We start from the raw sequence: 52,566 nt of genomic DNA, 5'->3' as shown, positions 1-52,566 counted from the left end.
GTCCTCTTATTGCGTCAAATCGATCCCCGTGTCATCAACCTGCCGGGGCAGTACAGCTAGGCACCGCCATGGAGTTCATGGACTTCCAGCTGTACTCCCTGGCGGCGGCCATCGTCTTCAACAAGATCTTCTTCCCCGACGTCAGCCCGGTCATCGGCCTCATCGCCGCGATGGCCACCTACGGTGTGGGATATGTTGCCCGCCTGTTCGGTGCCGTCTACTTCGGCCGCATGGGCGACCGGATCGGCCGCAAAAAGGTCCTCTACATCACCATCGCCCTGATGGGCGCCTCCACCACCCTGATCGGCGTGCTGCCCACCTACGCGATGATCGGCATCTGGGCCCCGATCCTGCTGGTGGCGCTGCGCCTCATCCAGGGCTTTGGTGCGGGCGCGGAAATCGCCGGCGCCACGGTGATGCTCGCGGAATTCGCATCCGCCCGCCGCCGCGGCATCATCTCCTCCCTGGTGTGCCTTGGCACCAACTCGGGCACCCTGGGCGCATCGGCGCTGTGGGCCATCCTGGTGGCATCGCTCTCCCAGGAAGACCTGCTCAGCTGGGGCTGGCGCATCCCCTTCCTAGCCAGCTTCCTGATCATGATCTTCGCCATCTGGATCCGCCGCTCCATCAAGGAAAGCCCCGTGTTTGAGGAGCGCGCCGATGTGGTCGACGGCGTGGCCCTGACCCGGGAAAAGATCAAGACCGCGGCCGCCAAGGCCCCGGAACTCGCCGGCACCAGCACCATCGAAGCAGCCCTCCACCAGAAGAAGGGCAAGGCGTTCCTGATCGCACTGGGCCTCCGCTTCGGCCAGGCCGGCAACTCCGGACTGGTGCAGACCTTCCTGGTGGGCTACCTGGCCACAGTCCTGCTGGCTGACAAGACCGTGGGCACCAACGCGATCGTGTACGGCTCGCTCCTGGGCTTCGTCACCATCCCGTTGGTCGGCCTCCTGGGCGACCGCTTCGGCCGCCGCCCGCTGTACTTGGTGCTCAGCGCCCTCACCGCCGTCTACGCCATCCCGATGATGCTGATGATCACCAGCGGCAACAACGCCCTGATCACCGTTGCGATGGTGGTCGGGCTGAACCTCGGCGTACTGGGCCTGTTCGCCATGGAAAGCGTGACCATGGCCGAATTCTTCGGAGCCCGCACCCGCTTCACCCAGCTTGCCCTCGCCAAGGAAATCGGCGGCATCCTGGCCACCGCGATCGGTCCGCTGCTCGCTGCCACCCTCACCGCCGTGACCGGACACTGGTGGCCTCTCGCGGCGATGCTCATCGGCTACTCGCTGATCACCCTGGTTTCCGCCGCCGTCGGCCCGGAAGTCCGTGGCCGCGACATGGTCCGGCTGGAGGACGCCGTATGAAGGCCGTCGTGGTCCACGGTGCCAACGACCTGCGCATCGATGACCGGCCGGAACCGGTAGCCGGGCCCGGAGAAGTAGTGCTCGACGTCGAATGGGGCGGCATCTGCGGCAGCGACCTGTCGTACTGGCGCCACGGAGCGTCGGGGACCGCAGCGCTGAAGTCGCCGCTCGTCCTGGGCCACGAGGTTGCGGGCCGGATCGCCCAGCTGGGTGCCGGCGTCGACCATCTCGAGCTGGGCCAACCCGTCACGGTGCACCCGGCCGAACCCGTGGGCGACGGCACCATGCCGGAACGCCTGCGCGGCCGGACCAACCTCTACCCGCAGATCCGGTACTTCGGTTCCGCAGCATTCGACCCGCACACGGACGGCGGCTTCAGCGAACGGAAGCTCGCCAAAGCATTCCAGGTCCGTCCCTTGCCCGACGGCGTGGACACCCTCCGCGGCGCCCTGGCCGAGCCACTCGCCGTCGCCATGCATGCCGTCAGCCGGGCCGGCAACCTCGAAGGCCGCGATGTTCTGGTCAACGGTGCCGGGCCCATCGGATCCCTCGTGGCCGCGGCCGCCAAGTACGCCGGGGCCAGGACGGTGACCGCTGCCGACATCAGTGACGCGTCCCTGCGGATTGCCCAGGCCATGGGGGCGGGCCAGGTCCTCAACGTCTCCCGCAACCCACTGCCGGAGGACATGGAACTCGTCTTCGAAGCTACCGGCATCCCGGCCGTTCTGGGCGGGGTCCTGCGCGCCACCGCCCGCGGCGGGACCATCGTCCAGGTGGGCAACCTGCCGGGTACTCCGGCGCCGGCGGCACTGGGGGACCTGGTCACCCGGGAGATCACCTGGATCGGGTCCTACCGCTTCGTGGACGAGATCACCGACGCCCTGCACGCCATGGCACACGGGCTGGACGTCTCGCCCATCATTACCCACGCCTTCGGAATCGATGACGCCGAAGAAGCGATGCGGACCGCCGTGGATCCGGCGGCCGGCAGCAGCAAGGTCATGCTCCGTCTCTCCTGACCCAACTCACTGGCAGTAGATGCCGTTCTGAGCGTTCAAAACGACATCTACTGCCATCCACATTGCACATCCACCGTTTGAAGGACTCCCAGTGAAGATCACCGACGCACGGGTTGTGGTTTCGTCGCCCGGACGGAACTACGTCACGCTCGTAATTGAAACCGAGGACGGCATCACCGGCATCGGCGACGCCACCCTGAACGGTCGCGAGCTGGCGGTGGCGTCGTACCTCTCCGAACACCTCTGCCCGCTGCTGATCGGCCGCGACGCCCGCCGTATAGAGGACGCCTGGCAATACTTCTACAAGGGGGCCTACTGGCGCCGCGGCCCGGTGACCATGACCGCGATCGCCGCCATCGACGTCGCGCTCTGGGACATCAAGGGCAAAACCGCCGGCATGCCCGTCTACGAACTCCTCGGCGGTGCTGCCCGTGAGGGCGTCATGGTCTACGGCCACGCCAGCGGCACAACACTGGATGACCTCAGCGCCGACTTCCAACACCACCTGGACCTCGGCTACAAAGCCATCCGCGCGCAGGCTGCTGTACCGGGCCTGGACAAGACCTACGGCATCGCACCGGTGGACGGCAAGCTCTACGAACCGGCCAGCGGCAATGTGCCGCAGGAAGACACCTGGGAAACCACCGCGTACCTGGACTTTGCGCCGAAGATGATGGCGCACGTCCGCGGGCAGTTCGGCTACGGCGTCCACGTCCTGCACGATGTCCACCACCGGCTCACCCCCATCGAGGCCGGCCGGCTGGGTGCCTCACTGGAGCAGTACCGGCCGTTCTGGATCGAGGATCCGACCCCGGCCGAGGACCAGTCCGCGTTCCGGCTGATCCGCCAGCACACCACCACGCCCGTTGCGGTGGGGGAGGTGTTCAACTCGATTTGGGACTGCCAGCAGCTCATCACCGAACGCCTGATCGACTACATCCGCACCTCCGTCTCGCACGCGGGCGGCATCACGCACCTGCGCCGGATCTTCTCGCTCGCGGACCTGTACGGCGTCCGCTCAGGATCGCACGGCGCCGGGGACCTGTCCCCGGTTTCCTTCGCCGCCGCCCTGCACGTGGACATGTCCATCCCCAACTTCGGCATCCAGGAATACATGGGCCACCGCAGCCCCGCGGGCGAGGTCTTCAAGACGTCCTACAGCTTCGCGGACGGTTACATGCATCCCGGTGACGCGCCAGGCCTGGGCGTAGAGTTCGACGAGGAAGCCGCACTCCGCTTCCCCTTCGACCCTAAATACTTGCCGGTGAACCGGCGCCTGGACGGATCGGTGCACGACTGGTGAACGCTGCAGCACACAACACCTTCGACGTAGTGGTGATGGGGGAGATCCTCGTCGAAGTCGCCACCGACCAGCCCTTCGGCCACGGCGTTCCAGCCCGGCTGGGCATCTCCGGAGACGCCCTCAACGTCGCTGCAGCCGCCGCGGCAGCGGGCGCCCGCGTGGGCCTGCTGTCCGTACTCACCGATGACGATCTTGGCCAGGCCATCGCGGCCCGGGTCGCCGAGCTGGGCGTCTCCACGGCACTCCTGAAGTTCCGCCGCGGCCAGCAGGGCGTGTACCTGGTGCACAGCGACCCTGACGGCGAACGCGAATTCTCCTACGCCCGCACCGGAAGCGTGGGCTCCACTCTGGGACCGGACGACGTCGACCCGGCAGTTTTCGCCGCAGCCGGCGCCGTGGTGGCGGGCGGGATCGCCTGCGCCATTTCGACGACGGCCCGCGCCGCCGTCGTCAAAGCCGCCTCCGTGGCCCGGCGCTTCGTCTACGATCCCAACTTCCGGCCCCGGCTTACCACCGTGGAGGACGCGACGGCGGCACTCACCGAGCTCGCCCCGCAGGCGTTCCTGGTGACGCCGTCCTTTCCCGGCGAGACAAGGGCGCTGCTGGGGGTTTCGTCCGCGGAAGAAGCGGCAGCCACGCTCCGGGGCCTGGGAACCGCCAACGTCGCCGTCACCTGCGGGGCGAAGGGCGTCCAGCTCGAAACCGACGGGGTATCCGCCTGGATTCCGGCAATTCCGGCCCCCGCCGTGGTGGACCAGACCGGCGCCGGCGACGCGTTCGTCGGCACCCTCACCGCACGCCTGGTGCTCGGCGACGACTTCCCGGCGGCGGCGTGTTTCGGTGCTGCCGCTTCCTCGCTGGTGGTGGGCGGCAAAGGCGGCACCGGTCTGGTCCCCACGTTCGGTCAGACCCGGGCCCACGCCGCGGCCTCCGTGAACGGGGCCGTGTCATCGAACGCCTGACCGCACCCGCCCTGGCCGCCGCGGGCCGGGAGCCCGACCTGCAGCGGGACAAGCTCACTCCGGGCATCGTCCACTTGGGCCTGGGCGCCTTCGCCCGCGCCCATACCGCCGTCTTCACCGAGGATGCCATGCTGTCCACCGGCGATTACGGGTGGGGGATCATCGGCGTCACCCAGCGCTCGGATGCCGTGGCCCGCCAACTGGTGCCGCAGGACGGTCTCTTCACCGTTGCCGAACGCGGCGAAGGGGCCGCCCCGCTGCGGGTGGTCTCCAGCATCGTCGAAGCCATCTCCGGCCGGGACACTCCCGAACAGGTGGTGGAACGTATTGCCGCCCCGGCCACGAAGATCGTCACCCTGACCATCACCGAGAAGGGCTACCGGTTCGATCCGCAAACTCGGACGCTGGACCTTGCGGACGAGGACATCCAGGCGGACCTCGCCGGCCGGCCGCCGCTGACCGCCATTGGGCAGGTGGTCCGCGGCCTCCAGCAGCGGGCAACGGCAGGCGCCGGACCCGTCACGGTGCTCTCCTGCGACAACCTGCCGGCCAACGGGGAATTGGCGGCAACCCTCGCCACGGGTTTTGCGGCGGCCTTGCCCCCGGCCGAAAGCGGACCCCTGCTGGCGTGGATGCGGGACAACGTGACCTTCCCGTCCACCATGGTGGACCGGATGGTGCCCGCCACCACGGACGGCGACCTGGCCGCCGTCGAACGTGAACTCGGTGTACGGGACGAGGCCGCCGTGGTGGCCGAACCGTTCAAGCAATGGGTCATGGAGGACGACTTCGCTGCGGGCCGCCCACGGTGGGAGGACGCCGGCGCCCTGTTCAGCGACGACGTCGCCGCCTGGGAATCGGCCAAACTGCGGCTGCTCAACGCCAGCCATTCGATGCTGGCCTACCTCGGCCTCCTTGCCGGCAGGGAAACCATCAGCGATGCCGTGGCCGTGGAGCCGTTCCGCAGCGTCTGCAGGCGCATGATGCTGGAGGAGGCACTGCCCAGCATTACCCTCCCGGCCGGGCTGGACGGGGAGCAGTACTGCGACGAGGTGCTCCGCCGGTTCGCCAACCCGTCGCTGGGCCACACCACGGCCAAGGTGGGCAGCGACGGCTCGCAGAAGATCGGGCTGCGGTTGCTCACCACCGTCAGGGGAACGCTCGACGCCGGCCGCGCACCCACGTGGTCTGCACTCGCCGTCGCAGCGTGGATGCATCACGTGGCCAACAACCCGGAACAAGACCTGAACGACCCCCTGGCGCAGGAACTCCAGGCCGCGCTCCCCGCGGACCGCACCGCCGGCACCGTGGTGACGGCGCTGCTGGGATTCCGCCCCGTCGTCGAGCCTGCCCTCGCAGGGAACAAGGACTTCCGGGACCTGCTGCTGCACTGGTACCGCATTATCGAAACCAACGGGCCGGACGGCCTGGGAAATGAGCTCAACCATGGCTGACGCATCAGGCGTCCTCAGCGTTTCACCGGTCATCCCGGTGGTCACCATCGACGACCCCCAGGACGCAGTTCCCCTGGCCCGCGCCTTGGTGGCAGGCGGCGTGAAGATCATTGAACTGACCCTCCGCACCGACTCCGCACTGACCTCACTGAAGCTGATCGCCGAGGAGGTGCCGGACATCCTGGCCGGCGCCGGCACCATCCTCACGCCCGCCCAGGCCGATGCCGCAGTACAGGCCGGGGCGAAATTCCTGGTCAGCCCCGGCGTCACCCCCGCGCTGCTCGCCTCCATGCTGTCGCTGGACGTTCCGGTGCTGCCCGGCGTCGCCACCGTGGGCGAGGTCCTGGCTGTCCTGGAAGCCGGACTGGACGCGATGAAGTTCTTCCCCGCCGGGCCCGCGGGCGGGCCGCCCTACCTTGCCGCCATCGGTGCGCCCATCCCGCACGTCCGGTTCTGCCCCACCGGCGGCATCAGCCTGGCCACCGCCCCGGACTACCTCAAGCTGCCCAACGTGGCCTGCGTGGGCGGCAGTTGGCTCACCCCGGCAGACGCCGTCACGGCCAAGGACTGGGGCCGGATTACCAGGCTGGCCGGCGGCGCAGCGGCCCTCGCGCGGTAGTCAGCTTTCGGCCGCGGCTGCCCGGACCTGGGCCTTGTCGTGCTCGTCATGGGCGCTGCGCAGCAGCTCCAGGAACTCCGTTTCGTGCCGGACAAGCCGCTTGTACTTCTCCGGAAGCTTGCGGATCTGGTCTTCCTCGCGGCACATCTTGGCGAAGATCTTGTCCCGTTCGGCCATGTCCGTCTCGTAGTTGAGGTCAAGGTACTCAACGGCGTGCCGCCTGGCCCCGGAGACGGCGTTCTTGGCCTTGCCCTTGGGGCTGAAGATGGAGGCCAGGATAGTCAGCAGCAGCACACCCAGGATCACGCCCAGGGAAACGCCGGTGCTGACTTCCACCACGTTGACGTCCTTGCCGTCGTTGATGAACGGCAGGGTGTTCTCGTGCAGCGCGTGCAGGATCAGCTTCACGCCGATAAAACCGAGGATGGCGGCCAGCCCGTAGGAGAGGAAGATCAGCCGGTCCAGCAGCCCGTCAATAAGGAAGAACAGCTGGCGCAGGCCCATCAGCGAGAACGCCGTGGCCGTGAAGACGATGAACACGTTCTGGGTCAGGCCGAAGATCGCCGGAATGGAATCCAGGGCGAACAGGATGTCCGTGCCGCCGATCGCCACCATCACCAGCAGCATGGGCGTCAGCACCCGCTTGCCGTTTTCCATGGTGAAGAGTTTGTCGCCGTCGTAGTGTTCCGACGCCGGCAGGAACTTCCTGGCCAGCCGCACCACCAGGCCGTCGGAGTCGTCGTCGTGGCTGTCCGGCTTGAGCAGGTTGCCGGCGGTGACCAGCAGGATAAGGCCGAAGATATAGAAGACCCAGGCGAAACTGTTGATCAGCGCAGCGCCCAGGAAGATGAACGCCGTGCGGGCGACCAGGGACAATATGATGCCCACCAGCAGCACCTTCTGCTGGTCCGCGCGGGGCACTTTGAAACTGGACATGATGATGAGGAACACGAAGAGGTTGTCCACGGACAACGCTTTTTCCGTCACGTAGCCGGCGAAGTATTCGGTGCCCATGTCCGGGCCGCCGAAGACCAGGACGGCGAGCCCGAACACCACCGCAATGCTCACGTAGATGGCGGACCAGGTGGCCGATTCCTTCAGTGACGGGCTGTGGGCCTTCCGGACGTGGAAGAAGAAATCGAAGGCCAGCAGCCCCGCGATCACCACGATGGTCAGGAGCCAGACATAAGCGGGGGTCTCCACGCGGCGGGCCTTTCGTCGGAGGTTACCCCAGCCTACCTAAGCGGGCTTCAGGAGATGGTGCTCCACGACGGCGGACCGCGACAACGTTTTGTACCCCTCCTGCTCGAACAACACGGTGATCACGTCCCCTTCCTGCCGCATCACCAGGCCCGGGCCCCATTCCTTGTGGACCACTGCCGACCGTGGCGGAAAAGGGCCGCCGCCGCTGCACGCCGGGCGGCCGTCGTCGTCCGTGTCCTTGCCCGCGGAGCGCGCGGCTGCCCGGTGGACGGCTGCCGTGCACGCGTCGCAGTTTCCGCACGGTTCGGTCAGTTCCTCGCCGAAGTAGCCCAGCAGGAACTGCCGCCGGCAGCCGTCCGCCTCGGCGTAGGCGCGCATCATGTCCAGCCGGGACTGGTCCACGCGTTGCCGGGCTTCGGCGAGTTCCACCGCGTCCTGGACCAGTGCGGCCGGTTTCGCTTTGGACGTCAGCCGGATTCCACGCTTCCCGCTGCTGACGGCTCCAATCTCTTCCAGCTGGTTGACCAGCGCCGTGATGCGCCGTGCCGGGAAGCCCGTCAGTTCCGCCAAGGATGACCTTGGCGCAGGAGCTTTGGCGGATTTGAGGACCTTCAGGACCGCCAGCAGCGAGGCGGGGTCGGGGGAGTGGGTGCTGAAGAATGTGCGCAGCCCCAGATCCTCCGAACGGTAATGCAACACGGCGGCTGCGGGCTCGCCGTCCCGGCCGGCCCGGCCAATCTCCTGGTAGTAGACGTCGAGCGATTCCGGAATGTCGGCATGGACCACGAAGCGGACATTCGGCGTGTCGATGCCCATGCCAAAGGCGGTGGTGGCCACCACCACATCCAGCTGGTCGCGCAGGAACAGCTCGTGGATGCGTTCCCGGTCCGCGGCGCGGCGGCCGGCGTGATAAGCCTCGGCGCGCAGCCCTTTCGAGGCCAGCCTGGCCGCGTACTCTTCGGTGCCTTTCCGGGTGGCGGCGTAGAGGAGGCCTTTTCCCGTCCGAGCCAGGTCCGCCACCTGCCCCAGCACCGCCCTGCGTTTGTCCTTGTCCTTGTGGTGCCGGACTACGGACAGGCTGATGTTGGGCCGGTCGAAGCCGTGGACCAGGACAAGGGGGTCCTTCATGGCGAGCCGCTCCACGATCTCATCGCGCACCGGCGGGGACGCGGTGGCGGTCAGCGCTGCCACGGGCGGGTTGCCCAGTTGCTCCCGGACAGTGCCCAGGCCCAGGTAGTCCGGGCGGAAGTCGTGGCCCCACGAAGAGACGCAGTGGGCTTCATCCACCACGAAGAGGGACACATCGAGGGCCTTGAGCCGGTCCACGGTTGCCTGCCGGGCAAGCTGCTCCGGGGCCAGGAGCACGAACACGGCCGTGCCGTCCGCCACCGCCTTCCACGCGGCATGGACTTCGGCGTCGTTGTGTGAGGAGTTGACGGCGACGGCGGCACCAGGCCCCAGCGCCGCTACCAGTGACGCAATCTGGTCCTCCTGGAGGGCGATCAGCGGGGAAACCACGACGGCGGGACGCCCGGTGAGGTTGTGCAGGTACAGGGCTGCGACCTGGTAGATGGCGGATTTTCCGTACCCCGTGGGCATTACGGCGAGGACGTCGCGGCCACCGGCGAGGGCGGCCATGCCGGCCAGCTGGCCATCCCGGAGGTGGTCCAGGGAGAAGGACGAGGCCGCAAGGGCGCGAAGGGCAGGTTCGTCGGACATGGAAAAGTGGCTCCGCACGGAAAGAAACAATGGCCGCTTGCTTCAGCCGTGGGACCCAGCCTACGCCAGTGCCCGGGTGCTTGACTTCACGGGAATGGTCAACAACTGTGGAGTGACAGATCCGCCAATCCAGCCGGCCCTTTGCGGGAACCGGCGACCAAGGAGTATGTTGTGGCGCGCGAAAACCCGAAGGTCGAAGAACCAGAGGAGTCCGACCTCGAGGTGACCGGCCACCCCAAGACGTGGGCCGCAGGAGTTCCGGGCGTCTACCACTCGATGCAGCCTGCACTGAAGAACATGGGCGTGGAACGGTCGCGGAAGACCCTGCTGGCGTTGAACCAGAAGGACGGCTTCGACTGCATGAGCTGCGCGTGGCCGGATCCCGGGCACCGCAAGACGTTTGAGTTCTGCGAAAACGGGGCCAAAGCCGTCACCTGGGAGGCAACCCCCGTGGTGGTCGGCAGCGACTTCTGGGCCGATCACCCGGTCAGTGATCTGAGGCAGCGGTCCGAATACTGGCTGGGCATGCAGGGCCGCCTCACCGAGCCGGTGTACAAGGCCGCAGGGGAGGACCACTACCGGCCGGTCAGTTGGGAGCGGGCCATTCGGATTGTGGCGGACAAGCTGAAGGCCCTGCCGGACCCCAACCAGGCCACGTTCTACACCAGCGGCCGCACCTCCAACGAGGCCGCCTTCCTGTACCAGCTCTTCATTCGGGCCTACGGCACCAACAACCTCCCCGACTGTTCCAACATGTGCCACGAATCCTCGGGGTGGGGCATGGGACAGACCATCGGCGTGGGCAAAGCCACCGTGTCCTACGACGACTACGGCAAGGCCGACCTGATCATCATCATGGGCCAGAACCCCGGCACCAACCACCCCCGGATGCTCACGGCGCTGGAGGAAGCCAAGGACGCGGGCGGCACCATTGTGGCCGTCAACCCGCTGCCCGAGGCAGGGCTCATCCGCTACAAGAACCCGCAACGGGTCCGGGGCATCATCGGCCACGGCACCGACCTCGCCGACCAGTTCCTGCAGGTCCGCATTGGCGGTGACATGGCGCTGCTCCAGGCGGTGTCCAAGCGCGTGCTCGACGCCGAAGCAGCCAACCCGGGCAAGGTCCTGGACCACACCTTCCTTGCCGAACACTGCCACGGCCTGGACGAACTGCGGGCGCACCTGGCCAACCTGGACGAGGCCGCGGTGCTGGAGGCCACCGGCCTGCGCTCCGAGGAAATCGACGAACTGGCGGCCCGCTACATTGCCGCGGACAAGGTGATCATCACCTGGGCCATGGGCATCACCCAGCAGAAAAAGGGTGTGGCCACCATTAAGGAGATCATCAACCTGCTCCTGCTGCGCGGCAACATCGGCAAGCCAGGGGCCGGCGCCTCGCCCATCCGCGGCCACAGCAACGTCCAAGGCGACCGGACCATGGGGATCTGGGAGCAGATGCCGCCGGCCTTCCTGGATGCTTTGGGCCAGGAGTTCGATTTCGCACCGCCGCGGGACCACGGCCTGGATGCGGTCCAGACCGTCCGTGGAATGCGCGACGGCGGCGTCAAGGTTTTCGTGGGGCTTGGCGGCAACTTCGTGGGCGCCATGTCAGACACCGCTGCCGCGGAAGCGGCCATGGAGAACACCGATCTGTCGGTCCAGATCTCCACCAAGCTCAACCACTCCCACGCCGTGACCGGAGCGGAGGCGCTCATCCTCCCCACCCTGGGCCGGACGGAGATCGACCGGCAGGCCTCCGGGCCGCAGTTCGTCTCGGTGGAGGACACCGTCTCCGCCGTCCATGCCTCCCACGGCACCGTGGAACCGGTGGCCCCCGGGCTGCTCTCCGAGGTTGCCATTGTGAGCCGCCTTGCCGCCGCCACAGTGGGGGACCGGACGTCCGCGGACTGGGCCGGGTTCGAAAAGGATTACGACCTGATCCGGGAGCACATCTCCCGCGTGGTGGTCGGCTGCGAGGACTACAACCGCAAGATCAGGCAAAAGGGCGGCTTCGTGCTGCCCAACGGCCCGCGGGACTCCCGTACCTTCCACACCCCAACCGGCAAGGCCATGCTGACCGTCAACGAACTCGAGCACGTTGACCGGCCCGCGGGCACCTTGATCCTGCAGACCATGCGCTCGCACGACCAGTTCAACACCACCATCTACGGCAACAACGACCGCTACCGGGGCATTAAGAAGGGCCGCGAGGTGGTGTTCGTGAACCCCGAGGACCTTGCGGAGCTGGGCCTCGCGGACGGGCAGCACGTTGACATCCTCGGGGTGTACAAGGACAACGTGGCACGCGTCCTCCGCAACTACCGGGTGGTGTCCTACCCGTCCGCCAAGGGCTGCGCCGCCGCGTACTACCCCGAGGCCAATGTCCTGGTCCCGCTGGAGAGCGTCGCGGAGGGAAGCCAGACCCCGGCGTCGAAGGCCGTCATCGTCCGGCTCGCGCCCGTGAAGGTCCTGGAAGAGGAGCCCGCAGCCGCAGGCTAGCCGGTGGTTGCGCCTCGGCTGTACCCCGCTTTGTGGACAACTCCCCGCGTCAGGCGACGGGGGAGTTGTCCATAGGGCGGGGATTCGCTGGCTACTGGCCCGTGTCCGCCCAGCCGCGCTTGGCGGGGCCGCCGTGCGCGCCGTCGTCCACCAGCCCCAGGGCGACCCTTGCCGCCTTGGCCACGGCCGCCGAGGCAGCCTCCCGGCTCCCGGCGCTGCCCGTCCCTGCGTCCAGCGCGGCCGCGTACCCCACCAGGAACGTGGTGATGGGAGCGGCCGCATGGATCACGTTGTCGGCAGACTTGCGGGCAAGGTCCAGCAGCGGTTCCTGGTCCACGTCCAGGTCAAGGATCTGCAGTGCCTGAGCCAGCCGCTGGGTCCATTGGTCCAGCACCTGGGCTTCGTCGTCGTTGACTGTCATGGTTTCTCCTTTGCAGACACCGGATGTCTCAGGTGTCGATGGTGGACATATTCGGGTAACGGGCGCCGGCTGTCGACCCCGCCGGAGCCAACTCGTCCAGCAGCTGCAGCTCGTCCGCGCTGAGCTCGACGTCCACGGCGCCCAGGTTCTCGCGCAGCCGCTCGCGCTTCTTGGTGCCCGGGATCGGGACGATGTGTTCGCCCTGCGCCAGCAGCCAGGCGAGGGCCAGCTGGCCGGGAGTGCACTGCTTTTGGTCGGCCAGCTCTTTCACCCGGTCCACCAGCTCAAGGTTTCGGGTGAAGTTTTCGCCCTGGAACCGTGGGGAATGCCGGCGGAAGTCGTCGTCGGCGAAGTCGTCCACGCTGCGGATCTGTCCCGTCAGGAATCCGCGGCCCAGTGGGCTGTAAGGTACGAACCCGATTCCCAGCCCTGCGAGCACGGGGAACACCTTGGTTTCCGGTTCCCGCTCCCAGAGCGAATATTCGGTCTGCAGCGCCGTGATGGGGTGCACCGCATGGGCCCGGCGGATGGTGTCCGCTGACGCCTCGGACAAACCGAGGTGCCGGACCTTCCCGGCCTGGACCAGTTCCGCCATGGCGCCTACCGTGTCCTCGATGCGCACCGTCTTGTCCACCCGGTGCTGGTAGTAAAGGTCGATGTGGTCCACGCCCAGCCGCTGGAGGCTGGCGTCGCAGGCCGCCCTGACGTACTCGGGGCGGCCGTTAATGCCCACCCAGGAACCGTCCTCGCGGCGTTCGTTGCCGAACTTGGTGGCGAGCACCACCTGGTCGCGCCGGCCCGCAATGGCGCGGCCCACCAACTGTTCGTTGGTGAAGGGACCGTACATGTCCGCGGTGTCCAGCAGCGATCCGCCGGCGTCCAGGAACTCCTGGATCGTGGCGATCGATTCCTGCTCGTCGCCGGCGCCGTAGAACTCGCTCATGCCCATGCAGCCAAGGCCCAGGGCGGAAACCGTCAATTGTCCAATAGTGCGTGTTTTCATGCCGTTCTCCTCAACGGTAGAACTTGCCTGGGGACCGGTCCGCCTGAGTGCGCGGAAGCCGGTGGGTGCAGCGTACGCCACTATAGGCGCTTCCCCTTGGGGATGCCTCGATAAACATTTGCCCTGATAAACGTGGGGCTCCTACCCCTAGACCGCTCCCTGGTGCCTGCCTAGACTGGGCGGACCCCCAAGCCGGGAACCTGTACCTGATCTTCATCAGGAAACGCCAGTGGAGCAGGGCGGGTCCCGCATCCGGGGTTTCTCAACCTACCCAGATCACTGCCGTCCCACCGGACGGACCTGACTACAGGAGCGATAGATGACAGGGAACAAAGCCGTTGCCTACAAGGAAGCCGGCAAGGTCGAAGTAATTGATATTGACTACCCCACGTTCGAACTCAAGGACGGGCCGGGGGTCAACCCCGCGAACGTGGGGCGCCCGGTCCACCATGGGGTCATCCTCAAGACGGTGGCCACCAATATTTGTGGTTCGGACCAGCACATGGTCCGCGGCCGCACCACGGCTCCGCCGAACCTGGTCCTGGGCCACGAGATCACCGGGGAAGTGGTGGAGGTGGGCCGCGACGTCGAATTCATCAAGGTGGGCGACCTCTGCTCGGTGCCGTTCAACATCGCCTGCGGCCGCTGCCGGAACTGCAAGGAACGCAAGACCGGCATCTGCCTGAACGTGAACCCGGACCGTCCCGGCAGCGCCTACGGCTACGTGGACATGGGCGGCTGGGTCGGCGGCCAGGCCAACTACGTGCTGGTCCCGTACGCCGACTGGAACCTGTTGAAGTTTCCGGACAAGGACAAGGCCATGGAGAAGATCCTGGACCTGGCCATGCTCTCGGACATCTTCCCCACCGGATTCCACGGCGCGGTTACGGCCGGAGTCGGAGTCGGATCCACCGTCTACGTCGCCGGGGCCGGTCCCGTGGGCCTCGCTGCGGCCACCAGCGCACACCTGCTGGGTGCCGCCGTCGTGATTGTGGGGGACATGAACGAGGGCAGGCTCGCCCAGGCGCGCAGCTTCGGCTGCGAGACGGTGGACCTGTCCAAGGGCGATCCGAAGGACCAGATTGAACAAATCCTTGGCGTCCCCGAGGTGGACTGCGGTGTGGACGCTGTCGGCTTCGAAGCGAAGGGTCATGGCCACGACGCCCAGGAGGCGCCGGCGACGGTCCTGAACTCGCTGATGGAGCTCACGGCGGCCGGCGGGGCCCTGGGTATCCCCGGCCTGTACGTCACCGGTGATCCGGGCGGAGTGGACGACGCCGCCAAGAAGGGTGCCCTGTCGCTGAGCCTTGGCACCGGCTGGGCCAAGTCGCTGAGCTTCACCACGGGCCAGTGCCCGGTCATGAAATACAACCGGCAGCTGATGATGGCCATCCTGAATGACCGGGTGCACATCGCCAAGAACGTCAACGCCAAAGCCATCCCGCTGGAAGACGCTCCCAAGGGCTATGCGGAGTTCGACGCCGGCGCAGCCACCAAGTACGTCCTGAATCCGAACGGCTACTTGAGCTGATCCGGGGGCGGGCGGGGATGCCGCCGGGGACTCTTCCCACGCGGAAATAAGTGCTGCCCGGGCCGGGTTAGGCTTTGCACGGGCAGCAAGACCGCAACGAAGGAGTTTCCCTTGAGTGACATCACCGTCCGCCACAACCCCGAGCGCAGCCGCTTCGAGATCCTGGACCGCGGGAACGTGATCGGCAAAGCCGCCTACCAGGATTACGACGGCGGGGCGTCACCACAGCGGATTTTCTACCACACGGTGATCAACGAGGAATACGGCGGGCAGGGCCTGGCCGGGAAGCTCGCCGCGGTTGCCCTGGACGCGACGGTGCAGGCCGGGACGGGCATAGTCCCGGTGTGCCCGTTCATCAAGAAGTTCGTGGCCAAGCACCCGGAGTACTCGGACAGCGTGGTGGCCGTGGCTCCCGCGCACCTGGAATTCCTCGAGACCGCGCTCGCGTCCAGGGCCCGCGCCTAGCCACGGCTCCCGCACACGCCTGGTTGAGGCAGCGTGGGACACACCGCAAGTCTTCAGGAAGCTCCCAAATTCCGGTGCTTTAATCGCATCTGTCAGCGCGGCTCAACGCCGCGCTGACGTTGTTTGTGATTACCGAGGCGGGACAGGAGCCCTTGTATGTCCGAGCACCCCCAGGTGCCCCCACCAGGCCGTGCCGCTCCGCCGCCAAAGCCCAGCAGGCCGGTCCAGGGCAGGAGCCGGGACATCCGGAGGCTGGTCATCCTTGCCCTTGCCGTGGTGCTGGTCATCGCCGGGACCATCGCGCTGGCCGTGGCCCGGTCCGAGCCGCCGACCGGTTCGGTCGCCCCCACCCAGCCCGTAGCGCCGCCGGCTCCTGTGGCGGCAGCCCCGGAGTCCCTGCAGGACAGCGTGGACACCATCCTCAGCGAGGCGGACCAGTACCGGATCGGCCTTGCGCTCGCGGATGTGTCCGGCGGCGCGGAACGCACCTTCGGCGACGCGGACGCCTTTACGGCGGCCAGCACGGCGAAGGTCCTGACCGCTGCCGCCTACTATCACCTGGTGGAAAAGGGTGAAGCCACCCTGGATGAGCCCATGGGCGACTACGACGCCGCCTTCCAGCTCAAAGCCATGGTCAATGACAGCAACAACGACTCCTGGCAGCTTCTGATGGACGCCGTCGGCTACCCCCAGCTGATTGCCTATGCGACCTCCATAGGCGTTACCTACGACCCCGAGAAGAACCTGCTGACCGCTTCGGATATGGCCCTGATCCTGAAGAAGCTGTACGCGGGGGAGCTGCTCAACGCCGACAACACCGCCCAACTGCTCAGCTATATGCAGGACACAAACAACGAAGACCTCATTCCCGCCGGCTCCAGGGCGGGAATCGACGTCCACCACAAATACGGTGAGCTCTCCGGCGAACTGCACGACGCCGCGCTGCTGAGCTACCGCGGCTCGACCTTCGCGCTGGTGATCTACACGGAAAACCCTGCAGGCGTGGCGGATGACGGCCAGGCCGAGGTGATCAGGAACCTGACCCGGGCCGTTGAGGATGCACTCTTCCCGGTCGGAGTGGCGGGCAGGTAGCCAACGCCACGCCCGCGCAGCGGTCCGCCGACTCGCCCTGCGGGAGCGCTGTGGGCCAGACTGTTACCGTGAGCAACAACCCACGGACTGCCTTGGCCGTCGCAGGCCTCAGCCTGGGCACGGCACTGAACCCGCTGAACTCCTCCATGATCGCCGTGGCCCTGGTGGTGCTGCGTGCCGATTTTGGGCTCGACGTCGCTGCCGTCACCTGGGTGGTTACGTCCTTCTACCTCGCCTCTGCGGCCGGCCAGCCCGTGATGGGAAGGCTCGCGGACCGGTTTGGGCCACGAAGGATGTTCATGCTTGGCATGGGGCTCGTTGCCCTGACCTGCGCCTTGGCGCCGCTGGCCCCCAATTTTGCCCTGCTCTGCGTGGCCCGGGCGGTCATGGCACTGGGCACCGCCACGGCGTATCCCAGTGCTGTGGTGATGGTGGGCGCGATTGCGCACCGGGCCAAGGTGGACCCGGCCCGGCCGCTGGGCCGGCTCCAAATGGCGAACACGTCGGCTGCTGCCGTGGGTCCCGTCGTCGGGGGTTTACTGGTGGGCTTCGTGGGATGGCAGTCGCTGTTCCTGATCAATGTTCCACTGGCGTTGGTAGCGCTGCTGATAGTGCGACAGGCCGCACCCGCAGACCAGGTCCGGGAGCGCGGCAGCGTGGCGCAGCTGGTGAAGGACTCGGATGTTCCGGGCATTGCCGGGTTTATCGCAGCCCTGTTGTTGGTCATGATGGCCGCGCTGAACGTGGCGCCGGACTACCGCTGGTGGATGCTGGCCGCCGGTACCGCTGTGGCAGCGCTCTTCGCCTGGCGGGAGTTGCGGTTCGCCAAGCCGTTCTTGGACCTGCGGCTACTGGGCCGCAACAGGCCCCTCATGCTGGTGTACCTGGCGTTCGCGGTGTTCAGCAGCGTCTACTACTTCGTTTTTTTCGGCCTGCCGCAGCTCCTGCAGGAGGCGGGCGGCTATGATCCCGGCGTCGTGGGCCTGCTGATGCTGCCCCTTGCCGGGATGTCCGTGGTGGCCACCCCGTGGGCAGTTTCCGCGATGGGAAGGTTCGGTGTGCGCCGGGTGCTGCTCGCCGGCGTCGTCCTCCTGACGCTTGTGGCGGCACTGATGTGGCTGCTGACAGGAACACTGGCCATTCCCCTGGTGTTGGTGCTGACTGCGCTGATGGGGATTCCCTACGGGACGGTCAGCATCGCCTCCAACCAGGGCATGTTCCTCTCCACCCGGCCGCAGGACCGCGGTGTCGCTGCGGGGATCTACCAGACGTGCCGCTACGTGGGCGCGATCACTGCCACGGTGATGATCGGCGTGTTCGCGTCCGGCGGCGTGCACCAGGAAAGCTGGATGCGCATGGTGGTCGCCATGCTGGTGCTCTGCGCGGTGACGTTTGGGATTTCGGTTTTCTGGCGGCAGCCGAAGGCATAGCCAGACCCTTCAGGGAGGGGACGGGCCCCCTGGGACGGGCACGGGGAAGCGTGCCGGGCTGGCCGCTTACGGGCAGTAGTGCGCTTCCCGGTCGTACTGGACTTTGGTCGCGGTCCGGTGGGTGTCCTCCCGTTCCCAGCACTGCCGGGTTGTGTCCGTGGTTTGCTCCAGGTAGTGCTGGCCCGATTCCACAACCTGCCCGTCGCGGACCAGGATGTGCGAGTGCGTTTGGGTGTGAATGGTGTTCAGGAGCGTTCCCCCGTAGGTGACGGTCAGCGTATCGACATAGTTGCTCGAGCTCGAGGTGGACTGAATACCGCTGGGTGTCGAAACCTGGTGGCTGACTGCCGTGCCGGTACGGCATACGGTGTAATAGTGGCCAATCTGGCACTCGTTGAACTTGGTAACGTCTGCGCCGTTGCTGCCGGCGGCCTGTGCGGGGGCCGCGAACAGCGCAGCGCCGAAGGCCAGGGCGGTGCCGATGAGGGCCGTGCGTTTAATGAGCATTGCGATGTGTCCTGCCGGGGTAAGGGGGCACGTGCCCCGTGCCCCGATTCGTGCAGCGGAAACAGCCCCCAGCCCCTCCTGGCCCCTTCGGCCAGCCGCCCCTTAACTGTCGCCGCCGGGCGGTGCTGCCTCCAGTGCCATAGGTCCCTGACGGGAGGACGGAGGAGGATGAAGACGGCGACGCGGTTCGTAAACGGAGCCTTGCGGCGGAATGCGCGTCCCGTCGTCGTACTTTCCAGCCCTCAGCCGGACTGCCCGGCAACAGGAGTGACCCGGATGCGGGCGATCCGCAGCCTGTCCATGCTGAGGACCGTCAGGAGATAGCCAGGAACCTGGACCTTGTCTCCGGCAGAAGGGAGCCGCCCCAACCGGTCCATCATGAAGCCCGCCACCGTTTCGTAATGGCCCTCCGGCAGGGCGATTCCGGAGGCTGCCCTGAACTCTTGCAGGATCAGGCCGCCGTCGACCACGATGCTTCCGTTGGCCACGGTGACGCGGTCTTCGTGCTCGGCGCCGGTGTCGTACTCGTCGTAGATTTCGCCCACGAGTTCTTCCACCAGGTCTTCGAGCGTGACCACGCCGTCCGTGCCGCCGTATTCGTCCACCACCAGGACAATGTGCTGGTTGGTCTTGCGCATCCGGGACAGCGCCGGCAGGACCCTGTTGGTTCCGGGCATGGCCAGGATGGTCCGGGCAATGTCTTGTACCGGCGCCAGGTCCTGAACCTCGTCCCGGGGCATCAGGTCTCGGATATGGACGAAGCCCAGGACGTCGTCGGGGGTCCTGCCAATAACGGGAAACCGGGAATAGGGGCCGTCCCTAAGCATCTCGCGGGCGGCCCCGATGGTTGTTGTCCCGTTGATGAAGGTCACTTCCGTACGGGGCCGCATGACCTCCTGCAGCGTCCGGTCCCCGGCACCGAATACGTCGGCCAGGATGTGGCGGTTGCTTTCCTCCAGGGCCTCGCTTTCCGCCACCATGTCCCACAGCTCCTCCGACGTGATGCTTGCCCGCTTGGCATGCGGGTCGCCGCCGACAAGCCGTACCACCGCGTCGGTGGAGACGGAGAGGAGCCAGATGACCGGCCGCATGACCCTCGAAAGGGCGATCAGCGGCGGGGCCAGGATCCTGGTCAGGGCGACGGGGTTTTGCAGGGCAAGCCTCTTGGGTGCCAGCTCGCCGAAGACCAGGGACAGGTAGGCCACCAGCAGTGTCATGCCAACGAACGACGCCGGCCCGGCGGCGGCCCCGAGTCCAACGGCTTGCAGGAGGGGCACGACGACGGGCGCGATCGCCGAGGCGCCGTACGCCGCGGAGAAAAACCCGGCCAGGGTCACCCCGATTTGGACCGTGGAGAGGAACCGGTTGGGGTTCCGCGCCAGGGCTGCGGTCCGAACCCCGGAGGCGCCGGACTTTTCGATGCGGCGGATCTGGCCCTCGTGCAAGGACACCAGGGCCATTTCCGCTGCCGCGAAGACTCCGCCCAGCAGAACGAAACTTAGAACCAGAGCGATGTTGACCACGGTGCCGCTGTCCATGAGATGACCTTAGACCTGCCGGCGGCGGGGCGTGGCCGCCGGCAGGTCTAAGGCCAGGAGCCGCAGCCGCGCTGCCCGGCCCTACGTGTACATCAGCGAGCCCGGCGTGGTGAGCTTCTCGCCGGTCTCCAGCCAGGTCTTCAGGCCCGAGAGGATCATGGGCCAGCCGCCGTAGAGCTGCTCGTTGGCACCCTCGCGCAGGTCGCTGTGCGTAACGGTGAGGTGGCAGGAATCGCCTACCGGTTCGATTTCCCAAGTGATTTTGGATGTCCCCTCGGCCTTGACGTCCTCGCCCCACAGCGCGCGCATGGTCTGGACCAAGCGGCGCGGCGGGTCAACCTCCAGGTTTTCGCCGTCGCCAAGGATCTGGCCTGCCTTGGGGTTGCCCATTTCGAAGCGGCCGCCTGGAGTCCAGTCGGACTCCAAGGTGTTTCCGAACTGGTACTTGCTGCGGATCTCACTGTCGGTGATGGCTTCCCAGAGCCGTTCCGGCGTGGTCTTGATGTAAATCTCGAAGATCTTTTCCATGGGACTTTCCAATCTGGATTTGAGGTCGCTGAGGGCAGCGGCCCATGGTTCTGCGTATTTGCTGACCCAGCGGTCGTGGACCAGGCGGATGGGGACCGGGTTGAGGAAGTGCAGCTTTTCCCGCCCGCGACGGCGGCTCACCACCAGGCCTGCGTCCTCCAGGATGCGGAGGTGCTTGGCGATCCCGAACCGGCTCATGCTGAACCGCGCCTCAAGCGCACTCAGGGTCTGGCCGTCCTCGCGGAACAGCTCATCGAGCAGGTCCCGGCGGGTGGGGTCGGAGAGCGCTTTGAACACGTTGTCCATGGGACCAATGATAGGTGACTAAATAGTCACCTATCAAGGGTTATTTAGTGATGGGAGGCCAGGTTCCGGTCCCGCTCCTCGAATACCTCCTCGCCCGGCCCAGTGAAGGCGCGGGACCGTTCCACAGCCTCGATGGAGCCGGTGAACAGCTGGGATTCGTGCGGGTCTGCCGGTGCCTGGGCCCCAGCCGTCCCGGACGAGCCCAGCCCGCGCAACGGTGCCTTGCGCCGGGTGGCTGCGCCGGCGTCGTCCGCTGCCTGTTCCCAGCGCTGGTGCGGCAGCGCCTGCGGATGGTTCTGCTGGAGGAACCTGACCATGGTTTCGCGCACCAGGCAGCGCAGGTCGAAGAGCGCCGCACTGTCCGCGGCGCTGACGAGGATCCGGACGCGGACAAAGCCTCCAGTGGCATCCGTGATTTGCAGGACCCCCACGCGCTCGTCCCACAATTCTGTCCCGGCCAGGACCCGGCGCAGCTCGGTGCGCATGTCCTCCACGGGGGCACGCCAGTCCAGATCGAACTCCACGGTGCCCATGACCTCGGACTGGCGGCGGGTCCAGTTCTCGAAGGGGGTGGTGGTGAAGTACGTGGAGGGCAGGATCAGCCGGCGGTCATCCCAAATGTGCACCACAACATATGTGAGCGTGATTTCCTCAATCCGGCCCCACTCCTTCTGCACCACCACCACGTCGTCCACGCGGATGGCATCGGTGAACGCCAGCTGCATGCCGGCGAAGACATTCACCAAGGACGTCTGTGCGGCGAGCCCGGCCACGATGGAAATCACGCCCGCGGACGCCAGGAGCCCCGCGCCGAGCGCCTGGATGGCAGGGAAGGTCAGCATGGCCGTACCGACGGCGAGCACCACCACCAGTGCCACCGCGATCCGGCGGGCCAGGATCATCTGGGTCCGCAGCCGCCGTGCCCGGCGGTTGTCAGCCACGTCCACGCTGTGCCGGGTCAGCACCACGGCCTCCACAATCAACAGGACCGCGATGGCAAGCCATGCGAACGCGCCGATGAGGGCGATCAGCAGGAGATGGTCGACGCCGGCATGCCAGCTTTCGCTTCCTGCGGTCAGTCCCAGCGCAATGCGGACGCCTGCCAGGCACAGTGCCAGCCGCAGCGGCTGGCGGGCCACCCGCGACGTGGCCTGCAGCTCGGGCCGTTTCCGGTTCAGGCGCAGGACCACCTTGCGGAGCAGCCAAGACAGCGTGAGTCCGGCCACCACCGCCAGGGCCATGGCGATGAAAGGCAGGGCAGAGTTCAGGAACGTGAGCATTCCTTAAGCTGTATCAAGCCCGGGGCGCCCCTCCGAAATCGGGGCGGGAAACTCGACCGCAGCGGAAGGAGCGCGGGTAGCCTTGGGCGCATGCAAAAGATATCGATCGACGCGCTGGCACGTCAGCAGCTCGAGGCGGCCGTCACCTCCACCAACGGCCGCGCTGCAGACACCGTGTACGGCGGCCACGAAAAAATCCTCCGGCAGACTGTCATGGCCATGAAAGCCGGAACCCGGCTGAGCGAGCACCAGAACCCCGGCGACGCCACGGTGTTCGTGATCCAGGGCTGCGTCAGCCTCAAAGCCGGCGATGACTCATGGCAGGGCAAATCCGGGGACCTGCTGATTGTCCCGCCCGGACTGCACAGCCTTCACGCCGAAGAAGACTCCACGTTCCTGTTTACGGTGGCCAAGTACCGCGACTGACGCCATCAGGGCGCGGCCGCCGGGCTTCGCCAAGCGGAAGCCCGGCGCGTTGCCCTGCGGCGCATCCGCTCAGTGCCGCGGGTCAGGCAGGGTCCTTGACCTTGTCCTTGACCTTGTCCTTGACCGGCCGGGGTTCCAGCCAGATCCGTTCGCGCATGCCGGGCGGGTAGGCGTACCTTTTCCCGGCAAGGGTGATGACAAACGCCGCCACCACCGGAATGGCTGCCGCGGCCGGAACCAGCAGCGGGCCGCCCACCACCAGTGCCGCAGAACCATACAGGGCACCAATGGTGATGCCCAACTGGATGGTCAGGACCGTGAGTCCGTTGGCGGCCTCGCTGTATTCGCCGCCCGCGCGGAGGATTGCCGACTGGTTGTAGATGCCGATGGCACCCAGGCCGGCTCCCCAGACGGTCATCAGAATCAACGCCAGGATGAGGTTCCCCACTGCGAAAGGCAACAGGAACATCGATGCGGCGATGGCCGCCGTCGTGAGCAGCAGTGAACGGCGGGGGCGCGAATCCACGGTGAGCCCTGCAATCCAGATGCCCAGCAGGCCTGAACCGCCCAGCACCGTGAGCGAGAGGCTGGTGGCGTAATCGGGCAGGTTCGCCTCACGGATGAACGGCGCGATGTAGGTGAACAGGGCAAAGTGGGCCAGGACCAGCAGCGGCCAGGCAACGGCCACCGATTTCACGCCGGGCTGGCCGATGGCCTTCCGGAGGGATGGCCGGGCAGCGTCGCTGATGCGCCGGACGCGGGGGAGCAGCCAGAACGCGAGAACCGTCAGGACCACGCCGAATCCGGCGAGCACCAGGAACGCCGAACGCCAGCCAAGGAAACCGCCCAGCGCCGTTCCCACGGGCGCGCCGATGGCCAGGCCAAGACTGTTGCCGCTGAAGACGATCGCCAGGGCTTTGCCCACTTTGTCCGCCGGCACCACCCGGGAAACGAACGGCGCCATGGTAGTCCAGAGCAGGCCGTGCGCCAGGCCGCCCACCAGCCGCGCAACCATGGCAGCCGAAAAGTCCGGTGCCAGGCCCACCATCGCATTGCTGAGCGCAAACGTCAGGACCAGCCCCACCAGCAGGGCATGCCGCGGAACTTTCCCCAGCAGCCGCGCCGCGGGAACCACCGTGACTACAATGACGGCAGCGTAGGCAGCGGCAAGGTAGCCGGCTACCGGCTCGGAGACACCCAGGCCGGTGCTGATCTGGGGCAGCAGGCCGGACGGGAGGAGCTCTGTGGTGATGGCAGTGAAGGCAATGGTGGCAAGGACCACCATGGCGGCGTAGGGGAAGCGGGCAGGTTCCGGCGCTGGGATCGCGGAAGACATGGCGGAGTGATCCATTCAAGGGAAGGGGGAAGGAATGCGGCTCTGCTCGCCTGAAATTCCTCCCTTAAATCTACCGGACGGAAGGACGTGTCACAGACGTGACACGTCCTTCCGTCCGGGCGGGGCGACCACGCCGAGGCGTCGCCAGGAAAACCGCCTGCAGGTAAGTTTGTAATGGAACTTCAACGCCCGTTGATCAACTTCGGGCCTGGATGCATGGAGCCCCATGAGTACTTGCCCCGCCGCCAACGTCAAGCTGATGGTCGCCGCGTGAGCGCCCGGCTGCGCGTTTGCCTGCCCGCCCAAAACCTGCTGGACGCACTCGCTCCCGTTGACGGCGTCGATTTTGTGCTCTGGGATCTGGCCGGCCCTGCCCCAGAGGGCCGGCTGGACCTGTTGGTGCCGCCCTACATGGGTAATCCGTCCGCGCTCGCCGCGCTGGCGGGGATGGACGTCGGCCTGGTGCAAAGCCAGTCCATCGGGTACGACGGCGTCGCCTCGGTTTTGCCCGAAGGTGTCACCTTCGCCAATGCCGCGGGAGTCCATGAGACGTCCACGGCGGAGCTCGCCGTGGGCATGATGGTGGCGTCCCAGCGCGGGATCCCTGACTTTGTCCGGAACCAGGAGACAGGAACGTGGGACAACAGTCAGCGCCCCAGCCTGGCGGACAGGCGCGTGCTGCTGGTGGGCTACGGCGGTGTGGGCAAGGCCATCGAAGCCAGGCTGCTGCCGTTCGAAACCGAGGTCACCCGGATGGCCAGCTGTGCCCGGGAGGACGGCCGCGGAACCATCCATGGGATCGACTCGCTGTATGAGCAGTTGCCGCTGCACGAGATCGTGGTGGTCAGCGTTCCCTTGAGCCAGCAGACTGAGCGGCTGGTGGACGCCAAGTTCCTGGCCGCCATGCCGGACGGTGCCCTGCTGGTGAACGTGGCCCGCGGGCCGGTGGCAGACACGGACGCCTTGCTCGCCGAGACGTCAACGGGCCGGCTTCGGGCTGCCCTGGACGTGACAGACCCGGAGCCACTGCCGGCGGACCACCCGCTGTGGGGCACTCCCGGGGTACTCATCACTCCCCACGTGGGCGGCGCGAGTTCGGCCATGTTCCCCCGCATGGTACGCCTGGTCAGGAAGCAGATCGGGCTGCTGCATGAGGGCCGTGAACCGGCAAACGTGGTACTCCCTTAACCCGGCGGCGCCGCGGCCCTATGCTGGGCGCATGTCTACTTTCGAAGTCCGCCGCAGCGCCGTCATCCCTGCCTCCGCCGAGGAGATCTTTCCGCTGGTGAACAACTTCCATGAATGGACCGCCTGGTCCCCCTGGGAGTCGGTTGATCCGGGCATGGACCGCCGCTACTTCGGCAGTGAGTCAGGGACCGGCGCGGGCTATGAGTGGAGCGGCAACCGCAAGGCAGGCAGCGGAACCATGGAGATCGTGGAGTCCCTGCCGTCCAGCCGGATCGGCATCCGCTTGCAGTTCACCAAGCCGTTCAAGGCACTGAACCCCACCACGTTTACGTTCACCCCGGCACCCGGCGGCACTGAGGTGACGTGGCTGATGACCGGGGAGAACAAGGGGATGGGAAAGGTCTTCTCGCTGTTCATGAATATGGACAAGCTGGTGGGTGGCGACTTCGAGCGCGGCCTCGGGGCACTCGCCACCGCGGTGTCCGCCCGGAAAGCCTGATGCTCCGTGGGTGCCGTTGACGACGCCCTGGCTGCAGCCGATGAACCGGACCGCAGCTGCCTGCAGCACGTGGTGGAGGTTGCACGGTCCGTGGCTCCGGATGCCACGGAGGGCATGAGCTACGGGATGGCCGCCCTCAAGGTCGACGGAAAGCCGCTGCTAGCTGCCGTGGCCGCAGCCAGGCACCTTTCGATCTTTCCGTTCTCCTCGGCCGTGGTGGAGGCGGTGGCAGGGCGTCTGGAGGGCTATTCGCTGTCCAAAGGAACCATCCGCTTCAGCGCAGCCCGGCCGGTACCGGACGACGTCCTGGCGGACATTGTCCGGCTGCGGCTGGCTGAAATCCGTCGGTAGGGAGGTGGCAGGCAGGACTTATGGACCTGCCTGCCATCTGTAGCTGCGCCTATCCTGAACCCATGGCTGACACCTTCGCGTCCCTCGTTGACACGTTCAAGAACATCGGCGTGGCCCGGGCCTACGGCCCTCCGGTGAACCTTGGCGGGGAGGAGATTGTGCCCGTGGCGCTGGTGTCCTTCGGCTTCGGCGGCGGCATGGAATCGGAGGAAGGCGCTTCCGGCGGAGGCGGCGGTGGATTCGTCCTGCCCCTGGGGGTGTACCGGACAGTCAATGGGAGCCCGGCGTTCCGCCCCAACACCATCGCCGTCCTGGCATGCCTGGTTCCCCTGGTGGCGGTGGCAGGAAGGGCCGCCCGAAGGGCCATTTCCGCCACCCGGAAATAGCCGCCCCACCCCTGGCCTGCCCCCAATAAAAACCCCTATTCCATGCGGGAACGAACAGTTCCATAATGGGCTCGTACACTTCGGGAACCCCGTGCCGGTTGCTTGTGCCATCGCGGATCAGGGAGCTCCAGGTGGCCGCCCCGGCATTCGGCGGGAAGGACGGCCACAAGCCCGGCGGGGGACGGCCGGACTGGTTCGGGGGAGAGCGTCGCCAGCTGGAAATGTGGCAAGGAGAAGAGTCGTCATGCTCAAAGATATGGAAGTCATGGCTGTTTTGCCCGCGAAGGATATCGACCGGGCCAGGGAGTTCTATCGCGACAAGGTGGGGCTCGAGCCCGACCGGACCATGGCTGACGGCGGCCTGGTCTACCGGTGCGGGAAAGGTACATCGTTCCTCGTGTACCAGACTGACAACGCCGGTTCGGCCAAGAACACGCAGATTGGCTGGGGAACCGATGACGTGCAGCGGGACGTGGAAGAGCTCCGCGGCCGCGGCGTGGTGTTCGAAGAGTACGACATGCCCGGCCTGAAGACCGAGAACGGCATCGCAACGATGGAGGGTTACGGCCAATCCGCCTGGTTCCTGGACAGTGAGGGCAACATCCTCAACATCTCCTCGATGCAGTCTTGACAACCGCGGCCTGCGGTTGCAGGCCCGGGAAGAAACTACGACGCCGGCACGTGCCGCCCGCAGCGCCCGCACCCGGGTGCTTGGCAGCGGCAGGACCGGCGCCGTCGTCGTCAGTGGCCAGTTAATTAGTGGTCAGTTCGACGAAGGACCGGAGGGGAGTGGCGCCAGTGGGCGTGAAAGTGGAGCCGCCGGAGTCGAGGGGAGTCTCGGTGGAGTTGCTGGCAACGGTGGACCTTGCCGGCGAAATCGACGGCATGGAAGGCCTGCAGCTGCGGATGCGGATGGTGACCATCGAGCCCGGAGGCGTCTTCGGGCCTCTGCACGGCCATGCCGGCCGGCCCGGTACCGTGTACATCCTGCAGGGCACCATCACTGACCACCGGGACGGGGTTGCCACGGAGTACGGGCCCGGAGTCGGCTGGCCGGAGGACAGGAACACCCTGCACTGGCTTGAAAACCGCGGGTCGGTGCCGGCGGTGGAAGTCTCCGTGGACATCGTCCGCGGGGACTGACCCGGCGCTTCAGACCGCCGGCTCGCGCCTGCCCAGCGCCATCCGGAGCGCGCCACGGAAGGTGATCCCATTCCGCCTGGTCACGGCCACCAGTGCCGCAATACCGGCCAGGAGCACCACGATGCCGCCGGCGGCGACCGACCAGCGGGCACCGAACTGGCTGCCTATCCAGCCGACCAGCGGCGATCCGACCGCCGTCCCGCCTTGCAGGATGGCCAGGTAGAGCGCCAGCACGCGGCCGCGGAACTGCGGCTCCACGGAGAGCTGGATGCTGGTGTTGCAGCTGTTCAGGAAGGTGATGGATGCCAGGCCAACCGGAATCAAGACCGCTGCATAGATCCAGAACGTTGGTGCGATGCTGCCGAGGATCGTGAAGATCCCGAGCCCCAGCGCCCCGCCGAGCAGAAAGCGCAGCCGAGGGCCGGACCGCCGCGCGGCCAGGAGCGCTCCCGCCAGGGTACCCACGGCCATGATGGAGCCCAGCAGGCCGAATTCGCTGGGGCCCATGCTGAACTCGGTGGTGGCCATCAGTGAATTGATGACGGGAAAGTTCATCCCGAACGCGCCCAGGATGCCCACCAGGACCATGATTAGCATCAGGTCCGGCCGCCGGCGCACATATCTGATTCCCTCGGCGACCTGGTGCTTGTTCCGGATACCCTTCGCGGTTGGGGCGGCCTGGGTGATGCGGATCCTGAACAGCGAGACCAGGACTGCGGCAAAGCTCGCGGCGTTCAGCAGGAACACAGGGCCCGTGCCCACCCAGGCGATGAGCACGCCGGCGATGGCCGGGCCTGTGAGCCTGGCAGTGTTGAAGGACGCCGAGTTCAGCGCCACCGCATTGGAAATGTTGTCTTGGCCCACCAGCTCGGACACAAAGGCCTGCCGGGCCGGGGCATCCACGGCGCTGGCCACACCAAGGCAGAACGCAGCCACATAGGCATGCCACAGCTGGGCGGTGCCGGTAACCACCAGCAGGCCGATGGCCAGGCCGGTGAAGCCCATGGCCAACTGGGTCCACATCAGGATGATGCGTTTGCGGTAGCGGTCCGCCAGCACTCCACCGTAAGGGCCGACCAGCAGCATGGGCAGGAACTGCAGGCCGGTGGTGAGGCCCACTGCGGCGCCGGAGTGGTCGGTGAGGACGGTCAAGACCAGCCAGTCCTGAGCCACCCGCTGCATCCAGGTGCCGATGTTGGAGACGATCGCGCCGCTGGCCCAGATGCGGTAGTTGGGGTTCTCGAGGGCCCGGAACATGGCGCTCATTTGCCGCTCATTTCCTGCATGATGCGGGCCGCGCGGCTGAGGATGAGCCGGTCGTCCTCGCTGAGCCCTGCCACGCGCCGGGCCAGCCACGCGGTCCGCTGCCGGCGTGCTTCCTCAAGCACCGTCCTGCCCGCGTCGGTGATGTCCACGCGGACCTGGCGGCCGTCGTCGGGATGGGCGGACCTGGTGACAAAACCCTGGTCGGCGAGGGCGTTGACGATCCTGGTCATGGAAGGAGCCTGTACGTGTTCGCTCTCTGCCAGTGCGCGCAACGTGCTGGGACCGCTGCCGTTGAGCAGGGCCAGGACCGTGTACTGGCCGGGGGTGATGATGTCGCCGGTGGCCTCGACGCGGAGCCGCCGGGAGGTGCGCATCACGGCGGTGCGCAGGTCGATGGCGAGGGTGTCGGGAGCGGTAGGGTCCGCGGTTGGCTGGGGTTTGGTGTGGGCGGGTGACATATAAGCGGGTGCGCCTCCTGCTGGCATTATTTAGCACTGCTAATTAGTTCTGCTAACTATTATGCCGCCCATGGTTGCCCGTGGCAACGGTCCAGCGTGTGGTTTTGCTGACAAGCGCGGGCAGAGCGGGGGCCGCGACGGGCCGCAGAACCGACTAGAACCGCAAATCCACGTAGGCGTCGGCCACGGCCAGCGCCCGGTGACCGGCACCGACGTCCCGGTGGCGAGCCGCGGGTCTGGCCGCTTCGGCGCCGCGGGCGTAGGCTCTGACACACCATGACTGAACAGCAGCCTTTTGAAGTGGTCCGCACATATCCGCACTTCGAGCTGCGCCGGTACCCGGACTATGTGGTGGCCGAGGTCAGGGTCACCGCGGACTTTGACCGTGCCGGCAACGCCGCCTTCCGGTATCTGTTCAACTACATCACCGGGAGCAATACCGCGCGGCAGAAGCTGGCCATGACCGCTCCGGTGATCCAGGAAACGGCCTCCCAAAAACTGGCGATGACGGCGCCCATACTGCAAAGCGGGCCACTGCCGGGGAGGGGTGGCCCGGCCGAATTTGTGGTGGCCTTCGTCCTGCCGGCCGGGCTGACCGTCGAGTCGGCGCCCGTCCCCACCGATTCCAGGGTTACGGTGCGGGGAGTTCCCGGATCCCTGTCGGCTGTCCAGGGGTTCTCAGGCAGCGGCTCCGCTTCTTCTTTCGAGCGCCACAACAACGGATTGCAGGCAGCACTCGCGCTGGCCGGCCTGGCGCCAGTCGGCCCTCCCAGGTTCGCCCGCTTCGACCCGCCCTTCAAGCCTTGGTTCCTGCGCCGCAACGAGGTAGTGCAGGACGTTCGGCAGCCACAATAGCGATCTGCCCGGGGGTGAACCCCTGCAGCCGCCGGCTTCTTATGAGGCGGACTCAAGCCAGGTGTTGATGGCGGCCCGGGCGGCGTCGGGCTGTTCGTGGAAGACCAGGTGCCCGGCGCCGTCCAACACGGTGAAACTGGCTGAGGGCATCGCGGCTGCCATTTCTTCGGCTGCGGCGAGGGGGATCAGGCGGTCCTGCGCTCCGTGGATGATCGCCGTCGGGCAGTCAATGGACGGCAGCAGCGAGCGGAGATCGGCCCGCTGCACCACTGCCTGCTGCTGACGCAGGAAGGCGTCCGCGCCAACCGGGGTGGTCATGGCGCGCCAGGTTGCCAGGAGTGCATCGTCGAGTTCGTTCCCTGCTGCCACCACGCCAGGGAAGGCGGCGTCGATCAATGCGTTGAACTGCCCGTCTTCCACCAGTGCGGACTGGCGGGCCCGCGCTTGGATCTGCTCCGCGGTATCGGCACGGGCGGAGGTGCTGACAAGTGCCAGCGCGGTGACCCGGCCGGGTGCCTGCCTGATGATTTCGAGGGCGACGTACCCGCCCATGCTTGTGCCGAGGACCGCGATATCGCCGATATTCTCGCGGAGGATCCTCTGGGCCATGGCCTCGATGGTGTCGTCGTGGCGCGTGTCAGCCACCGTCACTTGACCCCTGGTCCACGCAGCATCGAGCACGGGTGCATAGGCGAGGGGTGAGCAGAGCAGGGGCGGTATCAGTACTGTCTTCATGGTTCCAGTCTGGCTGCTCCCACTGACATGGATGCGGCGTAGCCGGTCCCACCGGGCCTATCGCCAGCTCCGATAGTTTCTTCATAGTCTGGAAAATCCCGAACCGGACGTACGCCCGGATCATTGGAATTCCCAGGTAAATCTCTCAGGCGTGCCTTTGTTAGCGTTACCATCCGCGGCGCCGCACTCAGGGGAAGTGCGCTCCTACTTTCGCGAACTTGTTGTTATTGCTGAAAGTTTACGATAGTTTCTCTATGTGATGCAGGTCGCACTGGTGGGGAGCCCGCGGCCAACATGCCAACCAAAGGACAATGATGACCAGCGACCAACGCACCCACACTCCTGAACACCGGCTCAAGCGCCTGCATGAGCGGCTTGGCGGTATCGCGTACGGCGGGACTACAACCCGGAACAGTGGCCGCGCGAGGTCTGGGACGAGGACGTCCGCCTCATGAAGGACGCGGGGGTCAACCTGGTCACCCTGGCCGTTTTCTCCTGGAGCCGGCTCGAAACGGCAGATGGCGTCTACGACTTCGGCTGGCTGGACGAGATCATGGACCTGCTCCACGCAAACGGTATCGGCGTGGACCTGGCCACCCCTGACGCCGTCCCGCCCGCGTGGCTGATTGCGCGGCACCCGGACATCCTTCCGGTCCTCGCGGATGGCAGCACCTTCGGCTTTGGCTCCCGCCAGCACTTCGACGTCTCCCACCCCGCCTACCGGGCAAAGTCCCTGGCGATGGCGGAGAAGATGGGGGAGCGGTACGCCGCCCACCCCGCCCTGTGCATGTGGCACGTCAACAACGAGTACGGCCCCGTCTCCTACGGCCCGCACGCGGACCGTGCCTTCCGGGAATGGCTCCAGGCCAAGTACGGCAGCCTCGAGGACCTGAACCGGGCCTGGAGCACGGACGTGTGGGGCCAGGTCTACTCCGACTGGGCCCAAGTCAACGCCCCGGCCCAGCCCCGCACCTGGTCCAACCCATCACGCCGCCTCGACTACCACCGGTTCACCTCGGACAGCATGCTGGCGCACTACAAGGCAGAACGGGACATCCTTCGCCGGCACACGCCGGAGCTGCCGGTCGTCACCAACTTCATGCGCTTCTACAAGAACAACGACTACTGGGCCTGGGCCGCCGAGGAAGACGCCGCCGCGCTGGACATCTACCCTGACCCGCGCGAAGCCGACGCCCACGTTGCCGCCGCACTCAACTTCGACCTGATGCGTTCACTCCGGAAAGGCCAGCCCTGGCTGGTGATGGAACAAGCCACGGCAGCGGTCAGCCAATGGTCAGTCAACGTCTCCAAGCTCCCCGGCAAGATGCGTTTAGGCTCCTACCAGGCGATCGCCCAGGGAGCCGATTCCATCCTCTTCTTCCAGTGGCGCCAGGCCAAGGGCGGCACTGAACGATTCCACTCCGGCATGGTCAACCACGCCGGGCCGGACACCCGGGTTTTCCGCGAGGTCTGCGAACTGGGACGCGAATTGAAGAACCTGTCAGGAATTACCGGCACCCGCTCCACCGCCGCAGTGGCACTCGTTTTCGACTGGGACTGCTGGTGGGCCCTGGAGCTGGGCAACTCGCCCCGCTCCGACCTGAACTACGCCCAGGAAGTCCTCCGCCTGTACCGGCCCTTCTTCGACGCCAACATCACCGTGGACTTCGTGGACACCACCAGCGATCTCAGCCAGTACAGCCTGGTGGTCCTTCCCGCCACCTACCTGCTCACCGATGACGCCGCCCGGCGCCTGGAGGACTATGTCTCCGGCGGCGGCCGCCTGGTGGCAAGCTACCTTTCCGGCATCGTGGACCAGGACAACACCATCCGTCTGGGCGGCTACCCCGGCGCCCTCCGCAACGTCCTGGGCGCGTGGAGCGAGGAGCTGCACCCGCTCGCCGGAGAGGACGAGGCCGTAAAGCTCACAACGGCCGACGGCGGCACGGCCTCAGCGGATTACTGGACCGAACACCTCCACGCCACCACGGCGGACGTGCTGGCCAGCTACGCCTCGGGCAGGCTGGCCGGGTCGCCGGCCGTCACCCGCAACAGTTTCGGCAGCGGAACCGCCGTGTATCTCTCGGCGAGGGTGGACGGCACCTTCCTGGAGGAACTGCTCCACGCCGAACGGACCGCTGCGGGGATCCGCCCCGAGCTGGAGGCGCCGCTGGGAGTCCAGGTCCGGCGTCGTACCGGCAACGGACGCAGCTACCTGCTGGTCCTCAACCACAACGACGCGCCCGCCCGGGTGGACGTCGGCGCTGGCGGCAGGGACGTGCTCAACGGCCCCCGCATCACCGGTGCGGTGGAAGTTGCCGCCAACGGGGTTCTGGTCCTGGAAGAGGCAGCTGCAGAAAACGCCCGCGAACACGCAGAAACCGTCCGGTAGGAGGCAAATATGGCCATGCGATTGGAAGTACCTCCCGAGGCGGTCACCACGAACCCGCCCGGCAGCAAAGACAAACCCCGGAACAAGCCGGGCGGCTGGAAGCTGGCCATCAAGCGCGACTGGCGGCTCTACACGCTGGTGCTGCTGCCGTTGGCCTACTTCGCCATCTTCCGGTACCTGCCCATGGCCGGCAACGTCATCGCGTTCCGGCAGTTCCAGCCGGGCGGCAGCATCTTCGGCGAGAAGTGGGTGGGACTGAAGTACGTCACCCTGTTCATCAACGATCCCAGCTTCTGGCAGGCCTTCCAGAACACCATCATCCTGGGCGTGCTGACGCTCCTCTTCTGCTTCCCCATGCCCATCATCTTCGCGCTGATGCTCAACGAGCTGCGCTCGCAGAAGTTCAAAAAATTCGTCCAGACCGTGGCCTACCTGCCGCACTTCATGTCCGTGGTGATCATCGCCGGCATGATCCTGCAGAACTTCTCCATGACCGGCACGGTGAACCAGATCGCCAACACGGTCTTCGGCACCACGGTGAACTTCACCCAGGACGCTGCCTGGTTCCGGCCCATGTACATCAGCTCCGAAGTGTGGCAGACCATGGGCTGGGGCGCCATCCTGTACCTGGCCGCCCTCACCAAGGTGGACGAGTCACTGTATGAGGCCGCACGGATCGACGGCGCCAACCGGTGGCAGCAGACCTGGCACGTGACCCTCCCGGCCATCCGGCCCACCATCATCACCCTGCTGATCCTGAACATCGGCACCTTCATGGCCGTGGGCTTCGAGAAGATCCTGCTGATCTACAACCCGCTCAACTACCAGACCTCTGACGTCATCTCCACCTACCTGTACCGGGTGGGCCTGGAATCCTCCAACTTCAGCTATGCGGCGGCGATCGGCATGTTCGAATCCGTCATCGGCCTCACGCTGATCCTCTCCGCGAACGCCATCTCCAAACGGCTCGCGGGAACGAGCCTGTGGTGAAAGGGGCCACCGTGAAAGGGACAACCGTGAAGGAAACCGCAGTCCAGGAGGCCACAGCGCCAACGGCGGACACCGGCGTGCTGCTCAAGGACATGAAGGTCTCCCGTGGCATGCGGGTGTTCCGCGTGGCCAACCTCGTGTTCCTCCTGGTGGTGGTCTTCCTGACCATGTATCCGTTCCTGAACATCCTGGCGCAGAGCTTCTCCAGCGAAGGGTTCATCAACGCCGGACAAGTCAACCTGTTCCCGCTGGGGTTCAACACCCAGACCTACCAGCTGATCCTGGCGGACTCGGTGTTTTGGCGGAATTACGGCAACACCGTCCTGTACACGGTGGTGGCCACCGCGATCTCGATGGTCCTGACCACCAGTTTCGCGTACGCCATTGCCAAGAAGGACCTTAAGGGACGCAGCGTGTTCATCGGCATCGCCGTGTTCACCATGTTCTTCAACGGCGGCCTGATCCCCAACTACGTGCTCATCACGTCGCTGGGCATGCGGGACACGCTGTGGGCGGTGGTGCTGCCCAACGCCATCAGCGTCTTCAACCTGCTGATCATGAAGTCGTTCTTCGAGAACATGCCGCGGGAACTGGAGGAGGCGGCCGCCATCGACGGACTCACCCAGTACGGCGTCCTGTTCAAAGTGGTGCTGCCGCTGAGCAAGGCCATCGTGGCCACCATGGTGCTGTTCTACGCCGTGGCCAACTGGAACTCCTGGTTCCAGGCGTTCCTCTACCTGGACAACCCGGACCTGTTCCCGGTGACCATCTACCTCCGCAACATGATTGCCGGTGTCACCACCGCGGGCTCCGCCGGCGGCACGGCCGAGAACGTGGGCCAGATTGCCGCCAACATCCAGTCGGTGACCATCGTGCTCACCATCATTCCCATCCTGTGCGTCTACCCGTTCGTCCAGAAGTACTTCTTTTCGGGCGTCATGCTCGGCTCCGTCAAGGAATAACCCGTTATGAAAGGAAAACCCATGATCCGCAGACGAGACTTCCTCGGCCTGTCCGCGATTGCAGCCTTCGGCCTGGTGTTGGCCGGATGCGACTCAGATTCCGGCAGCAAGGTGGACACCTCAAAGGCCCGCAACGGTGCGATGGACAGTTTCAAGGTGGGGGACACGTTCAAGGCGACGACGCCGCTGAGCTTCACGTTCCTCTTCAGTGACCAGCCCACGTACCCGTACAAGAAGGATTGGCTGCTGTTCACCAAGATGGCCGCCGACAACAACGTCACACTGCAGCCCACCATCGTCCCCAGCAGCGACTACGAACAGAAGCGCAGCCTCCTGATCAGTTCCGGGAGTGCCCCCGAGATCATCGCCAAGACCTACCCCGGCCAGGAGAGTGCCTATGTGTCCTCCGGCGCGGTCCTCCCGGTCAGCGACTACGTGGACCTCATGCCCCATTACCAGGACAAGGTCAAGAAGTGGAAGCTGGAACCTGAAATCGCAGGGCTCACCCAGGAGGACGGAAAGTACTACGTCCTGCCCGGCCTGCACGAGGAACTCTGGCCTGACTACACGCTCGCGTTCCGCACCGATGTCCTGGAAAAGGAAGGCATTGCCGAGCCCAAGAGCTGGGACGAGTTCCGCGAGGTGCTGCGCAAGCTCAAGAAGTCCCACCCCGACGTCGTGCCCTTCTCCGACCGGTTCAACGGCAACAGTGTGCTGAACATTGCCGGCACCGCCTTCGGCACGGTGTCCGGCTGGGGCCTGGTGGACGGCCTGATGTTCGATGACAGCAAGAAGCAATTCGCCTTTGGTTCGGCCAACAGCCAGTTCAAGGACCTGGTCACCTACTTCAACTCGCTGGTGTCCGAGGGCCTGATGGATCCGGAAAGCTTCACCCAGACCGACGATTCAGCCATCCAGAAGTTCACGTCCGGCAAGTCGTTCGTGATCAGCGCCAACTCGCAGAACATCATCACGTACCGAACATCCATGGAGCAGTCCCTGGGCAAGGGCAACTTCGCGGTCCGCAAGATCACGGTCCCGGGCGGCCCCGCAGGGGATCTCATCGGCGGATCGCGGCTGGAGAACGGCATCATGCTGAACTCTTCGGTGAAGGACAAGGACAGCTTCGTGGCGCTGATGCAGTACATCGACTGGCTGTTCTACAGCGACGCCGGCCAGGAGTTCTCCAAGTGGGGCGTGCAGGGCACCACCTACACCAAGGAAGGCAGCAAGCGCGTCCTGGCCAAGGACATCAACTTCCAGGGCCTGAACCCTGCCGGCACCAAGGACCTCCGCGTGGACTACGGCTTCTCCGGCGGAAACTTCTCCTACGGCGGCACCACAGACCTGCTGCAATCCACCTTCAATGACGAGGAACTGGCCTTCCAAAAGGCCATGAAGAGCAAGACGCCCAAGCCGGTGGCGCCGCCGGTGCCGTTCAGTGACGCGGACCGTGAACAGGCCACGCTGGTGCTTACGCCGCTTAAGGACCACGTCAAGCAGAACACCCTGAAGTTCATCACCGGCCAGCGGCCCCTCTCCGAGTTCGACGCCTACGTCAAGGAACTGGACAGCAAGGGGATGGGCAAGTATGTAGATTTGGCCAACAAGGCGTACAAGGCTTACGCGGACAAGAAGTAGGGCGGACGACGGCGGCAGCGGGCCTGCCGTGGTGACCGAAAGGCAGTTGGTGGTTCAGAAGAAAGCGGAGTACGGTGCCGGCCCCCTGTTCAGGGCGGCCGGCGCCGTGGCGGGCGTGATGACGGGCTCGGCCCTGCTGGTGCTGGCCAACGTGCTGCTGCTGGTGGCATTGGCGGCGGCCCCGCTCGCAGGCGTTTGGCTGGTCCTGCCGGCGCTCGTTCCGGCCGGGCCCGCCCTGGTGGCGTGCATGTATGCGTTCAACCGGATGCTCGCCGGGCACGGGGGCCAGGTGTACCAGGACTTTATCCGCGGCTATCGGATGAATGTGGGCCAGGCCTTGCAGGTGTGGCTGCCGTACCTGTTGGTCCTGGCTGTCATCGCCGTTAACCTCGCGGGGCTGCCGTTGCTCGGGCCGGCCGCCCCGGCACTCCGGCCGGCGTTGGTGGTCCTTGCGCTGATCGTGGCCACCGCGGGCCTGAACGCGCTGCTGCTGCTGTCCCGGTTCTCGTTCCGGACCCGGGACCTTTACCGGCTGTCCCTGTACAGCTTCAGCGCCCGGAAACGGGTTTCATTAGGCAACGCAGGAATCCTGTTCGTCTCCGCCACGCTGCTGCTGATGACCACCACGTACCTGCTGCCGGTGCTCGCCGGGACGGTGGTGTTCCTGGTGTGCCTGAACTCCCGCCCGCTGCTGGCGCTGGTCGAAGAGAAATTCACCGCCGCCTAAGCCAAGAGGCCCTACAGCGGAGTAACCGTCACCGGCGTCAACATCTCCCGGTCAAAGCCCACCACGCGGCGCCCGCCGTGCAGGATGAGTTCGTGGGTGTGGATGTCCCGGCTGCTGGACGTTGAAACGTGCAGCTTCACCAGGCCCGGGGTCACCACGCGCTTGAGGTCCACTCCGGTGAAGGACGTCCGGTCCGCGTGCACCGTGAACTCCACCCGGGCCGATGCGCCGGCGGCAAGGTCCACCCGGGCGTAGCCAATCAATTCGCGGACAGGCCGCACCACCTCGCCCACCGGGTCCTCAAGGTACAGCTGCACCACTTCCGCTCCGTCAACCGGGCCGGTATTGGTCACCGTGCATCCCACGGTGACGGCGCCCGACGTCGTCATGGTGGGCCCGCTGGCCGTGTGGCAGGAAAAGTCGAAGGTCGTGTAGGACAGGCCGTGCCCGAACCCGAACAGCGGCGACGGATCCAGCGCGCTGACGCCGGACGGCCCGGCCAGGCGGCTGTGCAGGTAGGTGCCAGGCTGCCCGCCGGAAGTCCGCGGGACGGACACCGGCAGCTTGCCGGAGGGGCTCACGGCTCCGGTCAGGACGTCCCACAGCGCCTCGGCACCCTCCTCGCCCGGGAAGAACCCCTGGATGATCGCCCCGGCCCTGCCTGCGAAGTCGCCCAAGGCATAAGGCCGGCCGCTGAGGACCACCACCACGGTGCGCGTTCCGGCAGCCTCGGCCGCGGTGAGGACCTGGTCCAGCATGCGGTGCTGGTCGCCGGGGAGCCGCAGGTCGGCCGCATCGTTGCCTTCGCCGGAGGTGCCGCGGCCAAAGAGGCCCGCATTGTCACCCACCACGATCACGCAGGTGTCCACGCCTGAGGCCAGCCCGCAGGCTTCCTGGATCTGCGCGTCGCTGATGGCCTCGCACGTTCCGGTGGCCGCGGTCCGGATCCGGCCCCAACGCCCGGCGGCTGCACCGGCCACGGTGGGAACCCGGATCCCCATGGGCACATCGGGATGGGAAGCGCCGACGTGGGCGTCAAAGGAATAGCAGCCCAGCATGGCGAACGGGTCCTGCGCCAGCGGTCCCACTACGCCCAGCGACGCCAAAGCCGCCGCCGGCAGCGGCAGGCTTGGCCCGTCGTCGTGCGTCCTGTTGGTCAGCACCAGGGACTGTGCCGCGATCTCCCGGGCCAGTGCCCGGTGGGCCTCCGGGTCAAGGTCGATGGCACCGGCAGCCAGGGCCGGGGGAGCGGGGTCGAAGTCGGGCGCGAGCAGCCCCGCTTCCTGCTTCTGCCGGAGCACCCGCAGGAGCGCCGTGTCCACCAGGGATTCGGGGACCTCGCCGGAGCGCACGCGCTCCAGCAAGGGCGTGCCATAGCAGTTCACCGTGGGAAGTTCCACGTCGACGCCCGCTGCCAACGCGAGGGCTGCCGCCTCCCCGGAGTCGGCGGCCACGCCGTGCGTGGCGTTGAGGAACGCGATGCCGAAGTAGTCTGCCACCACGGTCCCGGCGAAGCCCCATTCGTCCCGGAGGAGGGAGGTGAGCAGGGCGCGGTTGGCCGCGGCGGGGACTCCGTCGGTGTCCGTGTAGGCGTGCATCACGGAGCGGGCGCCGCCGTCCTTGATGGCCAGCTCGAACGGGGGCAGCATCACGTCCGCGAGCTCCCGGGGGCCCATGGAGACCGGCGCGTGGTTCCGCCCGGCGCGTGAGGCGGAATAGCCCACGAAGTGCTTGAGGGTGGCCACGATTCCTGCCCCTTCCAGCCCTTGGACGTAGGAGCTTGCCACGGTGCCCACCAGGTAGGGGTCCTCGCCGATGGTTTCTTCCACCCGGCCCCAGCGGAGGTCGCGCACCACATCCAGCACCGGCGCCAGGCCCTGATGGACGCCCAGTTCCCGCATCTGGCCGCCGATCAAGCCGGCCATTTGGCGCACCAGCCCCGGATTGAAGGTGGCGCCCCACGCCAGCGGCACGGGGAAGGCGGTCGCTTTCCAGGCGGCCAGGCCAGCCAGGCATTCTTCGTGCACCTGAGCCGGAATGCGGAAGCGGGAAGCGGCCATGATCTGCTCCTGTGCGGCTGCCAGCCGGCGCGCCCCCTCGAGCGGTTCCAGCGGGACCGTCCCGTACATCCGGGTGATCTGGCCGAGGCCCGCGGAGATCACGTCCTCCCAGGAGCGGGCGTCGCCTGCCATCTCGTTTTGCAGCGGAGCCACGGAGTCGCCGTCAGTGGAGGCGTTCACCCACACACCCACCAGCTGGGCCAGTTTCTCCTCCAAGGTCATCTGCCGCACCAGATCGTCGACGGACAAGCGTCCGACGGCGGCAGGCGGCTCCATGCCCGCCGTACGTGAGGGGAGGGCTTGCTTTTCGGCGGCACCGCTGGTCACGGGCGTCTCCTAGGATCGGAAGATGTTTCTAAGAAAGTATCAGAAACTTATGTTTAGTTTCTAGGTGGAAATCCCTTGACTCTATAGAGCAAATCTTCCTACGGTTGAAACCGGGCCCAAATTGCGGCTGTGATGGCTTCCAGAAACTTCGCGCAACCTCCGGAAACTTTCTCAGAGACGCTGCCGGGCAGCGACAACACTGGCTGACGCCGGGTGGCCCTGAACTTTCACGGCAACAACTTCACTGCAACGACTTCACTGCAACGACGGAGAGAACATGCGGACATACAAAGTGGCCATTGTGGGCACCGGCGGGATCGCCGCGGTCCACGCGGACAACCTGGCGCGGACCGGCGGGCGTGCCGAGCTCGTGGCCGCGTGCGACGTGGACCGGGGACGGCTGGACGCCTTTGCCGGCACGCATGGGATTCCCGGCACGTACCTGACGCTGGCCGAGCTGCTGGCGGAGGCCCGGCCGGACATCATCCACCTCTGCACCCCTCCCATGCTGCACATCGATCAAGCCATCGAATGCCTCGAGGCCGGGGTGCACGTGCTCTCGGAGAAGCCCCCGGCGCTGAGCCTGGCGGATTTCGACCGGCTCGAGAAGGCCCAGGCCAAAGGCGGCGCCCAGTTCTCCTGCGTGTTCCAGCACCGGTTCGGGGATGCCGCCGCGGCAGCCCGGGAACTGATCGGGGGCGTAGGCTTCGGCCGCCCGCTGGTGGCCCGCTGCGATACCCTCTGGTACCGGCCGGACAGCTACTGGGACCTGCCCTGGCGGGGCACATGGAACGCTGAGGGCGGCGGCCCCACCATGGGCCACGGCATCCACCAATTCGACCTCCTCCTCCACCTGCTGGGCCCATGGGAGGAAGTCACCGCGATTGCAGGCCGGCAGGCACGTGCCACCTCCACCGAAGACCTGTCCGCCGCACTGGTCCGGTTCCGCAACGGTGCCGTGGCCACCATCGTCAACTCGCTGCTCTCGCCCCGGGAAACCTCGGACATCCGGATTGACTGCGAGTTCGCCACCGTGGAACTGGGCCACCTTTACGGTTACGCCACGGACAACTGGACCGTCACCGGCGCTCCAGGCCACGAAGACCAGGTCCGGGCCGACTGGAACAGCCGGCCCCTGGAGCGCGGCAGCGGACACTCCGCCCAGTTCCTGGCCATGTACCACGCGCTCGACGCCGGGCTTCCGCTGCCCGCCGGCGCGGACTCCGCCCGGCAAACACTTGAGCTCGCTGCCGCGATCTACGCGTCCGCCTTTACCGGCCGGGCCGTCCGCCGCGGCGAGATTGTCCCGGGCCACCCCTTCTACGGCGGGATGGACGGAGACGGGCTGGGCACCGCCGCACTGGACGCCACAGCCCTCAACGAAACAGCCTTCGACGCCGCCCGCGCCTGACACCCCAACCTGCCAAGGAGCCTCCCGCCATGCCCACCACCACACCTTCAACCGTCCATACTGCCCTGCTGGATGTTGCCGACGACGGCGCAGCCCTCACCTTCACAGCCGACGGCAAGCCCATCGCCACCTACACCTACCGGCCCACGGACGCCCAATACGAGAGCCCCCGCCCGTTCTTCCACCCGCTCACCACCCTCGGCGGAGACGACGTGACCATTTCCCGCCCCTGGGACCACGTGTGGCACAAGGGACTCTCCTGGGCGCTCCCCAACGTGGGCAGCCACAACTTCTGGGGCGGCGCCACCTACACCCGCGCCACCGAGTACGCCAACCTGGACAACAACGGCGCCATGGTCCACACGTCCTTCACGGGGATCGAGCACTCCGGCGCAGGGATCACTGCGTCCGAATCCCTCACCTGGACCTCCCAGGACGGTCAAGCGGTCATAGCGGAGGACCGCCGGTTCAACATCCAGCTGCTGGCTGACAGCGGTGCCGTGGAAGAAACCGGGGGTGCCTACGCCATCCTCTTCGAAACCCGGATGGACAACATCTCCGGGGCAGAGATCCGCATCGGCAGCCCCACCACGGAAGGCCGGCACAACGCGGGCTACGGCGGCCTCTTCTGGCGCGGTCCGCGGTCCTTTACCGGCGGGGAGTTCCGCAACCCGGACGGCGCGGGCACCGACGAGTTCATGGGCACCCGCTCGCCGTGGATCGCGTTCACGGGCAAGCACGATGTCAGCTGCCGGTCCTCCACCATCGCCTTCGTGGAAGACGGTTCAAACCCCGGCGCACCCAACCAGTGGTTCGCACGCTCCTCCATGTTCGCCTGCCTGGGTTCGGCGCCCTTCTTCAGCGAAGAGGTCCCGCTGCGCGAAGGCGAACCGCTGACATACCGTTACGCGGTGGTCATCGCCGACGGCGAGGTGGACCACCGCCGTGCCGCGGCGCTCGCAGCGGCCGCGCAAACTGCCCTTGGCACCTGGGCCTAAGCATGGCCTCGACGTTCCCGGGAGCTACCGGACTGTCCGAGATCAGCATTTACGACTGGCCCGGGGCTGACGGCGCCGCCGGCGGGTCCCCGCACGTGCACACTGCCTCCACCGAGGCGTACGTGGTGTTGGCGGGAGCCGGCCGGCTCGAGACCCTTGATTCACGAGGGTTCGCCACCACCGCTCTTGTGCCCGGGGTGGTCCTCTGGTTCACCCCCGGCACCGTCCACCGTGCCATCAATGATTCGGGGGACCTGAAGATCCTCGTGGTCATGCAAAACGCCGGCCTGCCAGAGCACGGGGACGCCGTGATGACCTTCCCGCCGGAGCACCTCACCGACCCTGCGGCTTACCGCCGCGTCGCGGCACTGGAGCACAAGGACGCCGACGCCGGGCTGGCCGTCGCTGAGGAAGCCGCGCGTCGTCGTCGTGATCTGGCGCTGGAAGGGTACCTGGCACTCAAGGACGCTGTCCTCGAATCCGGGCCGGCGGCCTTGGCAGGATTCCACGCCGCGGCTGCCCGGCTGGTGTCCGCCAGGGCCGGAGACTGGGCCGGGCTTCTGGCTGAGGGCGCAGCGCGGCAGGCGGAGGTAACCAGGCGGCAGCTGGTTTCTCTGGACACGGCGGAAAGTATCTATCTGGCGAACGCGAGAACTACGATGGGAAAACGGGAAAACCGCAGGATTTACGGCATGTGTGGCCGGATCCAGGCTTGGGAACTTTCCGATAACTAGCCCCGGGTGCTTAACCCGGGTGAAAGGTGGTTTCCGTGGTGAGCAAACAGGACACCGGGCGCGCGACAATCAGCGAGATTGCCCGCGAGGCCGGCGTATCCGTTCCCACCGTGTCCAAGGTGCTGAACGGGCATGCCCACGTGGCCGCGGAAACCCGGGCACGGGTGGAGGAGATCATCGCCCGTCGCGATTACGCGCGCCGCCCTGCCAAGCGCCGGCAGAAAGCCGGCCTGGTGGATCTCGTGTTCCCCGGGCTTGGCTCGGAATGGGCCCTGGAGATCATCGAGGGAGTGGAGCGGGTGGCGCAGGACGCCGGATACGGAACCGTGGTGAGCAGCCTGAGCCTTGACGGGTCCCGGATCCGGCCTTGGCTGGCCAACCTCGCGGAGCGGAAATCGGACGGCCTGCTGATGGCCGTGTACCAGCTGGACGCCAAACAGATCCAACGGGTGAAATCGCTGGGGATCCCGGTGGTCCTGATCGACCCTGTGGGCCAGCCGGGGCCAGACCTGATGACCGTGGGCGCGGCCAACTGGGAGGGCGGCTACTCGGCCACGGAGCACCTGCTCAAGCTGGGGCACAAGCGGATCGCCATGATTGGCGGACGCGAGGACCTGCAATGCAGCAGTGCCCGCGAGGACGGCTACATTTCCGCGCTGCGCCGGGCCGGCATCCCGCTGGACCCGGCCCTGATGGTGCCCGGTGACTTCTCGGGAGAGGCCGGCGAGGCCGCCACCCGCAAGCTGCTGGAACTGCCGGACCGGCCGACGGCGATCTTCACCGGCAACGACGACCAAGCCTTGGGTGCCTACCGGGCTGCGCGCTCTGCCGGGCTTCGCATCCCGGAGGACCTGTCCATCATCGGCTTCGACGACATTCCGGCCGCCGAATGGGTTGAGCCCGGCCTCACCACCATCCGGCAGCCGGTGGTACAAATGGCGGAAACCGCCATGCGGGCCCTGCTCCGGCACCTGGACGGCGATGAGGAACTGCCGCAGCGGATCGAGCTGGGCACGGAACTGGTGGTCCGCGGATCCACGGCGGCCCCGGCAAAACACTGATCGGGCCGCGGCAAAGTACTGAGCCGGCTCCCGCAAACTACTGACCCCGGCCCCGGGTTTCTCGGCTGCCCCGGCCCCGGATTTCTCGCCTGCCCCGCGATGGTTACTGTCCGTGCGCCCCGGGTATAAGCCCCGGGTGTGCGGCGCGGATGCCCGGCCGTGTTGGGCACCGCATGCCTCAGCGTGACCGGTACCCCGCAGTGTTGTAGGCCACATTCGGGTCTAGACAGATTGTTGAACAACTTCTAGACTGAGGAACACCTCGGGGCACATCCACAACCCCGTCCATAAGGATTTCCACACCGCAGATTCCAGAGGGAACTCCTCTGCCACTACTGCATTTCTTCGCTACTTTTCGGGCAAAATGCCCCCAATCCATGAGGTCGTCATGACAAAAGTACAAGAGATCGGCTCCAACGAAGACGTTGGCAGATTTGCTTGGTATAAAACGCTGGGAGACCGAGGCCGCAAGGCCTGGATCGGTGCTTTCGGCGGCTATGCGCTCGACTCCTACGATTTTCAGGTACTGCCCCTCGCTCTCGTGGCGATTGGTACCTACTTTCACATCTCAACTGGCCAAGCCGGCCTGCTGACCACTGTCACCCTCGTCATTTCGGCGGTCGGCGGTGCCCTCGCCGGCATCATGGTGGACCGGATAGGCAGAACCCGGACCCTCATGATCACGGTCGCCTGCTTCGCCGTGTTCACGGTTCTATGCGGCTTTGCCACCAGCTTTGAACAACTATTGGCGTTTCGTGCCCTGCAAGGGCTGGGATTCGGTGGCGAATGGGCAACCGGGGCGATCCTTGTCGCTGAATATGCAAAACCCGAATACCGCGGACGGGCCGTGGCCTTCATCCAGAGTTCCTGGGCCGTCGGCTGGGCACTCTCAGTCATTTCCTACACAGTGATATTCAGCTTCGTGCCGTCAGACATGGCCTGGAGGGTCCTGTTCTGGACAGGCGCAATTCCAGCAGCGCTGCTGCTTTTCGTGCGTCGAAACGTCAAGGATGCAGACTCCGCGACAGAGCGGCGACTCGCCAATCCCTCCCGCGGCGGGTTCTTTCACATCTTTTCCGGCCCCCTCGGCCGGACCACCTTCTTCGCGTCACTTTTGGCCACGGGGGTTCAGGGCGGCTACTACACCCTGGCATCCTGGGTGCCGACCTTCCTGAAGACGGAAAGGGGCCTGAGCGTTGTGGGCACCGGCGGCTACCTCGTGTTCTTGATCTCCGGAGCGTTCATCGGATACATTTCCGGCGGTTACCTAACGGACAAGCTCGGGAGGAAGAAGACGTTCCTTCTCTTCTCGATCCTCTCGACCCTCATTATTTTCGCCTACGTGAACATTCCGGCCGGTGCGAACACCTTGGTTCTCGTCCTGGGGTTCCCCCTTGGCTTCTTCACCTCTGCCATTTTCAGCGGCTTCGGGGCATTCCTTTCTGAACTTTATCCGTCCCATCTGCGCGGAACCGGGCAGAGCTTCACCTACAATTTTGGCCGGGCTGTTGGGGCCTTCTTCCCGGCGCTCGTGGGATTCCTCGCGGGTAGTTGGGGGCTGGGCGGAGCCATGATATTCGGTGCCGGGGGCTACGCCATCGCGGTGCTTGCATTGCTTGGTCTACCTGAAACCAAAAACCGCGAACTCGCCTGACAGATCCGCTAAGGAAAAATGAAATCCCTGGACCTCCTAAGAGCTCGTACCATCACCCCCGACGCTGCCCGGGCCGGCTTCCGGGCGGGAACTTCGGTCCCCACCTCGGGTTGGGCTGCAGGTTATACGCAGGTCAATATGATCTCGGTACCTTCAGACTGGGCCTACGATGTCTTGCTGTTCTGCCAACGGAACCCCAAACCGTGCCCGGTACTCGACGTGACCGACCCCGGCTCCAGGACAACGACGCTGGCTTCCGGCGCGGACTTGAGGACAGACCTCCCCCTCTACCGTGTCTGGCGCGACGGGCGCCTGGAGGGTGAAACTCCGAATGTGCTTGGCGAGTGGCGCGAGGACCTCGTTACGTTCCTCATCGGATGCAGCTTCACGTTCGAGTCCTTGCTGGTGAAAGAAGGAATCCCGCTCCGGCACGTGGAGCAGGGCAAGAACGTCTCCATGTACGTCACTGATATTCCCTGCCGGCCCGCCGGCCGTCTGCATGGCCCAATGGTTGTCTCAATGCGTTACATCAACGCTGACCTTGTGGAGAAGGCGGTACAGGTCACTGGGCGCATGCCTGCCGTGCACGGCGCCCCGGTTCACATCGGCAACCCCGAGGCCATCGGCATTCGGGATCTGGACCGCCCGGACTATGGTGATGCCGTAACTCCACAGAAGGATGATGTTCCCGTGTTCTGGGCTTGCGGAGTCACCCCTCAAGCTGCGCTGATGGAGTCCAAGCCGCCATTCGCCATTACCCACGCGCCCGGATACATGCTCATCACAGATGCCGCCGACTCGGACTACCAGATCTTCTGAACCCTCGGCAGCGACCGGAAACAATGCCTCTTCCGGCGCTGGCCTCGATGAATACCGCCCCAACCGTCGCGGACGGGTGGGGCGGTACGGTCGCTTTGAGGTTGATGCGCGGGTGTCCCCGGTCAGGCTTTGTGCGCGTCCCGGACTGCCGGCGGGGTCTGTCCCTGCATCACCCAGCGGTTGCCATCGGGGTCGCTGAAGTAGGCGAACAGGACCCCTCCCAGGTCCTGGATCTCACTGATCTCCGCCCCGCGGTGGACCAATTCCTCCCGGACCGCCGGGAGGTCCGGGACCACCAGCTGAAGGCCCTCCAGGCTGCCCGGCGCCATGGCAGTCATGCCGGTCCCAATCACCACCGAGGCGGCGGAACCCGGCGGAGTCAGCTGGACAACACGCATGCCGGGAATATGCTCCACATCGTGGTCCAGCACAAAGCCCAGCTGTTCCGTGTAAAAAGCTTTGGATCTCTCGACGTCGGCAACCGGGACCTGGACAACCTCAAGGCGCATCTGCATGCGGGCCACTCTACCGTTGCCCGGGCCGGCGGGAAACGGCTGTCCGGTGCCGCGTCCAGCCATCGTCCCGCCGGAATTATGACGCCCGGAAACGCTCCTTCCTCAAGGTTCCCTCAAGACTGGCTTAATGTTTGCCGAGTAATCCCGGAGACGGTAAAACCCCAGGTCACGGGGCCGTAGGTTCAGCGGCATCGAGTCTTGCAGGGCTTAGCAGAAGGCCCGGCAAACAGAAGGGGCGCCGAATTACTTGGCCTCCTCATCATTGGGGAAAAATGTCCGACCACGAGACCCTCTTGGGGGTTGATCCGTCCGCGCCGGCGCCGAAGCCGCCGCGGAATCCAGGCGCTTCGACGTTCATCATCGGAGCTGTTACCGCCAGCTTTATGCTCCTGGGCGCACTCAGCGGCGGTATTGGAGGCGCCCTGGTCTTCCTGGGCATCTCCGTGGCGCTGACCGGTCTCTACGTCCTGCTCACTGGGCGGCGCTCCTGGGCCTGGCTGCCCGCGAAACGCAAGGCCGGCGGCGTCGCGATCGCCGCGTCCCTCGCCCTACTCATCGGTGGTGCCGTGGCGCTGCCCCGCGTCCCAGCCGCAGACCTGGAGGCCGCCTCGGCGGAGAGCAGGGCTACGGCAAGGGCCGCGACAGCGAGCCTCACTGCTCCACCCGTTGCGCCGCCGTCGTCCACTCCCACTCCTGCGGCCGCCGACACCGGCGAACCGCTGGATCCGGACACCCCGAATGCCGTGGCTCCGGGTGCCGCGGTGGCAGCGCCCAACGCCCAGCCCGCCTACGCCACCAAGGCGATCGAGCTGCTGGCAACGCTTCCCATCAAGGGGCGGGCTCCGAAGACGGGATATGACCGGGCTCAATTCGGTCAGGCATGGGCGGATGTGGACCGGAACGGTTGCGATACGCGCAATGACATCCTCAAGCGGGACCTCACCGGCATCACGTTCACGAACAGCGTGCCGTGCAAGGTGCAGGCCGGCATCCTCGCCGATCCGTACACAGGCACCACTATCAGTTTCGTGCGCGGTTCCGCGACGAGCACCGCCGTGCAGATCGACCACGTGGTGGCGCTGAGCGATGCCTGGCAGAAGGGTGCCCAGCAGTTGACCGCCGGGCAGCGGACGGCGTTCGCCAATGACCCGCTGAACCTGCAGGCGACCGACGGGCCCACCAACCAGCAAAAGGGCGACGGCGACGCCGCCACCTGGCTGCCGCCCAACAAGGGGTTCCGGTGCGAGTACGTGGCCCGGCAAATTTCCGTGAAGGCAACGTACGGGTTGTGGGTGACCCAAGCCGAGCACGACGCGATGGCGCGGATCCTGGGCGACTGCTCCGGGCAGCTGGCACCGACCAACCAGCAGGCGCCGGTCGCTGCTGTTGTTGCTCCTTCGCCGGCTACTGTGGCCCCTGCGCCAGTTGCCCCCGCGCCGGCTCCGGCGGCGCCCGCCCCTGCTCCCGCTCCTGCTGCCCCTGCTCAGGTGGCGCCCGTTCCCGCGCCGGCCGCTGTGTATTACGCCAACTGCACTGCAGCGAGGGCCGCCGGGGCAGCGCCGATCTATGCGGGCCAGGCCGGATACCGGCCCGCGCTGGACCGCGACTCCGACGGCATCGCCTGCGAGTAGGCGCTCCTGCCCGGGATTCTCCGGGCCCTCGACCCACCATCACCATCACATCACACGCATGCCTAGGGGGAATCATGAAAGAAAACATCAGGCCCGCAGCCGGCAGGTTGAACAAGACGCTGGCCCTGGCCGTGCTGACCGGGCTCATGTTGACCGGTTGCGGCGGCGGCAAGCAGGCGGCCGTGGAGCCCGCCTCTGCCGCCACTGCGACAGCAACGGCTGAAGCGTCCGTTGCGGTCCCCGGCGTCGTAGGACTGACCCTGGACAAGGCGACCGATCAGCTGGAAAAAATTGGCTTCAAAGTTGAGGCGAAAGACACCATCGACGGCAAGGCCCTCGGCGCAGCCAAAAACTGGCAGGTGCTGAGCCAGGACCCATCAAACGGCACCCAGGCGGCAAAGGGCTCCACGGTGCACCTTGGGGTGAAATCCCTGGAGAAGATCGCCGCTGAAAAGGCCGCCGCCGAGAAGGCGGCAGCTGACAAGGCAGCTGCCGACGCAGCCGCAGCCGCAGCTGCGAAGGCCGCTGCAGACAAAGCTGCGGCGGACAAGACTGCGGCTGATCAAGCTGCTGCTGCCAAAGCGGCAGCAGACCAAGCTGCCGCTGCCGCGGCCCAGAAGGCAGCCCAGGCCCCGGCACCTGCTCCTGCGGCAGTTCCGGCTGCGCCGGCCCCGGCGGCTTACTACGCCAATTGCACTGCCGCGAAGGCGGCCGGTGCCGCCCCGCTATACAGGGGTCAGCCCGGTTACAGGTCGGCTCTGGACCGTGACGGCGACGGAATTGCCTGCGAGCGATAGAACCGGGACAGGACTGAAACAAGCCCGGGAGGCCTCGTCAGCGCGGGGGTTTCCATGGCATTCCTGTATTCGGGTCTGAGGCGGCCCACCGGCCACCCGGCTATCCCGCGACCTGGACGTCGTCGAAACGACGGCGTCCAGGTCCCAGGGCCGGGCACCCACCTCCGTTTTGGCTTAGGACTCGTGCGCTGCCTTGGCGGCGGGCAGGCGCCGGGAGACGAGCACGGGACCCTGGGCATGGTGGAGGACGGCATGCGCCGTGGAGCCGATGCTTCCCGTGATCAGTCCGTGGCCCTTGATACCGACGACGGTGAGGCGCGCACCCCGGGATGCATGCACGATGGCGCGGGGTACTGAGCTATCGGTCAGGAGTCGCCTTTCAACCGCGAGGCCAGGTGCCATCTCCCGCGCCTTGGCGACAGCCGAGTCCAGCAGCGCCTCGGCCGCTGCGCCGGGATCGACAGGGCCCCGGACAAGCCGGTAGCCGGCCGGAACGGTCCGGACGTGGATGATGACGAGCCGGGCTACTGCCGCAGCGGCGGTGCAGGCATCCTCGAGTGCCGCCGTCGACCCCGGATCATCAACGGCCACCACCACCGGGCCGTCCGGGTCTTCGCCGGGTTTGATTACGGCCACGGGACACGACGCCGTGGCTGCCATCTCCAGGCTAACGGAGCCGATGAGCAGGCCCAGGAATCCTCCGAGCCCACGGCTTCCCAGGACCAGCATTTCCTGGCCCGCGGAGATCCTGGCCAGATGGACGCTGGGGCTCCCCGGCAGCAGGCTGGTCAGGACTTCCACCTCCGGGGCGGCTTGGCTCGCGTGATCGACGCCTTCCTGCAACGTATTTTCCGCCGCGTGCTGAAGCCCGCTGTCCTTGATGCCGGGGACCGGACCGAGGTTCTTAGTCAGCAGCGGCCACAGTGTGCAGTGCACCAAATGCAGCGGGACCTTGCGCCGGGTCGCCTCCTTTGCGGCCCACCGGACCGCCAGTGCAGCCGGCTCCGACCCGTCGTAGCCCACCACGATGGTTTTGGATTGCACGATGCCCCCATCTTCCGGTGCGGCCGTCACGTCGTCGTGGAAGCCCAAGTTTGGTTGTCCCTAGTTTGGTTGTCCTATGCCGAGCCTAGGACGGGCTGGGCTCACGGATAGGGCCAAAGTTCCCAAGACTGACTGAATTGGGGTGGATGGCACTATCGTCCACGGACCCGCACCGGCCCCGGGCACCTGTATGGATCAGCCTGGATGTGTGCAGCCGGCATACGTTAGAATCGACGTATCAAGGGGAGTACTCCCGTCTGTGATTGGCCCGTCAATACGGATGCAGCGAAGCATCCCGGGCCGTCGGCTCCGGATCAGTCCGGGCGGAGGAGACCTTGGCGTATTAGTCAACGCCAACCCTTGGAGTACCCAAATGCAGGTAACACCACTGATCTGGATCATCACCCTTGCTGTGACAGTCCTCTTCTTTGTTTACGAGTTTTTCGCGCACGTGCGCAAACCCCATGAGCCTTCCATTGGTGAATCGGCACGCTGGTCGGCCTTCTACATAGGCCTGGCCGTCCTGTTTGGAGTTGGCCTCGGCATGGTGTCCGGCTGGTCCTACGGTGGGGAGTACTTCGCCGGCTACCTCACCGAGAAGGCCCTCTCGATCGACAACCTGTTCGTGTTTCTCATAGTGATGAGCGGGTTCGCTGTCCCAAAGAAGTACCAGCAGAAGGTGCTGATGATCGGCATCGTCATTGCCCTGATCCTTCGCGGCGGCTTTATCGCCGTTGGCGCGGGCCTGATCGAGAACTTCTCCTGGATCTTCTATATCTTCGGTGCGCTGCTGCTCTTCCTCGCCTACAAGCAGGCTTTCGGCAGTCACGATTCCAACCCCGCGGACGGCAAGTTCATGCAACTGGTACGGCGCGTACTGCCGGTCACCGACGAGTACCACGGCGATAAGCTCACCGTGAAGCAGAGCGGCACGCGCTTTTTCACCCCGATGATGCTGACCATCATTGCCATTGGTTTCGTGGACCTGATCTTCGCCGTTGACTCCATCCCGGCCATTTACGGGCTCACCAACGAGGCCTACATCGTTTTTACCGCCAACGCGTTCGCCCTGATGGGCCTGCGCCAGCTGTTCTTCCTGATCGGGGGACTGCTGGAACGGCTGGTCTACCTGGCCCAAGGCCTGGCCGTCATTCTTGCCTTCATCGGCGTGAAGCTTGTCTTCCACGCACTGCATGTGAACGAACTGTCCTTCATCAACGGGGGCCAGCCGCTCCTGTGGGTCCCTGAGATCCCCATCTGGTTCTCGCTGCTGTTCATCGGGGCCACCATTGCCGTAGCCACGGTGGCCAGCCTCATGAAGACCCGTGGCGATAACGACCGGAGTGGGCGCCATACGGTCGAAAGCGGCACGGTTGCTGCGGCATCAGCGGATGACCCGGAAGCTGACGTGCGCCCGGATGAGGACATGAGTCCCGCGGCCGGTTCGCCCAAGTAACCGCTGTGACTCACTGCATAAAATGTAGATCCGGCGACTAAGGTCGGCTACCAGCGCCGGGGGCTTCCAGGATCCGTGCACCTGCAAGGATTTTGGGGCTACCGGCCACCGCGGAAAGCCGATTTGCGGTGCGGTTGGTGGGCGTGTATTGTTTTCTGAGTCGCCGCCGCTGATGCGGAAAAATAGCGACAGAAACCCCTTCTGAACCGCCTAAAAAATGGCTCGCCTTCGTGGTGTGCCTGGTAGGTGGGGCTGGTTGTGAGGACCTGAAATCAGCGGAAACGCTGATTTGCAGTGATCCTGATGATCGGGTAAGTTTGGAAAGTTGCTCCGGAGCGATCCTGAACGGAATTGTTTGGGTGGTGCTGGGTGTGTCTGTTGTTTGAGAACTCAATAGTGTGCCAAGTTTGTTGATACCAATTGTTTTATTGATTGGTTGTTTTTGCTGTGCCGCCACC

Annotated in this window: 49 protein-coding genes; 33 read left to right on the top strand and 16 right to left on the bottom strand. The window is 66.0% G+C overall.

Translation table 11 applies throughout. The features are described 5' to 3' along the window. The first annotated feature begins 68 nt into the window (after positions 1–68). The 6 genes from QRN53_RS14740 (at position 69) to eda (ending at position 6,724) form a co-directional block, all read left to right on the top strand. Complete coding sequence (locus QRN53_RS14740; RefSeq protein WP_285244585.1) at positions 69–1,367, top strand: MFS transporter; 1,299 nt, start codon at positions 69–71, stop codon at positions 1,365–1,367. Then, positions 1,364–2,386 carry an L-idonate 5-dehydrogenase gene (locus tag QRN53_RS14735; RefSeq protein WP_285244584.1) on the top strand — a complete coding sequence of 341 codons (1,023 nt, stop codon included), beginning with the start codon at positions 1,364–1,366 and terminating at the stop codon, positions 2,384–2,386. Before QRN53_RS14740 ends, QRN53_RS14735 begins: the two co-directional genes overlap by 4 nt. Positions 2,387–2,477: 91 nt before the next feature. Then, positions 2,478–3,689, top strand: coding sequence for a D-mannonate dehydratase ManD (manD, locus tag QRN53_RS14730; RefSeq protein WP_285244583.1), 1,212 nt, complete (start codon positions 2,478–2,480; stop codon positions 3,687–3,689). Next, a complete protein-coding gene (locus QRN53_RS14725; RefSeq protein ID WP_285244582.1) occupies positions 3,686–4,651 on the top strand; it encodes a PfkB family carbohydrate kinase in 966 nt (321 codons plus the stop codon). Before manD ends, QRN53_RS14725 begins: the two co-directional genes overlap by 4 nt. Positions 4,652–4,725: 74 nt before the next feature. After that, positions 4,726–6,105, top strand: a complete 1,380-nt coding sequence (locus tag QRN53_RS14720; protein ID WP_285244581.1) for a mannitol dehydrogenase family protein — start codon at positions 4,726–4,728, stop codon at positions 6,103–6,105. Beyond that, entirely contained in the window at positions 6,098–6,724 is a 627-nt protein-coding gene (gene eda / locus QRN53_RS14715) for a bifunctional 4-hydroxy-2-oxoglutarate aldolase/2-dehydro-3-deoxy-phosphogluconate aldolase (protein ID WP_285244580.1), read from the top strand. Before QRN53_RS14720 ends, eda begins: the two co-directional genes overlap by 8 nt. On the opposite strand, the gene QRN53_RS14710 is transcribed toward eda, so the two are convergent. Beyond that, positions 6,725–7,927 (bottom strand): TerC family protein, encoded by a 1,203-nt coding sequence (locus QRN53_RS14710; protein WP_285244579.1) that lies wholly within the window; start codon positions 7,925–7,927, stop codon positions 6,725–6,727. Between the two features lie 36 nt (positions 7,928–7,963). After that, complete coding sequence (locus QRN53_RS14705) at positions 7,964–9,646, bottom strand: RecQ family ATP-dependent DNA helicase (protein ID WP_285244578.1); 1,683 nt, start codon at positions 9,644–9,646, stop codon at positions 7,964–7,966. Between the two features lie 171 nt (positions 9,647–9,817). Between QRN53_RS14705 and QRN53_RS14700 the strand changes: the two genes are divergently transcribed. After that, a complete protein-coding gene (locus QRN53_RS14700) occupies positions 9,818–12,145 on the top strand; it encodes an FdhF/YdeP family oxidoreductase (RefSeq protein ID WP_285244577.1) in 2,328 nt (775 codons plus the stop codon). Positions 12,146–12,236: 91 nt separating this feature from the next. Here QRN53_RS14700 and QRN53_RS14695 read toward each other — a convergent pair whose 3' ends face one another. Beyond that, positions 12,237–12,566, bottom strand: coding sequence for a DUF6457 domain-containing protein (locus QRN53_RS14695; protein ID WP_285244576.1), 330 nt, complete (start codon positions 12,564–12,566; stop codon positions 12,237–12,239). A gap of 28 nt (positions 12,567–12,594) precedes the next feature. Continuing rightward, positions 12,595–13,569 carry an aldo/keto reductase gene (locus QRN53_RS14690; RefSeq protein ID WP_285244575.1) on the bottom strand — a complete coding sequence of 325 codons (975 nt, stop codon included), beginning with the start codon at positions 13,567–13,569 and terminating at the stop codon, positions 12,595–12,597. A gap of 319 nt (positions 13,570–13,888) precedes the next feature. Between QRN53_RS14690 and fdhA the strand changes: the two genes are divergently transcribed. The 4 genes from fdhA to QRN53_RS14670 all read left to right on the top strand — a co-directional run bounded on the left by fdhA (position 13,889) and on the right by QRN53_RS14670 (position 18,087). Next, the gene (fdhA, locus tag QRN53_RS14685; protein WP_285244574.1) at positions 13,889–15,100 is read left to right on the top strand and encodes a formaldehyde dehydrogenase, glutathione-independent; all 1,212 of its coding nucleotides are present in this window, start codon (positions 13,889–13,891) and stop codon (positions 15,098–15,100) included. 111 nt (positions 15,101–15,211) lie between these two features. Beyond that, the gene (locus QRN53_RS14680) at positions 15,212–15,565 is read left to right on the top strand and encodes a GNAT family N-acetyltransferase (protein WP_285244573.1); all 354 of its coding nucleotides are present in this window, start codon (positions 15,212–15,214) and stop codon (positions 15,563–15,565) included. 156 nt (positions 15,566–15,721) lie between these two features. Further along, positions 15,722–16,657 carry a serine hydrolase gene (locus tag QRN53_RS14675; RefSeq protein ID WP_285244572.1) on the top strand — a complete coding sequence of 312 codons (936 nt, stop codon included), beginning with the start codon at positions 15,722–15,724 and terminating at the stop codon, positions 16,655–16,657. 68 nt (positions 16,658–16,725) lie between these two features. Beyond that, entirely contained in the window at positions 16,726–18,087 is a 1,362-nt protein-coding gene (locus tag QRN53_RS14670; RefSeq protein WP_285244571.1) for an MFS transporter, read from the top strand. 66 nt (positions 18,088–18,153) lie between these two features. Here the strand turns inward: QRN53_RS14670 and QRN53_RS14665 are convergent, their stop codons facing one another. From QRN53_RS14665 to QRN53_RS14650, 4 genes are all read right to left on the bottom strand, one after another. After that, entirely contained in the window at positions 18,154–18,594 is a 441-nt protein-coding gene (locus QRN53_RS14665; RefSeq protein ID WP_285244570.1) for a hypothetical protein, read from the bottom strand. A 242-nt stretch (positions 18,595–18,836) separates the two neighbouring features. Beyond that, positions 18,837–20,132 carry a hemolysin family protein gene (locus QRN53_RS14660; protein ID WP_285244569.1) on the bottom strand — a complete coding sequence of 432 codons (1,296 nt, stop codon included), beginning with the start codon at positions 20,130–20,132 and terminating at the stop codon, positions 18,837–18,839. Between the two features lie 81 nt (positions 20,133–20,213). Continuing rightward, positions 20,214–20,966, bottom strand: a complete 753-nt coding sequence (locus QRN53_RS14655; protein ID WP_285244568.1) for an ArsR/SmtB family transcription factor — start codon at positions 20,964–20,966, stop codon at positions 20,214–20,216. 44 nt (positions 20,967–21,010) lie between these two features. Then, positions 21,011–22,246: a mechanosensitive ion channel family protein gene (locus QRN53_RS14650; RefSeq protein ID WP_285244567.1), complete on the bottom strand. Its 1,236-nt coding sequence runs from the start codon at positions 22,244–22,246 to the stop codon at positions 21,011–21,013. A gap of 90 nt (positions 22,247–22,336) precedes the next feature. Between QRN53_RS14650 and QRN53_RS14645 the strand changes: the two genes are divergently transcribed. Further along, positions 22,337–22,672 carry a cupin domain-containing protein gene (locus QRN53_RS14645; protein ID WP_285244566.1) on the top strand — a complete coding sequence of 112 codons (336 nt, stop codon included), beginning with the start codon at positions 22,337–22,339 and terminating at the stop codon, positions 22,670–22,672. Positions 22,673–22,754: 82 nt separating this feature from the next. On the opposite strand, the gene QRN53_RS14640 is transcribed toward QRN53_RS14645, so the two are convergent. Further along, a complete protein-coding gene (locus QRN53_RS14640) occupies positions 22,755–24,008 on the bottom strand; it encodes an MFS transporter (protein ID WP_285244565.1) in 1,254 nt (417 codons plus the stop codon). A 270-nt stretch (positions 24,009–24,278) separates the two neighbouring features. Here QRN53_RS14640 and QRN53_RS14635 point away from each other — a divergent pair, with 270 nt between their 5' ends. From QRN53_RS14635 to QRN53_RS14610, 6 genes are all read left to right on the top strand, one after another. Then, complete coding sequence (locus QRN53_RS14635) at positions 24,279–25,196, top strand: 2-hydroxyacid dehydrogenase (RefSeq protein ID WP_285244564.1); 918 nt, start codon at positions 24,279–24,281, stop codon at positions 25,194–25,196. A gap of 31 nt (positions 25,197–25,227) precedes the next feature. After that, positions 25,228–25,695, top strand: a complete 468-nt coding sequence (locus QRN53_RS14630) for an SRPBCC family protein (RefSeq protein ID WP_285244563.1) — start codon at positions 25,228–25,230, stop codon at positions 25,693–25,695. 6 nt (positions 25,696–25,701) lie between these two features. Then, on the top strand, positions 25,702–26,046 hold the full coding sequence (locus tag QRN53_RS14625) for an iron chaperone (protein ID WP_285244562.1): 345 nt from the start codon (positions 25,702–25,704) through the stop codon (positions 26,044–26,046). A 62-nt stretch (positions 26,047–26,108) separates the two neighbouring features. Continuing rightward, positions 26,109–26,432 (top strand): hypothetical protein, encoded by a 324-nt coding sequence (locus QRN53_RS14620; protein ID WP_285244561.1) that lies wholly within the window; start codon positions 26,109–26,111, stop codon positions 26,430–26,432. A 244-nt stretch (positions 26,433–26,676) separates the two neighbouring features. After that, positions 26,677–27,063 carry a VOC family protein gene (locus tag QRN53_RS14615; RefSeq protein WP_285244560.1) on the top strand — a complete coding sequence of 129 codons (387 nt, stop codon included), beginning with the start codon at positions 26,677–26,679 and terminating at the stop codon, positions 27,061–27,063. A 167-nt stretch (positions 27,064–27,230) separates the two neighbouring features. Beyond that, positions 27,231–27,575 (top strand): cupin domain-containing protein, encoded by a 345-nt coding sequence (locus tag QRN53_RS14610; RefSeq protein WP_285244559.1) that lies wholly within the window; start codon positions 27,231–27,233, stop codon positions 27,573–27,575. Between the two features lie 9 nt (positions 27,576–27,584). On the opposite strand, the gene QRN53_RS14605 is transcribed toward QRN53_RS14610, so the two are convergent. Together QRN53_RS14605 and QRN53_RS14600 are read right to left on the bottom strand one after the other, a co-directional pair. Continuing rightward, complete coding sequence (locus QRN53_RS14605) at positions 27,585–28,841, bottom strand: MFS transporter (protein ID WP_285244558.1); 1,257 nt, start codon at positions 28,839–28,841, stop codon at positions 27,585–27,587. Further along, the gene (locus QRN53_RS14600) at positions 28,838–29,299 is read right to left on the bottom strand and encodes a MarR family winged helix-turn-helix transcriptional regulator (protein ID WP_285244557.1); all 462 of its coding nucleotides are present in this window, start codon (positions 29,297–29,299) and stop codon (positions 28,838–28,840) included. The genes QRN53_RS14605 and QRN53_RS14600 overlap by 4 nt, the downstream gene beginning before the upstream one ends. A gap of 276 nt (positions 29,300–29,575) precedes the next feature. Between QRN53_RS14600 and QRN53_RS14595 the strand changes: the two genes are divergently transcribed. Next, the gene (locus tag QRN53_RS14595; RefSeq protein WP_285244556.1) at positions 29,576–30,154 is read left to right on the top strand and encodes an SOUL family heme-binding protein; all 579 of its coding nucleotides are present in this window, start codon (positions 29,576–29,578) and stop codon (positions 30,152–30,154) included. 39 nt (positions 30,155–30,193) lie between these two features. Here QRN53_RS14595 and QRN53_RS14590 read toward each other — a convergent pair whose 3' ends face one another. Next, the gene (locus tag QRN53_RS14590) at positions 30,194–30,889 is read right to left on the bottom strand and encodes an alpha/beta fold hydrolase (RefSeq protein WP_285244555.1); all 696 of its coding nucleotides are present in this window, start codon (positions 30,887–30,889) and stop codon (positions 30,194–30,196) included. Between the two features lie 451 nt (positions 30,890–31,340). On the opposite strand from QRN53_RS14590, the gene QRN53_RS14585 reads away from it, so the two are divergent. The 5 genes from QRN53_RS14585 to QRN53_RS14565 all read left to right on the top strand — a co-directional run bounded on the left by QRN53_RS14585 (position 31,341) and on the right by QRN53_RS14565 (position 37,601). Beyond that, a complete protein-coding gene (locus QRN53_RS14585) occupies positions 31,341–33,281 on the top strand; it encodes a beta-galactosidase (protein ID WP_285244554.1) in 1,941 nt (646 codons plus the stop codon). Between the two features lie 9 nt (positions 33,282–33,290). Further along, positions 33,291–34,271 (top strand): ABC transporter permease, encoded by a 981-nt coding sequence (locus QRN53_RS14580; RefSeq protein ID WP_285244553.1) that lies wholly within the window; start codon positions 33,291–33,293, stop codon positions 34,269–34,271. 92 nt (positions 34,272–34,363) lie between these two features. Continuing rightward, positions 34,364–35,233: a carbohydrate ABC transporter permease gene (locus QRN53_RS14575; protein WP_285244587.1), complete on the top strand. Its 870-nt coding sequence runs from the start codon at positions 34,364–34,366 to the stop codon at positions 35,231–35,233. Positions 35,234–35,239: 6 nt separating this feature from the next. Further along, a complete protein-coding gene (locus tag QRN53_RS14570) occupies positions 35,240–36,874 on the top strand; it encodes an ABC transporter substrate-binding protein (protein ID WP_350224175.1) in 1,635 nt (544 codons plus the stop codon). A 49-nt stretch (positions 36,875–36,923) separates the two neighbouring features. After that, complete coding sequence (locus tag QRN53_RS14565; RefSeq protein ID WP_285244551.1) at positions 36,924–37,601, top strand: DUF624 domain-containing protein; 678 nt, start codon at positions 36,924–36,926, stop codon at positions 37,599–37,601. Between the two features lie 11 nt (positions 37,602–37,612). On the opposite strand, the gene QRN53_RS14560 is transcribed toward QRN53_RS14565, so the two are convergent. After that, a complete protein-coding gene (locus QRN53_RS14560) occupies positions 37,613–39,988 on the bottom strand; it encodes a glycoside hydrolase family 3 N-terminal domain-containing protein (RefSeq protein WP_285244550.1) in 2,376 nt (791 codons plus the stop codon). 277 nt (positions 39,989–40,265) lie between these two features. Between QRN53_RS14560 and QRN53_RS14555 the strand changes: the two genes are divergently transcribed. The 6 genes from QRN53_RS14555 (at position 40,266) to QRN53_RS14530 (ending at position 46,665) form a co-directional block, all read left to right on the top strand. Continuing rightward, positions 40,266–41,399 (top strand): Gfo/Idh/MocA family protein, encoded by a 1,134-nt coding sequence (locus QRN53_RS14555; protein WP_285244549.1) that lies wholly within the window; start codon positions 40,266–40,268, stop codon positions 41,397–41,399. 29 nt (positions 41,400–41,428) lie between these two features. Further along, on the top strand, positions 41,429–42,397 hold the full coding sequence (locus tag QRN53_RS14550; protein WP_285244548.1) for a DUF6807 domain-containing protein: 969 nt from the start codon (positions 41,429–41,431) through the stop codon (positions 42,395–42,397). Between the two features lie 2 nt (positions 42,398–42,399). After that, on the top strand, positions 42,400–43,131 hold the full coding sequence (locus QRN53_RS14545; protein ID WP_285244547.1) for a cupin domain-containing protein: 732 nt from the start codon (positions 42,400–42,402) through the stop codon (positions 43,129–43,131). A 35-nt stretch (positions 43,132–43,166) separates the two neighbouring features. Further along, positions 43,167–44,192 carry a LacI family DNA-binding transcriptional regulator gene (locus QRN53_RS14540; RefSeq protein WP_285244546.1) on the top strand — a complete coding sequence of 342 codons (1,026 nt, stop codon included), beginning with the start codon at positions 43,167–43,169 and terminating at the stop codon, positions 44,190–44,192. Between the two features lie 388 nt (positions 44,193–44,580). After that, entirely contained in the window at positions 44,581–45,846 is a 1,266-nt protein-coding gene (locus tag QRN53_RS14535; protein WP_285244545.1) for an MFS transporter, read from the top strand. Positions 45,847–45,864: 18 nt separating this feature from the next. After that, on the top strand, positions 45,865–46,665 hold the full coding sequence (locus tag QRN53_RS14530) for a putative hydro-lyase (RefSeq protein WP_285244544.1): 801 nt from the start codon (positions 45,865–45,867) through the stop codon (positions 46,663–46,665). A gap of 122 nt (positions 46,666–46,787) precedes the next feature. Here the strand turns inward: QRN53_RS14530 and QRN53_RS14525 are convergent, their stop codons facing one another. Then, a complete protein-coding gene (locus tag QRN53_RS14525) occupies positions 46,788–47,180 on the bottom strand; it encodes a VOC family protein (RefSeq protein WP_285244543.1) in 393 nt (130 codons plus the stop codon). A gap of 272 nt (positions 47,181–47,452) precedes the next feature. On the opposite strand from QRN53_RS14525, the gene QRN53_RS14520 reads away from it, so the two are divergent. Beyond that, positions 47,453–48,811, top strand: a complete 1,359-nt coding sequence (locus QRN53_RS14520) for a GmrSD restriction endonuclease domain-containing protein (RefSeq protein ID WP_285244542.1) — start codon at positions 47,453–47,455, stop codon at positions 48,809–48,811. Positions 48,812–48,885: 74 nt separating this feature from the next. Then, positions 48,886–49,608 carry an excalibur calcium-binding domain-containing protein gene (locus QRN53_RS14515; protein ID WP_285244541.1) on the top strand — a complete coding sequence of 241 codons (723 nt, stop codon included), beginning with the start codon at positions 48,886–48,888 and terminating at the stop codon, positions 49,606–49,608. Positions 49,609–49,782: 174 nt separating this feature from the next. On the opposite strand, the gene QRN53_RS14510 is transcribed toward QRN53_RS14515, so the two are convergent. Then, complete coding sequence (locus QRN53_RS14510) at positions 49,783–50,652, bottom strand: universal stress protein (protein WP_350224174.1); 870 nt, start codon at positions 50,650–50,652, stop codon at positions 49,783–49,785. Positions 50,653–51,025: 373 nt separating this feature from the next. Between QRN53_RS14510 and QRN53_RS14505 the strand changes: the two genes are divergently transcribed. After that, the gene (locus tag QRN53_RS14505) at positions 51,026–52,108 is read left to right on the top strand and encodes a TerC family protein (protein ID WP_285244540.1); all 1,083 of its coding nucleotides are present in this window, start codon (positions 51,026–51,028) and stop codon (positions 52,106–52,108) included. A gap of 37 nt (positions 52,109–52,145) precedes the next feature. Here the strand turns inward: QRN53_RS14505 and QRN53_RS14500 are convergent. Beyond that, the coding region (locus QRN53_RS14500; RefSeq protein WP_285244539.1) for a hypothetical protein at positions 52,146–52,566 on the bottom strand (421 nt) is incomplete at its 5' end.

The organism is Pseudarthrobacter sp. fls2-241-R2A-127 (genome assembly GCF_030209355.1).
Taxonomy (GTDB): domain Bacteria; phylum Actinomycetota; class Actinomycetes; order Actinomycetales; family Micrococcaceae; genus Arthrobacter.
This window is presented reverse-complemented; position numbering and strand designations above follow the sequence as displayed.

What these genes read in the sequence shown, in the direction of transcription:
- QRN53_RS14675 (WP_285244572.1), top strand. Translation starts at nt 15,722, where the DNA reads ATGTCCGAGCACCCCCAGGTGCCCCCACCAGGCCGTGCCGCTCCGCCG.
- QRN53_RS14535 (WP_285244545.1), top strand. Translation starts at nt 44,581, where the DNA reads ATGACAAAAGTACAAGAGATCGGCTCCAACGAAGACGTTGGCAGATTT.
- QRN53_RS14505 (WP_285244540.1), top strand. Translation starts at nt 51,026, where the DNA reads ATGCAGGTAACACCACTGATCTGGATCATCACCCTTGCTGTGACAGTC.
- QRN53_RS14740 (WP_285244585.1), top strand. Translation starts at nt 69, where the DNA reads ATGGAGTTCATGGACTTCCAGCTGTACTCCCTGGCGGCGGCCATCGTC.
- QRN53_RS14575 (WP_285244587.1), top strand. Translation starts at nt 34,364, where the DNA reads ATGAAGGTCTCCCGTGGCATGCGGGTGTTCCGCGTGGCCAACCTCGTG.
- QRN53_RS14530 (WP_285244544.1), top strand. Translation starts at nt 45,865, where the DNA reads ATGAAATCCCTGGACCTCCTAAGAGCTCGTACCATCACCCCCGACGCT.
- QRN53_RS14655 (WP_285244568.1), bottom strand. Translation starts at nt 20,966, where the DNA reads ATGGACAACGTGTTCAAAGCGCTCTCCGACCCCACCCGCCGGGACCTG.
- QRN53_RS14550 (WP_285244548.1), top strand. Translation starts at nt 41,429, where the DNA reads ATGCCCACCACCACACCTTCAACCGTCCATACTGCCCTGCTGGATGTT.
- QRN53_RS14650 (WP_285244567.1), bottom strand. Translation starts at nt 22,246, where the DNA reads ATGCTCACGTTCCTGAACTCTGCCCTGCCTTTCATCGCCATGGCCCTG.
- QRN53_RS14695 (WP_285244576.1), bottom strand. Translation starts at nt 12,566, where the DNA reads ATGACAGTCAACGACGACGAAGCCCAGGTGCTGGACCAATGGACCCAG.
- QRN53_RS14735 (WP_285244584.1), top strand. Translation starts at nt 1,364, where the DNA reads ATGAAGGCCGTCGTGGTCCACGGTGCCAACGACCTGCGCATCGATGAC.
- QRN53_RS14645 (WP_285244566.1), top strand. Translation starts at nt 22,337, where the DNA reads ATGCAAAAGATATCGATCGACGCGCTGGCACGTCAGCAGCTCGAGGCG.
- QRN53_RS14580 (WP_285244553.1), top strand. Translation starts at nt 33,291, where the DNA reads ATGGCCATGCGATTGGAAGTACCTCCCGAGGCGGTCACCACGAACCCG.
- QRN53_RS14630 (WP_285244563.1), top strand. Translation starts at nt 25,228, where the DNA reads ATGTCTACTTTCGAAGTCCGCCGCAGCGCCGTCATCCCTGCCTCCGCC.
- QRN53_RS14665 (WP_285244570.1), bottom strand. Translation starts at nt 18,594, where the DNA reads ATGCTCATTAAACGCACGGCCCTCATCGGCACCGCCCTGGCCTTCGGC.
- QRN53_RS14600 (WP_285244557.1), bottom strand. Translation starts at nt 29,299, where the DNA reads ATGTCACCCGCCCACACCAAACCCCAGCCAACCGCGGACCCTACCGCT.
- QRN53_RS14585 (WP_285244554.1), top strand. Translation starts at nt 31,341, where the DNA reads ATGAAGGACGCGGGGGTCAACCTGGTCACCCTGGCCGTTTTCTCCTGG.
- QRN53_RS14525 (WP_285244543.1), bottom strand. Translation starts at nt 47,180, where the DNA reads ATGCAGATGCGCCTTGAGGTTGTCCAGGTCCCGGTTGCCGACGTCGAG.
- QRN53_RS14620 (WP_285244561.1), top strand. Translation starts at nt 26,109, where the DNA reads ATGGCTGACACCTTCGCGTCCCTCGTTGACACGTTCAAGAACATCGGC.
- eda (WP_285244580.1), top strand. Translation starts at nt 6,098, where the DNA reads ATGGCTGACGCATCAGGCGTCCTCAGCGTTTCACCGGTCATCCCGGTG.
- QRN53_RS14705 (WP_285244578.1), bottom strand. Translation starts at nt 9,646, where the DNA reads ATGTCCGACGAACCTGCCCTTCGCGCCCTTGCGGCCTCGTCCTTCTCC.
- QRN53_RS14555 (WP_285244549.1), top strand. Translation starts at nt 40,266, where the DNA reads ATGCGGACATACAAAGTGGCCATTGTGGGCACCGGCGGGATCGCCGCG.
- fdhA (WP_285244574.1), top strand. Translation starts at nt 13,889, where the DNA reads ATGACAGGGAACAAAGCCGTTGCCTACAAGGAAGCCGGCAAGGTCGAA.
- QRN53_RS14605 (WP_285244558.1), bottom strand. Translation starts at nt 28,841, where the DNA reads ATGAGCGCCATGTTCCGGGCCCTCGAGAACCCCAACTACCGCATCTGG.
- QRN53_RS14640 (WP_285244565.1), bottom strand. Translation starts at nt 24,008, where the DNA reads ATGTCTTCCGCGATCCCAGCGCCGGAACCTGCCCGCTTCCCCTACGCC.
- QRN53_RS14570 (WP_350224175.1), top strand. Translation starts at nt 35,240, where the DNA reads ATGAAAGGAAAACCCATGATCCGCAGACGAGACTTCCTCGGCCTGTCC.
- QRN53_RS14660 (WP_285244569.1), bottom strand. Translation starts at nt 20,132, where the DNA reads ATGGACAGCGGCACCGTGGTCAACATCGCTCTGGTTCTAAGTTTCGTT.
- QRN53_RS14690 (WP_285244575.1), bottom strand. Translation starts at nt 13,569, where the DNA reads ATGAAAACACGCACTATTGGACAATTGACGGTTTCCGCCCTGGGCCTT.
- QRN53_RS14590 (WP_285244555.1), bottom strand. Translation starts at nt 30,889, where the DNA reads ATGAAGACAGTACTGATACCGCCCCTGCTCTGCTCACCCCTCGCCTAT.
- QRN53_RS14615 (WP_285244560.1), top strand. Translation starts at nt 26,677, where the DNA reads ATGCTCAAAGATATGGAAGTCATGGCTGTTTTGCCCGCGAAGGATATC.
- QRN53_RS14545 (WP_285244547.1), top strand. Translation starts at nt 42,400, where the DNA reads ATGGCCTCGACGTTCCCGGGAGCTACCGGACTGTCCGAGATCAGCATT.
- QRN53_RS14520 (WP_285244542.1), top strand. Translation starts at nt 47,453, where the DNA reads ATGTCCGACCACGAGACCCTCTTGGGGGTTGATCCGTCCGCGCCGGCG.
- QRN53_RS14595 (WP_285244556.1), top strand. Translation starts at nt 29,576, where the DNA reads ATGACTGAACAGCAGCCTTTTGAAGTGGTCCGCACATATCCGCACTTC.
- QRN53_RS14515 (WP_285244541.1), top strand. Translation starts at nt 48,886, where the DNA reads ATGAAAGAAAACATCAGGCCCGCAGCCGGCAGGTTGAACAAGACGCTG.